We start from the raw sequence: 56897 nt of genomic DNA, 5'->3' as shown, positions 1-56897 counted from the left end.
AGAACATCCACAGGTACTTCTTCTACGCGGCCATCGTGATCGGCCTCATCCTGGCCTACGACGCCGTGCTGGCGGTGGTGCACAAGCCGCTCGGCCTGGGCAGCTGGATCCTGATCGCCAACGCCGTCCTCATCAACGCCTACACGCTGTCGTGCCACTCCTGCCGGCACATCACCGCGGGCAGGCTCAACCACTTCTCCCGTCACCCGCTGCGGTACCGGGCCTGGACGTTCGTGTCCAAGCTCAACGCCAAGCACCAACCCCTCGCGTGGGCCTCGATGTTCTCGGTCATGGGCGCCGACCTGTACGTGCGCCTGGTGGCCAAGGGCATCATCGCCTTCCCGTACGCGTAAGGACAGCTTTCAGTGGAAAACACGCACAACATAGAGCGCCACGATTACGACGTCATCGTCATCGGCGCGGGCGGGGCCGGCCTGCGGGCCGCGATCGAGGCCCGTCAGCAGGGCAAGCGGACCGCGATCATCTGCAAGTCGTTGTTCGGCAAGGCCCACACGGTCATGGCGGAGGGCGGCGCGGCCGCCGCGATGGGGAACGTCAACTCCGACGACAACTGGATGGTGCACTTCCGTGACACCATGCGGGGCGGCAAGTTCCTCAACAACTGGCGGATGGCCGAGCTGCACGCCAAGGAGGCGCCCGACCGCGTGTGGGAGCTGGAGGCCTGGGGCGCGCTGTTCGACCGCACCAAGGACGGCAAGATCAGCCAGCGGAACTTCGGCGGGCACGAGTACCCACGGCTCGCACACGTGGGCGACCGTACCGGCCTGGAGCTCATCCGCACCCTGCAGCAGCGCGTCGTGGCCCTCCAGCAGGAGGACTACGAGACCCACGGCGACTACGAGGCCTACATCAAGGTCTTCGCCGAGTGCACGGTCACGCGGCTGCTCAAGGACGGCGACGCGATCTCCGGCGCGTTCGGCTACTGGCGCGAGACGGGCAACTTCGTCCTCTTCGACGCCCCCGCCGTGGTCCTGGCCACCGGCGGCATCGGCAAGTCGTACGTCGTCACGTCCAACTCCTGGGAGTACACCGGCGACGGCCACGCCCTGGCCCTGCTGGCCGGCGCGAACCTGATCAACATGGAGTTCATCCAGTTCCACCCCACGGGGATGGTCTGGCCTCCGTCGGTGCGCGGCATCCTGGTCACCGAGTCCGTCCGCGGTGACGGCGGCGTGCTGCGCAACTCCGAGGGCAAGCGCTTCATGTTCGACTACATCCCCGAGGTGTTCAAGGACAAGTACGCCACCACGGAGGAGGAGGGCGACCGCTGGTACACCGACCAGGCCAACAACCGGCGCCCGCCGGAGCTGCTGCCGCGTGACGAGGTGGCCCGCGCGATCAACGCCGAGGTGAAGGCCGGCCGCGGCTCACCCCAGGGCGGCGTCTTCCTCGACGTCTCGACCCGCCTGCCCGCCGAGGAGATCAAGCGGCGGCTGCCGTCGATGCACCACCAGTTCAAGGAGCTGGCCGACGTCGACATCACCGCCGAGCCCATGCAGGTGGGGCCGACCTGCCACTACATCATGGGCGGCGTCGAGGTCGACGCCGACAGCGGCGCGGCGGCCGTTCCGGGGCTGTTCGCGGCCGGCGAGGTCTCGGGCGGCATGCACGGCTCCAACCGGCTGGGCGGCAACTCGCTGTCCGACCTGCTGGTGTTCGGGCGCCGGGCGGGCGCGGGCGCGGCGGCGTACGTGGACGGCCTGGCCGCGCGGCCCAAGGTCGAGTCCGAGCTGGTGGACGCGGCTTTGGAGGAGGCGCTGGCCCCGCTCAACCGCGGCGGCGAGAACCCCTACGAGGTCCACCACGAGCTCCAGCGCACGATGAACGAGCTCGTCGGCATCATCCGCAAGGCCGAGGAGGTCTCCGAGGCCCTGGAGGCCGTGGAGAAGCTCAAGGAGCGCGTGCGCATGGTCGGCGCGGCCGGCTCGCGCATCTACAACCCGGGCTGGCACCTCGCGATCGACCTGCGCAACATGGTGCTGGTGTCGGAGTGCGTGGCGCGCGCCGCGCTGCTGCGCGAGGAGAGCCGCGGCGGGCACACCCGCGACGACTTCCCCGGGATGAACCCGGGCTGGCGCCGCAAGCTGCTCGTCTGCTCCACCGCGGACGGCGCGTCCGTGCAGGTCGAGGAGAAGCTCCAGCCGTCCATGCGGGACGACCTGATCACCCTCTTCGACCGGGACGAGCTGAGCAAATACCTCACCGACGAAGAGATGGCCGAGTTCGACGGGATAGCGAAGTCATGAGCTACAAGGCAAAGTTCAAGGTCTGGCGCGGTGAGGGCGGCGAAGGCAAGCTCGAGGACTTCACCGTCGAGGTCAACGAGGGCGAGGTCGTCCTCGACATCATCCACCGCCTCCAGGCGACGCAGGCGCCCGACCTGGCGGTGCGGTGGAACTGCAAGGCCGGCAAGTGCGGCTCGTGCAGCATGGAGATCAACGGCAAGCCCCGGCTGGGCTGCATGACCCGCATGTCCACCTTCGAGGAGGACGAGACCATCACGGTCACGCCGATGCGGACCTTCCCCGTCATCAAGGACCTCGTCACCGACGTGTCCTACAACTACCAGAAGGCCCGGGAGGTGCCGTCCTTCACGCCGCCGAGCGGGGTGAAGCCGGGCGAGTACCGGATGAAGCAGGTCGACGTCGAGCGCTCGCAGGAGTTCCGCAAGTGCATCGAGTGCTTCATGTGCAACAACGTCTGCCACGTGATCCGCGACCACGAGGAGAACAAGACCAACTTCTCCGGTCCGCGCTTCCTCATGCGGATCGCCGAGCTGGACATGCACCCGTACGACGTGGCCGACCGGCAGGACGCCGCGCAGGAGGAGCACGGCCTCGGCTACTGCAACATCACCAAGTGCTGCACCGAGGTCTGCCCCGAGCACATCAAGATCACTGACAACGCGCTGATCCCGATGAAGGAGCGCGTGGTGGACCGCAAGTACGACCCGCTGGTGTGGCTGGGCAACAAGATCTTCAAGCGCAGCAGCAGCAACAGCAAGTAGGCGTACGACAAAGGAGCGGGGGCCGGACATCCGGCCCCCGCTCCTTGTCGTCTGTGCTACTTCTTCTTCCTGCCGAAGAGCCCGCGCTTGGCGTCGGGCATCTCCTTGGTCGGCTCCTGCGGCTGCTCCTGGAGCTGGGGCGGCAGCGGCTGCACGGCCGTCACGTCCGCGTCGGGCGCCAGGTAGGGCGGCGGCTCGTAGTCCGAGGCCACGGAGTCCCCATGACCCGGCTCGCTCTCCCTGGAGGACGCGGGTTCGAACAGCGAGCCCGCGGCCGGCTTCCAGGGGTCCGGGTCACCCGATTCGGCGGCCGAGGCCGGGCCGAGCGGCTGCTCCTGGTCGCCGTCGTACGGGCCGGCCCCGCCCGGCGGGATGTCCGACGGCACCGGCGGGACCAGCGGCTCGAACGGGTCGCGCTCCCGCGCACCGGACGCCGGCTCGAACGGCTCACGTACCTCGGTGGCCGGCTCGAACGGGTCGCGCTCGCGGACGGGCGGCTCGCTGTAGGAGTCGAACTCGTCCGGATGCAGGACCACGGGCTCCTGTACGGGCTCCTGGTACGGCTCCTGGACGTAACCCTGGGGCGGATACGGGTGGTTCGGGTCCTGGTAGCCGGGCGGGACGCTGGGGTAGGTCTGCACCGGCACGAAGCTGATGATCGGCGCGTACGCGGTGCCGCCGGGATAGCCGGGAGCCTGGAAGCCCGCCGTGGCGTAGCCGGGCCCCGCCGGGTAGCCGGCGCCGGGCGGAGGCATCTCGGGCCCGGCCATCGGCGGCCCCGCCTTCCGTACCGCCGCCGCGTGGGCCATCCGGCGCAGCCGGCCCTCGAAGATGAGCACGGCGAAGAGCGCGAGCAGGACCAGCACCAGCGCGGGGATGCTGAGCTTCTGCGTCAGCGTGCGCTGGTCGAACTCCGGCGCCGCGTTACGCAGCTCCAGCGGCACCTCCTCGTCGGAGGCGACCTGCGTCTCGCTGGGCGTCGGCACGGCGGGGGTGGTCTCGTCCGGCGCGATGGCCGGCATCGAGACGCTCTCCTCCTGGGTGGGCGTCGGCTCCGTCGTGGGCGGCACCTCGACGGACTGCGTGGGCAGCGGCTGCGGGTTCTGCTCGGGGGTGGTCGGCGGAGGCGTCGAGGCGGGGGTGGTCTTCGTGGGGGTCGGCGCCTTGGTCTTCTTCGTCGGGCTCGCGGTCACCGTCTTGGTGACCGTCGTCTCCGGCGCCGAGTCCGTCTCCTCGGGAGTGGGCTCGCCCAAGGTGGTGGTGACCGTGACGGTGGTCTCGGGGGTGATGTCGCAGACCTCGCCGACGTCGCACGGCTCGACGGGGTCCAAGGCCGTCACGGAGGCACTCGCGCTCTGCACGATGAACGGGGTCGCTCCGGCGCCCGTCAGTGCGAGTGCCAGGACGACAGCGGACAGGGCTGTCGCTCGCGTGCGTGCCACCGGTGCCCTCCGCGCAGTCCCGAAACCATGGTCAAGGGAATACTAGCCGGGTAAAAGTAACAGTAAAGACGGATTTACAACTCGTTTCTCCGATTACGTCCTCGTTGTACCGTGACAACGATCCAGAGCCCTCCGAGCAGTACTCCGATGGCCCCCGCGACCATGGGCAACGCCTGCGGGCCGTCAATCGGACTGATCCAGCGCACCGGATGAACGGGTTTCGCGGACGACACCATTTCCCACGGCAACGGCGCTTCTCCGCCGGGGCCCTCGGCTTGGAACGAGGCAAAGAGCCGCGTACCGGCGGACAGGCTCACCACGGCCGTCGGCAACGCCTGCGGCACGCCCCCTGAGGGCACGCCGGGACCGGGCGTGAGAGGCGCGATGGGAGTGACGGGCACGATCGGCGGAATGACCGGCATCTCTCCGGCGGCCACCGCCGCACTCGCCGCCGGAGTCGCGCTCACCCTCCGTTTTCCGCTCGCCGCCCTTGCCGTAGCCGGTACGCCTGGCGTCGCTCGTGCGCCCGGCGTGATCCCTGGGCTTCCCGCGCTCGGGGACGCGCTGACGACGGGAGCGGCGGCGACGACCGGGGTCGGGGTCGGGGAGACGAGGGTGCTCGTGCCGGCCAGTCGGTCGACGGCGTCGCGCTTGGGCGGCGGGAGGCGGTGGGCCTGGCCGCTGAACGTCGCCCGTTCCCCCGTGATGCGGCTCGCCCCGACCCGCACGGCGGTGCTCCTGCTCAGGGTCGTCGGCCCGCCTCCGGTCCCGCGCACTTTGGCCACCGCGGCGAGCACCACCTTCCGCGCGCCGGCGGGCGCCGTGACCGTGACGTCCACCGCCCGCTCACCGGCGACCTTCCCCAACCGGCACACCCGCGCCCCCGGCGGAACGGCACCCGTCACCGCCGGATCACCCACCACCGCCGGATCGCCCACGACCCGCAACGCCCGCCTGGCCAGCCGCCCGGCCGCACCTGCCCCCTCACCGGCCCCCTCACTGGCACCCTCACTGGCACCCTCACTGGCACCCTCACTGGCACCCTCACTGGCACCCACCGCCGCGGCCGGACTCCGCACCGCAGGCCCGGCCGAAGCCGAGCCCGCCTGCCCGGCCGAAGCCTCGGCGAAGCCGGCCGGGGTCGCGGCCCCGAGGCCGGCGGCACCCGCCGCAGGACGCGGGCTCATCAGGGGTGCGGGCGGGCAGGTGACCTCGGTCAGGGCCGTCGCCGGGCTGGCCGCGACCGCCACCCTGGCGCCTTTGGCCATGCCGTTGAGCCGGACCCGGAAGCGCTGCACGTCCCCGGTCCTGACCCACTTGCCGACCTCGCCGCCCTCGTGCACCCGCTCCAGCACGAGCGACACCCCGGTCGCCGCCACGGGCACAGAAGGCACCGCCACCAGCGTCAGCACCCCGGCGACGCCCCATCCACGCCGCATCGCGCCCATCTCCCCCACCGCGACAAAAATAACTCCTAGTAATCATTCTGTCACAGAGAGGGATGTCCTAATCACGCGGGAGGAGACTCTCCACCATCTTCATGATCGGCATGTCCGCGCCCAGCCATTCGACCTCGTAGTACTCCCCAGGCCCCAGCCAGCGCAGCGCCAGATGCTCCCTGGCCTCCGGCGTGCCCGAGGTCAGCGTGCAGAGCCAGACGCGCATGACGTACCCCTCGGCGAGCGGCCAGTCATCGCCCACCCGCTCGCCCACGGCGACCTCGACGCCGAGCTCCTCCCTGCACTCCCTGACGAGCGCGACCTCATCGCTCTCGCCGGGGTCCACCTTCCCGCCGGGGAACTCCCAGCCGCCGGCCAGCGCGGCGGGCTCGGCGCGCTGCGCGGCCAGCACCCGGCCGCCGGGCTCGACGATCACCGCGGCCACGACCACGATCATGCTCATACGGACGGCGTCCTCAGCCTCATGCCCCTCATAGGGTGCGATTCTGCAGCTTCTTCAGCTGCTCCTGCACCGCGGGGTTCTGCAGCGGGCGGGTGAAGCCCACGCGGGTGTCGCGCGCCTGGTAGCTCGTGACCTTGATCGGCCCGCACAGCCGGCACCGCGCCTCCAGCATCTTGCCCTTCGACACGACCAGCCCCACGTGGCCGGGGTTGTTCGCGGACGTGCCGGGTCCGGCGTTGAAGAACACCAGGTCGCCGGGTTCTTCCTCGCCTTCTAACACCTTCACGCCGAACGGCCACTGCCCGAACGTCGTGCGCGGGATCGTCAGCCCGGCCGCCTTGTAGGCCGCGTAGATGACGCCCGAGCAGTCGAAGGAGTCGGGCCCCGTGCCGCCCCACAAGTACGGCTTGCCGCGCTGCGCCAGCGCGAACTGCAGGATCTTGGCCACGACGTCGCTGGGCGCGGCCTCGACCAGCGGCTCGTCGCACTCCTCCGACGCCTGCGGGGGCACCTCGACCGCGCCGGACTTGGCGTACTTCCTGGCGATCTCCTCGACCTGGTCGACGTACCACCAGGCCCGGTTGTAGACGAACAGCGCCTGCCGCACGTTCTCGGGGGCGCCGTTGCGCTTGAGCATCCTGGCCGCGCCGAGGATCGCGTCGGCGGGGTTGTAGACGTCGCCCACGCCGTCACCGTCGCCGTCGGAGGCGTAGCCGGTGAACTTCGACGACATCGGCACCCTGGCCTTGCCGCCCCACGTGGAGATGAGGAACTGCATCGGCCCGGCCGCGCCCGCGGAGTTGGTGCCGTTCTTGACGCCGGGCAGATCGGAGCGGCCGTGGTCGGTCTCGCGCTTGCCCACGGCGGCCAGGATGTTCCACTGGACGCCGATCCTCTTGCCGTAGTCCTTGTACAGCTCCAGGTACGCGGCGGGGATGTCGGACGAGGCGGAGTCGGAGGCCTCCTCCACCCGCGCCGAGTCGTCGCAGTCGACGGAGGCACTGTCGCTCAGGAACGACGGCATCGACATCAGCAGCAGCGGGGAGACGATGACCGCCACCAGGAGCAGCATGCCGGCCAGGCCGATGATCAGGGCCAGCCGCGTCTTGGAGAGTTTCACCAGGGGGGATCTCCGTCCTGGCCGTCCGCGGCGGGCAGGATGTCGTAGACCCGCCAGTCGGCCCCCGACTGGGCCACCGTCACCGCGAACTCCTCGCTGACCAGCTTGTTCCCGCTGGTGGCCGTGACCTGCCGGTTCGCGGTGACCACGAAGACGATGGAGCTCTTGTCGACCTGCCTGATCTCCTTGAGCGCGGCCGTGGCCGTGGAGACGATCTGGTCGTTCTTGTTCGTCTCGACAGTGCCCGCCGAGGTCATCGTCCTGGTCAGGGTGTCGCCGAGCTCGGCCGTGGTGTACGCCTTGAGCCGGCCCGCGTAGGCCGCGGGGTCCTCGTCGAAGCGGAAGGTGCCGTAGGCGGCGGTGAACCGGGTGGCCACGTCGGCCGCCGCCGCCAGTTGCTCCTTCTTCATCGGCAGGTACGCGTACACGTCGAACGGCGCGGCGCTCGCGGTGGCCAGCGGCGTGCTCGTCACCACGGCGGAGCTAGTGGCCCTGGCCGTCTCCGGCCGCTCAGGGGTCTCCTCCGAGGAGTCGGGCCACATCGTCAGGTAGATGCCGACCGCCGCGATGACCACGACGATGGCGGCGAAGGCCACCCCCCGCCTGTCACCTGCCTGCGCCATGTTCTAGTCCTTGTCGGAGTTGTTCGGCTTGAGCCAGAAGGGCACGTCGGGGCTGTCGCCACCGGAGCCGCCGCCGTTGCCGCTGCTGCGCAGCCACAGCGGGGGCGCCTCGGAGGAGCGGGACGACGACTCGCCCGAGCCGAAGATCCGCGGTCCCGGCGACGTCCCGCCGCCGGAGCGCGAGCCGTTGCCCGAACGCGAGCCGTTGCGGGACCCGCCGCCGAACAGCCCGCCACCCGAGCCACCCGACCCGCCGGACCCACCTGAACCGCCTGAACCGCCGAAGAGGCCGCCGGAGCCGCGCGAGCGGGAGCCGCCCGTACGGGAGCCGCCCGAGCCGCCGAACCGCGACCCGCCGGACCGTGACCCGCCGGACCCGCCGGACCCGCCGGACCCGCCGAAGCGCGAGCCGCCGGATCGTGACCCACCAGATGAACCGCCCGCCGAACCGCCGCGCCGCGCCCAGCCGCCGCCGGACGCCCCGCCGAACCAGCCGCCGGAGGAGCCCGACGAGGCCGCCGAGGCCGCGCCGGTGGAGGCCGCGGCCCCGCCGCCGACCCGGGGACCGCCGGCCGCGGGCCCGCGCTGAGGCGCGGAGGTGCCCAGGTTGAGCGGGGGCGCGGTGCCCCTGCGCGGCTCGGGCGTGCCCCGCCCGGCCGCCCTGCCGCCCTGCGGGTCGGTGTCGAGCGGAGCCGCCGTGGCCGGGATCCTGGTGCCGGACGCGGCGCCTTCGCCCTCCTCGCCGCGCATCCTGACCTGGCCGCCCGCCGCGGCCGTGGCCGCCGCGCCCGCCGGGTTGGCCGCACCGGCCGCCCTGATCAGCGGCTCGGCCTTGCGCAGACCCCAGCGGCCGATCCTGGCCGACGCCACCGGCGGCAGCACGCCCGCCGACCGCTCAAGCACCGACGAACTCGCCGCCTCGCCGAGCATGCGGGTGGTGACCGTGTGCCCGCTCATGGAGGCGAACAGGTGCTGGAACGGGCGGCGGTAGAAGAACACCGCGATCGTCAGCAGGGCCATGAACAGCACCTGCATGCCCCAGGGCATGGCCGTGGAGATGATGAGCGCGTACCCGTACACGAGGACGCTGAGCACGATCGTCAGCACGGCCTGTCTCAGCAGCGTGCCGATGAGCATCTCCACCCAGCGCAGGGCGACGATCCGCCCGCTGCCCGGATGGACGCCGATCAGCAGGAAGATCGGCCCCAGGATGAGCAGGAGCAGGAAGCCCACCTTCAGCACCAGCAGCGACACCGCCACCAGGAAGATGAGCAGGCCCGCCACCAGGGCGGCGATGAACGCGCCGACGGCCACGCCGAGCCGGTTGGACCAGTCGCGGCCGGAGAAGGTGGCGTAGCGGGGGTCGTTCCTGAGCTTGTCGCCGAGCGCCGCGTACTCCGACTGGCGGGCTCCCACGTCGGGCGCCGGTTGCCCGGCCACCGCCTGCGGGACGGACTGCATCTCCAGCACCTTGCGGCCCCAGTCGCGCACGATCGGCTGCTGCGGGTCGGCGGTGCCGAACAGGCCGACCAGCCACGGCTTGCAGACCAGCGTGGACCACAGCGCGTCGGCGTTCTGGTCGACCCCGGGCGTGCCGGTCTGGGCGTAGCCGCCCGCCTGCACCTTCGGGCTCTCGCCGCCGCCGGGCGGCGGCAGGCAGGACGCGCCGCCCGCGCCCGGCAGGCCGGAGAAGGCGGAGTTGACCACTTCGCCGGTCTTGTCGGTGACGACCTTGCCCAGGCCGGTGAAGTCGCCGGGCCGGCTGAAGAACCACACCGCCACCGTGACCGCCAGCACCATCCAGATGACGCCTTCCGCGGTCGTGGTGGCCCGCTTGCGGATCAGGCCGTACCAGGCCAGCCAGATGGCGCCGAGGATGACGATCGGCTGGAGGAAGTCCCAGTAGACGGCGTCGGCCAGGCGCGTGACGATGTCGTCGACCACGTCCTTGATCGCCTGGAGCGGTCCTTCCGTCGCCGCCGCCTGGTACGTGGTGATCGTCAGCCGGTCGACGGCCTTGGCCGCGGTGAAGATGCCGTTGGCCCACATGTTGCCGAGCACGGCCACGTAGTCGGAGCAGGTCAGCTCGTGCGTGTGCCAGAACTGCCCGCTCATCCCGAACTGGGCGTAGTTGGTGGTCGCCGCCGGGGTGCCGGCCTGCGGCGCGGGCGGCTGGATCAGCCCGTCGGTGCCGCTGCCCACCATCTCGGGCGACAGCGGTCCCGACAGGTCACAGGGGGCGGCGGCGACCGGCGTGGACGTCGCGCCCAGGACGAGCGGCACCACGAGGATGCCGGTGACGAGCGCGAGAGCCAGCGCGAGTCGTCGGGATAGCCGGATCTTCATGACCGTACCTCCTGCGCCCTGCCCACGCCCCCCTGAAGATCATCATGCCCCGTGCCGCCGGGTTTGTCGTGTGTCGGGTTCGTGTCGAGCCAGCGGAGAAGTTCATCGGAGATCAGGTCTACGCCCATACGCCCCGCCCTGCCATCCAGATCACGGAATACGCATTCGCCGTTGCCCAGGGAGCGGAGCACGGCCTTGTGCTCCTCAGACGACTCCACCCCGAGCAGGGACATGACGTGGTCCACCTCCACCCTCTCGGTGGACCTGAACGCGAAGACGGACGACAGGCAGTTGGTCACCTGCTCGTTCAGCAGGTCTCCCGCGTTCTGCGAGACCAGCACCAGAGCGGTGTTGCGAGAACGGCCCATCCTGCTGACCTCGGGCACCAGCTTGGCGCCCTCGGGCGTGGAGGTGATCGCCCACGCCTCGTCCAGGAAGATCGCCTTGGGGGCGCGCCGGTCGAGGCCGTTCATCAGCCTGCGCGCGAACTGCGACACCAGATAGAGCAGGGCCACCGACAGCCGCTGCTCGTAGGAGTAGTCCTCCCGGCCCGTGGCCACGTCGGGCAGCGTCAGCCCGCCGAGCGTGAACACGGTCGTCCAGCCCTCGCTGTCGATCTGGTCGCCGCCGGACGGGTCGAAGCACAGCCGCGCCAGGTGCATCTCCGACATCGAGCGCAGCACCGCGCCGAGGTTCTTCGAGGCCGCGTCCTCTGCCTGCTCCAGGAAGTCCACGACCTTGCCGAGCGAGGGGTCCGCGCCGTTCGACACGGCCGCCACCGCCTGGATCATCGCCGACTCGCGCTCCTCCGACATGCGCGGCAGCAGCAGCCGCAGCGTCTCGGTGGCCATGGTCTTCTTCGCCGCGATGTCGTCGCCGAACGAGAACGGGTCGAGCAGCCCGGGGGCCGCCGAGCCGAGCGGGATGACGCGGGCCTTGCGGCCCCGCTTCTCCAGCAGCCGTACCAGCGACTCCGCGTCGCCCTTCGGGTCGATCACCGCGACCGTCACGCCGCGCAGCGCCATCTGGTAGATCATCAGCAGCGCCAGCGTGGTCTTGCCGCCGCCGGGCTCGCCGGTGATCGCGATGGCGGTCGGCCGGTTGCGCGTGGCCGCCACCAGCGGGTCGAAGTGCACGATGCTGCGCGCCCTGCCGACGGTCTCGCCGATGTACGGGCCCAGCCAGCCTTCGGTGCCCTCCCCCAGCCGGTCGCCGAGATCGACGGTCGCCGTGGCCATGCCGCCGGCGATCGTGCGCAGCGGCTGGCGCTGGGCGTAGGCGTTGACGCCCACCTTCTCGCCCGGCAGCGTCTCGCGGAACAGCGAGAACTGGTCGCCGGTCGAGTTGACCACGTCGATGCCCATGTCGCGGTAGTGCTCGACCACCGCCTCCACCCGCTGCACGCAGATGTCCTCGGTCGGGGCCGAGACGATCAGGCGGTGCCAGCCGTACACGAAGGGCAGCCGTTCCTTGGTGATGCCGTGCTCCAGCATGCGGGCCGCGTCGATCTGCTCGGCCAGCGCCAGCGGCGCCTCCGCGCCCGCCTCGCGGATGTGGTGGTCCATGTCGCGGGCGTGCGCCAGCTTGCGCGCCACGTCCTTCGACGCCTTCACCGGTGGGATCAGCCGCATCCGCGAGGAGATCTCCACCGGGAACGGCAGCTGGTCGGCGAAGTGCAGCCACGGCTCCCCGTCGGGGAAGGGCATCAGGTCGGGGAAGCGCGCGAACGACAGGTGCGCCACGTAGGAGTCGCCCTGCGGCTGCACGATCCGCAGCAACGACCTGCCGTTGTGGATCTCGCCCTCGACCAGCGACTCGATCTCGCCCTTGCCCCAGCGCCTGCGCGGGCTGGCCGAGGGCGGCGGGTCGCCGAGCGCGCCCGCGGCCGAGTGCTGGAACAGCCACGCCACCTCGACGGAGGTGGCGTGACGGGCGTAGAGGGCGCTCGACGCGAGTGCTCGCCCGAGCCGTTCCGCCTGCTCCGTCCAGCGCCCGATCTCGCTGTCGGGTACGTGGTCGTCGTCCATCCCCAGCACCTTCTCGGTCTTCTGGTAGAAGCCGAGGAGCTGGGCCAGCACGCCGCTGCCGAGTTGCTTGCCGCGCGGGCCGAGCCGCACGCCCAGGTAGACCTCCTTCGACCAGAAGTCCTTGGCCCAGACGTGCCGGTACATCTCCTCCAGGTAGTCGCGCCAGCCAGGCCCCTCGTCGGACGTGGCATTGAGCGCCATGGCCCACTCCGCCGCCGGGTACGTGCGGTGCGCGACCCTCAGGTGGACCTCGGCGTCGGGCATCCTGATCGCGGCCAGCGCGATCGTGATGTTGGTGGCCAGCGCCTCGCGTTCCTCGGGGGTGACGAACTCGTAGCTGACCGTCGGGAGCCGGAAATACGCCCATGCGCTGGTGTCCGTGAGCAGGATGCGGTCGTCGAAGTAGCGGACCGCGAGGCGCTGGTGCGCTCGGGATGCCCTGCTCATGCCGCCCCCTCGGCGCATGAACGGGCCAGACCTGCTCGCTTGTTCACTTATCGCTCACCGATTCTCGTGCCCGGGGGGTCACTCGCCAACTCCTCTTCGCTCGGTCGTACGGACTGTGCCGCGAAACCTGCGACCACGACACCGGCGAGAGCGAGGTACGCCCGCCGCCCGGCCGCGCGCAACTGCCCTGGATCGACGACCTCCGCGCCGCCTGGTGCCAGGCCGTCCTCCCAGGGGACCCTGACGATGGCCCGGCACCTGCCTCTGGCCACCGCCTCCGCCTGCTCGACGTCGGTCATCGAACGCCTGCTCACGCCGTTGACCACCATCACCGCCCGCCTGCGCAGCTCCGCGCAGCCGTGCCCGTCGAGCCACTCGTACGTCATCGCCACCGCCTCCGGCGCCTCCTCGCTCGCCGGGACCACCAGCACGAGCTGGTCCGCGTACGGCAGCAACCGGGCCGCCAGGGCGGCGGCCGGGTCGATGACGGCCAGCTTGTAGTGGCGGTCGAGCAGGCGCATGGATTCGCCGAGCCGGTGGTCGGAGAAGAAGGACCTGTCCGCGAGCCGCTGCTCGGCGCCCGCGTCGGAATCCGCGCTGATCACCTCGAGCCCCGAGGCGGTCCGCGTGGTGTAACCCCGCATCGTGAGATAGCCGCTGACCCGGTCGAGCCCCGACAGCAACGACGTCAGGGTCTCGGGGGTCTCCGGCTGGATCTTGCTGGTCAGCGTGCCGCCGCCGGTGCTGGCGTCCACGGCCACGACCCGGTCGTCGCGGTATTGGGCGAAGGCGTGACCCAGCATGAGCGCCGTCGTGCTCTGGCCCGCGCCGCCGGTACAGCCCAGCACGACGACCCTGCGGCTGCCCGCGAACACGCCCCTCGCCCTGGCCTCGTCGATCTCGGACCCGTCGGTCCGCACCCCGCCGCCGCCGACGACGACCTGAGCGATGCGCCGCCAGCCGCCGGAGTCGCGCCCCACGACGGACTCGACCCGCCGCACCCGGCCCTCACCCGGCCGCGGAACAGGCACGGCCCCGATCTCTCCGCTGCCTTCACCGCTGGGTCTCGCCGCACCCCCACCACGCGCCGCCGCAGCCGCCTCCCGGCCCGCCGCGGCCACCGCCTCCCGCTCCCTGACCGCCTGCCGCTCTCTCGCGGCCTCCCGCTCTCTCGCCGTCACCCGCTCCCGGGACGCCTCCCGTTCGCGGACGTCTTCACGCTCCTGAGCCGGCACGCGCTCACGACCGGCCTCACGATCGCCCGATACCGGTGCGGTACGTTGACCGGCCACCGGGGCCGAGCGGTCGTCTGCGTGCCTCTCAGAGCCGTCTGCGGCCGTGTGCGCGTCACCCGTCCCGGCCCCGTCGGCCCCGGCCCCCTCGGACCCGCGTACCTCAAGCCCGGCCACCTCGGACTCGCGTGCCTGAAGTTCGGCCACCTCGGATCCGGTCGCCTCAGATCCGGTCGCCTCGGACGCGGGTGCCTCAAGCTTGACCGCCTCAGACCCGGCCGCCTCAGACTCGGCCGCCTCGGACTCGGCCGCCTTGGATCGGGTCGGCTTGGGTCCGGGTGTCCTGGATCGGGTCGCCTTGGGCCTTGCCGCCTTGGACTCGGGCACTTCGGACCCGGGTGCCGCCGCTTCCGTGGCGTCGTTCACGGCGGCGGCGTCGGGCCCATGCGCTCCGGCCGTGCCCGGCTCCTGGCCGGCAGCCTGATCCGGCACGCCGGCCGTCTCTCCCGCGACCTCCGCGTCGCCACGCTCCCCCAGGGGCCGCGCGTCACCGACGTCGGACGCCTCCCGCACAGGCCGAGCCTCACGGGTCTCGGACGCCTGCCGGTCGAGGCGCGCGTCGCGGGCCTCGGACAGGCTCCGCACGGGGCGCACGTCGCGGCTCTCCGGCGTTTCGGCCGGTGTGCCGGTCGCCTCGACGTCGGCTTCCTGTCGGGGGTCGGTGGGTGTTCGGGGGGTGGTGCCACGCGGGAGGTCCGCTCGCAGGTCCTCGTGCGTCTCGTCCTTGCGGGCACTGGGGCGGGGCACCGGCTTGGCGTCGGGGTCGAGCGGTGGCCAGACACCCTGGCCGCCCGAGAGCGCGAGCCCGGGGACGAGCCGCGGCGGCTGGCCCTTCCTGTGCTTGTCGCGGGCGACCTCGTCCTCGGGACGCTCACCCGCGGGACGCGGTCCGGCCTCGGCCCGTTCCTTGGCGTCGATCGGGCCGTCGGCGCTCGCCGCGAGCCGCCGCAGCCTGCGCAGCGCCTCGGTGTCGATGGGCTTGCCCGCGGCCGGCTTGCGGCTCTCCGCCGTCCTGATCGGATCCGCGGCCTCCTGAGCCGCCAGCGCCTCGGCGCTCATCGCGCCCCGCGCCCCGGACCGATCCCGCACCTCGAACCGGTCCTGTGCCGCGGCGCGGTCCCGGGCCTCAGGCTGGTCACGCGTCTCGAACCGGTCCCGCGTGTCCCCCGCCTCGGGCCGGCCCGCCACCTCGAAGCGGTTCCGCGGCTCAGGCCGGTCCCATGCCTCAGGTCGTTCGCCGAGCTGGTCGTCAGGGTGTTCGCCGGGCCGTTCGTCGAGGCGGTCATCGGACCGTCGCCCGGCCCGCGCGGCGGCGCGCCGGTCGGCCGTGCGCTCCCGTCCTCCGCCGGCGGTGCCGTTCTGGGGCGCGGCCGCAGAAGTCCGGGAGGCGGGCTCGGGGGCGGAGTCAGGCTGGTGATCGATCACGAGCTCGCGTTCGCCCAGCACCGGCGCCGTAGCCCCCACCGCCTCGCCCAGCAGCGAGCGTTCCTGACGCCGCCCGGAACCGGGGGCGCCCGCAGCGGCCTGGCGTACCTGGGCCTTCAGGGCGGGAGCGGTGCCGCGGCGGGTGCCCCAGCCGGTGCGCGCGGTCGTCGGCTCGGCGACGGGCGCCTGCGCGGCCGCGGCCGCCGCGGCGGCGACGGCGGGGCGCACCTGGCGCGGCCCGGCGGCGCCTTCGCGCCTGCGCTGGGGGTGGCGGGCCTTGCGCGGCCCCTTCGACTTGGCCCGTACGGGCGCCGTACGCCACACGCGGCCGGAGAACGTCACGGCCTCGGGCTCGGAGCTGGGCGCCAGGCGGTACCAGGCCTTCGGCTGCCCGAGGTAACGGAGCTGGGATTCGAGCAGCTCGGTGAGCCGCTTGCCCTCGATGACCGGACGGGTGGACAACCACGTCACGATCCCCGGCGGCACCAGGAACAGCACGTGCCAGGGCATCTCCACCGGCACGCCCACCAGGACCAGCAGGAGCGACCACGGAACGAACACCCCGACGAACACGCCGATCCAGACGATCGGCAGCGGCATCGGCAGCCGTAGGTCGTACAGCTTGTAGAGCCGCTTCTCGATCCGCCAGATGTTCGTGTACGTGGGCAGGTCCACGCGGTCCTCCTCTCCACCCGCTCGTACATGACCGCCGCGGAGCGGTCTCAACCCTTACCTGATGCCCAGTGCGCCCGCGATCGCCTTCGCCGTCACCTCGATGATGTTGGGAACGTAGAAGATCACCCCGATGGCCACCGCCAGGATGAGGAACTGCACGAAGCGCGTGATCTCGCGGGTGAAGAGGAAGAACAGCGCGACCACGGAGACCACGACGAGGAACAGCGGCGCGAAGAACGCGCGCAGGAAGTTGGCCAGCCCGCCGGTGTCGATGCCGGTGGGCGTCGGTGTCGGCGTCATCTCCATCAAGGTGAGCATTACGGTCTTCAAGGTCACTTCTTGTCCTCCCGGGGGGTACCGATCAGCAGCACGGCCGTGCCTCTATCCAGCGACCCGGCCGCCACCGCGGATGTCGGCGACGAACCACTTGTCGCCCTGCTTTTCGACGGTCAGGCGGTAGGCCTGCTCCAGCGTGCCGCCGACCACCGCGGGGTCGGTGCTGTTGGGAGTGGGCGGGGGATCGCTCGGCACGGCCCACACCACGACCGCCTGGATCTCTCGGGTGGCACCCCCCACAGGCACCACGACTTCCTTGAGCTGCGAGAAGGTGAACGCGCCCGCGAAGCTGGGCAGGCTCTTGCCCGCGGCGACGTAGCGCTGCAGCCCGCCGGTGTCGCCTGACGCGTAGTCCTTGAAGAAGCCCTCCAGCTGGGGCTTGAGCTCGGCGGCCGCCGCGTCGTCGGTCTCCGGCGCGGCGACCTGGGGCAGGTCGGCCGGAGCCGGGGCGGGCAGGATCGCCGGGCGTCCGGAGATCACGAAGCGCCGTCCGGCGTCGTCGCCGGAGTAGTAGACCGGGACCGACAGCATCATCCGGCGGGGGCCCGACTGGTAGGCCACGTTGACCACGGCGTTCTTGTCGTCGCTCGCCTCGATGTCGTACGGCTGGATGGCGACGGCCGCCAGCTTGCCGTAGCCGTCCCAGCCGAGTTGCGGGTCCATGCCCTCGGCCAGGAACGCCTTGAGCTTGCTGGACCTGCTGGCGGCGTCCTCAGGACTGAAATTGAGATAGACGCCGGCGAACTGCGCCGCGAAAGCCATGCCCTGTTCGGCGGGAAATCCCTTGTCAACGGGTGCGGCGCCACTTGTCGTCGCCGGTTCTTGCTGGGTGAACCTCTCAAATGGGGCACGAACCCCATTCACGACAACCACCACAATAAGTGCCCAAAGAATGATGCGGCCGGTCCACACCAGCCACCGTCCGCCGCCGCCCGACCAGCCGCCACGCCGCGGCCTGCGCGGCGGCGGCGTGTCGAAGTCGGCCGGATCGAGGGTTGCGGAAAGCCCGGGCCCGTCAGCGATCCGAGGATCGTGCTGGACGGTAGACCTACGAGCCATCACGCCTCCGCTCGCGCCGATCCCCCCGGCTGGCGCGGTGTCGTCCGTTGCCGATCCCCATCATCCGCGGTGAAGTAGTCACCCTATCCGGTCTCCGCCATTGTTCCAGGAAAGCCACGCCCATGCTGCGGCATGACGGTCCACACGGCAAACCGGGCCCGTTTGACCGGCCTCGGCGCCGATTCCTGTGCGTTCCCGGGACGGTGGCCTTTTGACCAGGCCAGATGCCTAAAATCGCATACCGCGGTAGCCACGCTTTCCTGTCCAAAACAGGCATGGACCTCTCGCGACCTGCGGATTCGGCATGAGTCTGAACCAGATCCAGGCCGGACTTCGAGCACCGAGGCCCCCGGACGGAGTCCTGAGCGGAGGCGGCTCCGGTCAGGCGGGCTCGGGATCCTGGTGGGGGCGCGACTGGCGCCTGCTGCGCAGGTCGACCACCGTCGGCTGCACCGTCGGCTGCACCGTCCGCTCCAGGGAGCCACGGAGATCGGCCAGCATCTCGGCGGGCTCACGCTCTCTCATGCGGGTCGTCATCTCGTTGCGCTCGTCGACCTTCCTGCGGAGGTACGCCTCGCGGTTGACGCGCAGGCCGTACATGAGCTCGACCCTGATGAGGGCGAGCTCCTCCTCCAGGCTGATGCCCGCGAGCGTGGGCGCGGGGCGTCGTTTCCGGATGATGCGACGGATCATGAGGGCCTCCCGAGTCAGCGTGAACGCCGTGACGATTCGACGCGCGGGGGCCCAGAGTGGTTGACGCCTCACTAGTCCTCAGAGCAAACCTTCAGTCCGCACCGGAGAACCGGACGCCGGAAGGGCCTCGCCGCCATCCGCCGCCGGTAACGTACCGTAGCCGACCATCGCCGACCGTGACCGGCACGCCGCGAACCGGGCCGCCCCACGCACCGCCGGAGCGGCCGCCCGTCACACGTTGAAGCGGAACTCCACCACGTCGCCGTCGCGCATGATGTAGTCCTTGCCCTCGATCCGGGCCTTGCCCGCCGACCGGGCGCTGGCGATCGAGCCGGCCTCGACCAGCTCGTCGAAGGAGATCACCTCGGCCTTGATGAAGCCGCGCTGGAAGTCGGTGTGGATCACGCCGGCCGCCTCAGGCGCTGTGGCGCCCTTGGGGATCGTCCAGGCCCTGGTCTCCTTCGGCCCGGCCGTGAGGTAGGTCTGCAGCCCCAGCGTCTCGAAGCCGACACGGGCGAGCTGGCGCAGGCCCGACTCCTCCTGGCCGACCGACTGCAGCAGCTCCAGCGCCTCCTCCTCGTCGAGCTCGACCAGCTCGGACTCGATCTTGGCGTCGAGGAAGACCGCCTCGGCCGGGGCGACCAGCGCGGACAGCTGCTCCCTGAGCGCGCTGTCGGTGAGTTCGTCGGCGTCGAGGTTGAACACGTAGAGGAACGGCTTGGCCGTCAGCAGGTGGAGCTCGCGCAGCCCGTCGCGGTCGAGACCGCTCTCGAAGATCGTCTTGCCGGTCTCGAGCACGGCCAGCGCGGCCTCCGCCGCCTCCAGTGCGACCTTCTTGTCCTTGTTGTTGCGCGCCTCCTTCTGCAGGCGCGGCACGGCCTTCTCGACCGTCTGCAGGTCGGCCATGATCAACTCGGTGTTGATGGTCTCGATGTCGCGCTTGGGGGAGATCTCGCCGTCGACGTGGGTGACGTCGGGGTCGTTGAAGACCCGGATGACCTGGCAGATCGCGTCGGTGTCGCGGATGTTGGCGAGGAACTGGTTGCCTCTGCCCTGCCCCTCGGAGGCCCCCTTGACCAGGCCCGCGATGTCGACGAACTCGACCTTGGCGGGCAGGATGCGGGCCGAGGAGAAGATCTCGGCCAGCTTCGGGAGCCGGTCGTCGGGCACGCCGACGATGCCCACGTTGGGCTCGATGGTGGCGAACGGGTAGTTCGCCGCGAGCGCGTTGCCGGTCTTGGTCAGCGCGTTGAAGAGCGTGGACTTGCCCACGTTGGGCAGGCCGACGATTCCGATGGAGAGACTCATCCGACCGACCCCGTCGCCGGGAGGGTCGCCGGGGAGAGCCCAAGATGGCCGCGCCTGGTGGTTGACTCGCTTCGCTCGCTCACGGCGCCGAGTTTACTGGCTCAGCACGTACAGACAGGTAACCGGACGATAGGCCTGCTCGGCGCGCAGATAGCGGCGCGCGTCCGGCGGGCAGGCCGACGGCGCGCTCTCGAACGACAGCACCCTCGCCCAGGCGTGCGGCGAGTCGCACGGGACCCTGGTGACGGCGGACCTGGCGATCACGTCCGTGGCCGGCTCGGCCACGCAGGCGCCCCGGTCGAGCACCTGGCCGCCGGGGCCCAGGCAGATCACGTGGGAGTCGCCGTCGAGGGCGTCCAGGGTGGCGGAGGGGCAGGCGGCGGGGTCGGCGACGATCGCGAGGGACCTGCCGTACCAGCCGGGCCGCTCGCACGGGCGCTCGCGGCCGTCCAGCGTGACGCAGTCGCCCGGCCTGAGCAGGCCGCCGCCACCGCCGGGCGCGCCGGGGTGCGGTTCGAGGAAGTTGCGTACGCACGCCGTACGGCCGGCGCCGACGCGCAGGACGTTGTCGGTGTCCACGGGACAGTCGCCGGGGCCCGGCGGGTCGGGTGCGAGTGCCACCACCTCGGACTCGCCGCCGTTGCACGCGGTCAGCGCGTACTCGCCCGTGACGCACGCGCCTAGGGACCAGCGCAGGACGGGACGCGGCTGAGTGCCGCTCCCCGACCCGGCGATGACGGCCCCGGCCAGGGCGATCAGGGTGATCGCCAGGGCGGCGCCCGCCGCGGCCACCTTCGGTACCGTGTTCATCCCCGTACTCTGCGTGACGAGAGATGTGCCGCACAAGCGGAACGCCCAAGCGTGTCGGCGAGATCAGCGCCCGGCGGGCCTGCCATCATCGATGGAGTGGACGTCGTCTCGCTTCTCCTGGGTCTCGCCGTCGGGTTGCTCGTGGGGTTCCTGGTGGCCAGGACGCGGGCCGCGGTGCGGATCGCGGAGTCGGACGCGCGGGCCAGAGCGGCCTCCGAGAAGCTGGTCTACGTCGAGGAGCAGCTGGCCGAGCGCTTCCAGGCCCTGTCCACGCGCGCGCTCGACGTCAACAACGTGCGCTTCCTGGAGCTGGCGGAGAGCCGGCTCGCAGCCACCAGGGCCGAGGCGGCGGGCGATCTCGAACAACGCAGGCTGGCCGTCGAGCACCTGGTCGAGCCGCTCAAGGACGCGCTCACGCGGGTCGAGTCCCAGCTGCGCGACTCCGAGTCCGGGCAGCGGGCGGCGCGGGCCGAGCTGGCCAAGCAGATGGAGTTCGTGCAGCGGAGCAACGAGCAGCTCCGCTCCCAGACCACCGCCCTGGTCCGGGCCCTGCAGCGGCCCGAGGCGCGGGGCCGATGGGGCGAGCTGCAGCTGCGCAGGGTCGCCGAGATCGCCGGCATGCAGCGTTACTGCGACTTCGACGAGCAGGTCACCGAGGGCTCCATGCGGCCCGACATGGTCGTCAGGCTCGCCGGGGGCAAGAACATCGTGGTCGACTCCAAGGTCTCGCTGGCGGCCTATCTGGAGGCCGCGGAGGCGTCCGACGAGTCGCTGGCGACCGTACGCCTCGACGCCCACGCCCGGCACGTGCGCGAGCACGTCGACCGGCTGGCGGCCAAGGCGTACTGGCAGGGGTTCAACCCGTCGCCGGAGTTCGTGGTGCTGTTCATCCCCGGGGAGGCGTTCCTGGCGCCGGCGCTCGAACGCGACCCCTCCCTGCTGGAGTACGCCATGACGCGGCGGGTGCACATCGCGACGCCCACGACGCTGATCACGATGCTGCGCACCGCGCACTACGCCTGGCAGCAGGCGGCGCTGAGCGAGAACGCGCGGGCGGTGTTCGAGCTGGGCAAGGAGCTGTACGAACGGCTGTCGTCCCTCGGCAGGAACGTCGAGTCGCTCGGCAAGGCGCTCACGCGGACCGTGGAGGCGTACAACAAGTCGGTCGGATCGCTCGAAAGCCGTGTCCTGGTCACCGCACGCAAACTTCACGATCTCGGCGTCGTGGACGGCGATCTCGACTCCCCCGAGATGCTCGAAGGGCTGCCCAGACCCCTGAGCTCCCCCGAACTGCTCGAAACCTCCTCACTGATTTCCCACGCGAACGGTAAGTTGGCCAACGGGTCGCAGTAATCGGGGGAGGGCAAGTGGGTGAGAAGAGCAGGCGTCCTGCGGTCAGGCTGACGGCTCGCGGCGCCATCGCGCTCGCCCTGGTGGCCACCCTGGCGGGCTACGTGCTGGCGGCCGTGTTCGACGTCGGCCACCTCGTGGGAGCGGCGTTCGTGCTGGCCAGCGCGCTCGGCGCGCTCCTGGTCAACCGGCGCGAGCTGCTGTCGCTGGTGGTGACGCCGCCGCTGGTGTTCTTCTGCGCCACCCTGTTCGTCGAGCTCGGGCGGGCGTTCGGCTCGGTGTCGGTCGTGCAGTCGCTGGCGCTCGGCCTCTACACGTCGATGACGCGGGGCGCGCCGTGGTTGTTCGCCGGTTCGGCGATCGTGCTGGGCGTCGCGTGGCGGCGCGGGCTGCGCGACAACGTACGCGAGCTGCGCGAGGAGCTGAAGGCGGACGCGGCTGAGGTGCCGCGCCCGCGCCAGCCGTTCGTGCCCGAGCCTGAGGGCTATTTCGAGCCCAAGGTGTACGGCACTCCGCGCGGCGAAGACTAGAACCGGTCCTCCCACTAACGGACGCCGGCCCGCGGCCTCTCAGGATCGCCGGGGACCGGCCCGCGACCTCTCAGGAGAGCCCGGGACCGGCCCGCGACCGGCGGCGGAGCTCAGGAGGCCCGCAGGTCCTTGCGCAGTTCGTGGGGCAGGGCGAAGCGCATGCGCTCCTCCACCGGCTCGACCTCCGTCACGTCGCCGAACCCGTGCCGGGCCAGCCGCGCCAGCACCTCCGCCACCAGCTCTTCCGGCACCGAAGCGCCGCTGGTCACGCCGACCGTGGTGACGCCGTCGAGCCACTCGTCGCGGATGAAGTCGGCGTTGTCGACCAGGTACGACGCCTGCGCGCCGTAGTCCTTGGCCACCTCGACCAGCCGCTTGGAGTTGGAGGAGTTGTCGGAGCCGACCACGATGACCAGCTCGGACTCGGCCGCGATCTCCTTGACCGCCACCTGGCGGTTCTGGGTGGCGTAGCAGATGTCGTCGCTGGGCGGGTCGATGAGCGTGGGGAAGCGCTCCTTGAGCCGGGCGACGGTCTCGGTGGTCTCGTCGACCGAGAGCGTGGTCTGCGACAGCCACACCAGCTTGCTCGGGTCCTTCACCTCCACCTTGCCGACCGCGTCGAGCCCGTCGACGAGCTGGATGTGCTCGGGCGCCTCGCCGGAGGTGCCCTCGACCTCCTCATGGCCCTCGTGGCCGATCAGCAGGATGTCGTAGTCCTGGGCGGCGAACCGCTTGGCCTCGTTGTGCACCTTCGTGACCAGCGGGCACGTGGCGTCGATCGTGCGCAGGCCGCGCTGCCTGGCCTCCTCGTGGACGACCGGGGAGACACCGTGGGCCGAGAAGACGACGATCTCGCCCTCGGGCACCTCTTCGGTCTCGTCGACGAAGACGGCGCCCCTGGCCTCGAGCGTCTTGACGACGTGGGTGTTGTGGACGATCTGCTTGCGTACGTAGACCGGGGCACCATACTGCTCCAGAGCCTTCTCGACCGCTACCACGGCTCGATCGACTCCGGCGCAGTAGCCCCGTGGCTTGGCAACGAGGACTCGGCGGGAAGTGGGGGTCTGGGGCTCCATACTTTCTATGCTACGTGGAGCGGCGTTCTGGCCCGCGCGTGCGTGGTTGCCCGCGATTTGCCAGACTGTCCGTCCATCACTGACCTCCCAGGGAGACGTACATGTCCTTCAGCGACGTGATACGCAACATCGCTAAAACCGTTACCAACAAGGACGAACTCAAGGAGAAGGCCAAGGACCTGCCGCTTCTCGTCGTCCAGACCACGTTGAGCGCCGCCGGGCAGGCGCTGCTGCTCGTGGACCGGATGAAGAACTCCATCAAGGGCATCGGCGCCAAGGAGGAGCGCGAGGAGGAGCAGGACTCCCGTCCCTCCGCCGCTCAGCAGGTCGCCCCCGCGCCGGCCGAGGCCGAGGAGGGCAAGGCCGAGCGCAAGGAGCCGGTCATCTTCGCCCCGCGCCCCGCGGCCGAGCCCAACGGGGTCGCCAAGACGAAGCCGGACCCGGTCATCTTCTCCCCTGCGGCCAAGACCGAGGCGGCGCCCGCCGCCGAGCCCGCCGCCAAGCCGGAAGCCGTCTCCGAGCCCGAGACCGCTGCCAAGCCGGAGCCCGTCTCCAAGCCGGAGGCGACCTCCAAGCCGGAAGCCGTCGCCAAGCCCGCGACCGCGGACCCCGAGCCGGAGACCGCCGCCAAGGAGTCCGGCACCAAGACCGACGTGGCCCCCGAGCCCGTCCAGGAGCCGGCCGCCACCGCCGCGCCCGAGCCGGAGGTCGCGCCCGCCGCGCCCAAGGCCGTGGCCGACCCCGCCGTGGCCGAGCCCGCCGTGGTCGAGCCCGCCGTGGCCGAGCCCGTCGTGGCCGAGCCGGAGCCCGCCGCCAAGCCGAAGGCCGCCAAGCCCAGGGCCAGGGCCGCCAAGCCGAAGGCCGCGAGCAAGGCTCCCGAGGTGGCGCCCGAGCCGGCCGCCGCGCCGGAGCCCGCCGCGGCCACCGCCGAGCCCGCCAGGGCCCCCGAGCCCGTCGCCGCCGCGGCCGTGGACCTGACCGAGCCGCTGCCCGGCTACTCCGGCCTGACCGTGGCCTCCCTGCGGGCCAGGATGCGCGGCAAGAGCGCCGAGCAGATCAGCTCCTACCTGGAGTTCGAGCGGTCCAACGCCGCGCGGCCCGAGGTGATCAAGATGTTCGAGAACCGCCTGGCCAAGCTGCGCGCCGGGGAATAACGTCGCACCGAACCCGTAGTCTTCCGCCATGAGCTCGAAGACCACGCCTGAGTCTCCCCTGCCGATCCGCACGGTCCTGCAGATGGTGGGCGGATGGATCGGCAGACTCGGCACGGTCTGGGTCGAAGGTGAGATCACCGACCTGAGCACCCGTGGCGGCACGGTGTTCCTGACCCTGCGCGACCCGGTCGCCAACGTGTCCGCCAGGGTCACCGCCCCGCGCGGCGTCTACGAGGCGACCGTGCCGCGACCGGCCAACGGCTCCAGGGTGGTGCTGCACGTCAAGCCCGACTTCTGGGTCAACAGGGGCTCGTTCGCCTTCACCGCGCTGGAGATGCGCCCGGTCGGCGTGGGCGAGATGATGGTCAGGCTGGAGCGGCTCAGGCAGCTGCTGGCCGCCGAAGGGCTCTTCAACGCCGACAGGAAGCGGCGGCTGCCGTTCCTGCCGGGCACGATCGGGCTCGTCTGCGGGCGTGAGTCGGCGGCCGAGCGCGACGTGCTGGAAAACTCGCGCAGGCGCTGGCCTGCGGTGCGGTTCAAGGTCGAGGAAGTGGCCGTCCAGGGGCCGTACGCGGTGGCCGAGGTGACGGAGGCGCTGCGCAAGCTCGACGCCGACTCCTCGATCGAGGTGATCGTCATCGCCAGGGGCGGCGGCTCGCTCGAAGACCTGCTCCCGTTCTCCGACGAGACGCTGGTGCGCGCCGTGGCCGCCTGCCGCACCCCCGTGGTGAGCGCGATCGGCCACGAGCAGGACAGCCCGCTGCTCGACCTGGTGGCCGACGTGCGGGCCTCCACGCCCACCGACGCGGCCAAGAAGGTCGTGCCCGACGTGGGCGAGCAGCTCTCGCTGGTGCGCCAGCTCCGCGACCGTGGCCGCAGGGTGGTGAGCGGCTGGCTCGACCGGGAGATGTCCTGGCTGACGTCCGTGCGCTCGCGGCCCTCGCTGGCCGATCCCGTACGCGAGCTCGAACGCCGGGCCGAGCAGGCCGAGGCGCTGCGCGACCGGGCCAGGCGCTCGCTGTCGTCCTCGCTCGACCGCGCCGCCGACGACCTCACCCATCTGCGCGCCCGCCTCGTCGCCCTGTCCCCCGCCGCGACGCTGGAACGCGGTTACGCCATCGTGCAGCACCCGTCCGGCGACGTGGTCCGCCTGGCCAAGGACGTCTCCCCCGGCACGCTGCTGACGATCCGGCTGAGCGACGACCGCCTGACCGTACGGACAGAAGACCCGGACGCACCGGATGGGCAGGACGCGCCGAAGAGCCGGGCGGGCGGGACGAGCAGGAGAGCACCGGCCGGGGCCAAGAGCCCGAAGAGCCGGGCCAGCCGCGAAGCGCCCGACCAGCCGGAGAGCGCCTGACGGGTCAAAGCGGGCGCGCGTGACGGCTCCGAGGTCTACGTTCAGGCGCCGCACCTGGTCTTCACCGACGACGGGACGTTCGGCACCCGCGACAAGGAGATCCGGATGGCCGCCTTCCGGGACTCGGAGGGCAACCTGCTCTGCCTGACGACCTAGCGGAGCACCGCCCGCGCCACGGCTGTCACGCCTGACTTGATCTGCTCGACCGTCATGCCGCGTTCCTCCCGCTGGAAGGCGATCAGGTAGGCGTTGACGGGCGCGAGCAGGGCGTCGGCGAGGTACGCGGCGTCGGCCTCCGGGCATGCCCGCGCCAGCAGCGCCGCGAGGTGGACGTGGTAGATCTGGTAAGGCGTGCTGAAGCCCTTCACCCTGCCTCGCTCCAGCAGCAGAAACAGCTCCTCCTGCGCCACCACCCGGTCGACGAGCGCCCGCACGAACGCGACGATCCGCTCGCCCTCCGGCGCGCCTGGGCCGAGCGGCGGCGGCCCGGCGAAGAAGGACTCCTGGAAGCGCCGCTCCCCCTCGTCGAGCAGCGCCAGCACCAGGCCCACGCGGTCGCCGAAGCGCCGGTAGACCGTGCCCACGCCGACTCCCGCGACGCGGGCGACCTCGTCGAGCGAGAGGTCCGCCGCCCCGTGCTCGGCGATCATCCGCGTCGCCACGTCGATGATCCTCTGCCGGTTGCGCGCGGCATCGGCCCGCTCGGGCTGGGATTGCCCGACGACGGGCAGGAATCGGCGTCCGCACACGCGGTCGAGCATACAGATGGCAAACGGAGAGTTCTCCGATTAAGCTGTAACCGGAGAGTTCTCCGATTGCTGAGGAGCGAAGCGTGACCATCGACTACAACGAGTTCAACAAGCAGATCATCAAGGAGTTCCGCGAGAACGAGGGCCGGGTCGGCGGCATGTTCGAGGGCGCGCCGCTGGTGCTGCTCACCACCACGGGAGCCAAGAGCGGCAAGCGTGTCACCACACCGGTGATGTACGTGAAGGACGGCGAGCGCTACGTCGTCATCGCCTCCAAGGGGGGCGACGACACCAACCCCGCGTGGTACCACAACCTGCGCGCCACGCCCGCGGCGACGGCGGAGATCGGGACGGAGACGTTCGAGGTGAAGGCCGTCGTCGCCGAAGGCGAGGAGCGTGACCGCCTCTACGCCAAGATGGTGGAGCAGGCGCCCCAGTTCGCCGAGTACGAGAAGAAGACCACCCGCCGCATCCCGGTGGTGACCCTGGTCAGAACGGACGCCTGACGCCCCTTGCGGGCCCGTGGGAGGGGGCGGGCTCGCAAGAGGCGCCTGAAACCCCTAGAAGGGGGCGTCGTCGGAGCCCGCGGGGGTGGGCTCGGAGCGGCGGGCCATGGCGGCGGCCAGCTTGACCCTGGCGCCCTGCAGCCACTCCTCGCAGACGGCCGCCAGCTTCTCGCCGCGCTCCCAGAGCTCGATCGACTGCTCCAGGGTGAGCCCGCCGGTCTCGAGGCGGCGCACCACCTCGGTCAGCTCCTCGCGGGCCTGCTCGTATGAGGGTGCCTTCTCGTCTGCCACGTCACCACCCTAGAGGGACCGGCCGACAACCACGGCCGCGACGAGCCCGCGACTCAGCTCCGGGGCCGTTGCCGGAGGGGCTCAGCCCTCGGGTCGTCGCTGGAGAGGCTCGATCCTGGGGTCGTCGCTGGAGAGGTTCAGCCCTGGGGCCGTTGCTGGAGGCGGGCCGCCAGCTCGCCCAGCTCCGTCCAGTCCGCCGTCCCGGTGATGACGAGCGTCACGTCGGGCAGCACACGTACCAGCGAGCGCTGGTTCTTGTCCTCCCTGAAGCGCCGCTCCCACGCGACGCCCCCGACCTGCTGGGTGCCGGCGGCCTTGTCGGTGTTGGCCATGCGGCTGGCGAACCCGGCCGCGGGCCGCTCGTCGCTCTGCACGAACATCGCGTGCTGCCGCGCGGCCGTGGCGTAGCCCAGGTAGAGGACCTTGGCGCCGTTCTCGCCGTCGGCGATCCTGTTGCTGTTGGGCACCCAGTTCGCCGGATCCGCCTGGGGCGCCCACACGCCGTACGGGACCGCGTGGCCGAAGTTGGCGACGGTGATGGAGTAGTCGAGCCGCGGGATGTGCTCCTCCCGGCTCTGTGGGGTGACCAGCAGGAACAACCCCGCGCCCGCGAGACAGACGAACAGGGCTACCGCGTAGCCGTAGAAACCTTGGGTGAACCGTCGCACAGTCGCCGAGGCTACCCGCTGGAGGCGGCGGTCGCCGAAGCGGCCGGCCGGATCTGCCCGATGATGGTGAGGACCTCTTCGGCCAGGTCGCGGTCTCCCGTGCGCAGCACCTCGGGCACGGCCGCGGCCAGCGCCCCGGTGAGCACCAGGACGAGCGCGGTGTCGTCCTCGAACAGCGCCGCGTTGAGCTGGGCCCACTTGCGCATCCGGTCGCGCATGACCACCTCGAAGCCGGGCGGCCCGTCACCGCGCAGGAACAGCTCGGCCAGCTCCCGCTCCTCCAGGCAGCCGTCGAGGTAGGCGCGGGCGGCGCCGACGAACACCCGCATCGGGTCGCTCTCGCCGGCCGCCCTGGCCGCGCGGGCGGCCTGCTTGGTCCGCTGCGTCTGCCTGGCCTGGAACTCCTCCCACAGCGTGAGGTAGAGATCGGCCTTGCCGGAGAAGTGATGGTAGAGGCTGCCCACGCTGGCCTCGGCCCTGGCCACCACGTCCGTCACGCCGGCCTCGGCGAACCCCTTGGAGACGAAGACCGCCCTGGCGGCGGCGAGCAGCGAGCTCCGCGTGGCCGCGCCGCGCTCGGACGTGCGCGGTGCGGCGACCGCGTTCTCCACATCGCTCATTCGGGGTCTCCTCCACGGCGGGATGCCAGGCTCCATGTTGGAGGCAAGATCCATGCCGCGCACAGCGTATGGCGCAAAATCCGTTCTCCGGAGCCAGATTATCCCCCTCTGACCGGGAAGAGACCGGCAACTACGATCGAGGTAGATGTCCGACGAGGAGGCCACCGACATGTCCGATCAGACTTCCGTGCCCGCGGCGCTCGCCACGAGCGAGCGCGCTCCCGACCGTAACCTGGCGCTGGAGCTCGTCCGCGTCACGGAGGCGGCGGCGATGGCGGCGGCCCGGTGGGTCGGCCGGGGCGACAAGAACGGCGCGGACGGGGCCGCGGTCAACGCCATGCGGCAGCTGATCAGCACGGTCTCCATGAACGGCGTGGTCGTCATCGGCGAGGGCGAGAAGGATCACGCCCCGATGTTGTTCAACGGCGAGCAGGTGGGCGACGGCAGCGGCCCCGACTGCGATGTGGCGGTCGACCCGATCGACGGCACCAGGCTGACCGCGCTCGGCATGCCGGACGCGGTGTCGGTCATCGCGGTGAGCGAGCGCGGCTCCATGTACGACCCGTCCGCGGTCTTCTACATGGAGAAGCTGGTCACCGGCCCCGAGGCGGCCGACGTGGTCGACATCGAGGCGCCCGTGTCGGTCAACGTCAACGCGGTGGCCAGGGCCAAGCACTGCTCGCCCTCCGACGTGACCGTGGTCGTGCTCGACCGGCCCCGGCACGAGCGGCTGGTCAAGGAGATCAGGGAGACGGGCGCGCGGATCAAGTTCATCACCGACGGCGACGTGGCCGGCGCGATCATGGCGGCCCGCGCGGGCACCGGCATCGACCTGATGCTCGGCATCGGCGGCACTCCCGAGGGCATCGTGGCGGCATGCGCGCTCAAGTGCCTGGGCGGCGTCATCCAGGGCAAGCTGTGGCCGCGCGACGACGCCGAGCGGGGCCGGGCGGTCGACGCCGGGCACGATCTCGGTCAGGTGCTCACCACGAACGACCTGGTCAAGTCCGACGACGTGTTCTTCGCGGCCACCGGCATCACGCACGGCGAGCTCATGCAGGGCGTACGGTTCCGGGCCGGCTCGGCGGTGACCGAGTCGCTGGTGATGCGCGGCAGGTCGGGCACGATCCGCAAGATCGAGAGCGAGCACCAGCTGTGGAAGCTGCGGGCGTACAGCGCGATCAACTTCGACACGGCCGGCTGACCGCGGCCGGCTGACCCGAACCGGCCGGTCCGGACTGGTTGGCTCGGGTCGCCGACGCCGGCCGACGGCAGGCGCCGAGCTCTCAGCGGCGGCGCTTGCGGCGGGGTGGCTCCTTGACCTTGACCTCGCCCGCGAAGTTCGTGGTGCGCACCTCCACCACCGGTGCCTCCGGCCCGGTGGGCTGCTTGGTCAGGCGGACCGTCTTGTCCTTGGCCACCCTGATCACTTCCAGCCCCTCGGGCACGTGGATCTCCAGCCCGCCGAAGACGAGGGTGGCGTTGATGATGATCCGCCGGTTCTGCAGGATCGCGTCGCGGAAGTCGAGCTTGGTGGTGCCGAACATGGCCGTCACCCCGAGCTCGGCCGGCACCACCCACCGCCCGCCGCGCTGCTCCTTCTTGAAGATCGCCGAGACCGGCCGGCCGTCCAGGTTGAGCGGCTGCTGGTCGGCGGGCAGCAGGTCGCGGGTGAGCGCGGCCAGTTCGCCGAGCGTACGGGCGGCGTAGAGCACGCCGAGCCGTTCCTCCAGCTCGTCCAGCGTGAGGCGCCCGTCGGCGTGCGCGTCCTGGAGCACCTGGGCGATGCGTTCCCTGTCGGCGTCGGACGCGCGCAGCTCGTGCGGCTGGGGTACGTCGTCCGCCCCCTGCGGCCGGCGGGCGGAGACCCACTCCTCGGCCAGCCGCTCGCCGACTTCCTGAAGTTTCGGCAACCACGATCCCGCGCGTTCGTTCACACTTCTGACGATATCTGGCGGTCGCGCCGTTTGCTCGTCCCGATTGGACAGGTGTCGATGGATTCCGGCGAGTAGTCCGGCAATCCTCTCTCGTGAGCTTCTCGTTCACTTCGGCGTGGCGATGAGGGCGGCCGGGTCGCCAGGTGCGGCGGGTGGTTTCTCACGATTTTCTTAGGAATCCCCGTACCGGTACGGCCGTTGTTTCGATCAAAAGGACCAGTCGAAGTGGGGTGTGCGCGTGCATCAACCGGCGCGGTGGGGTCTCGGCGTGGCAGGCGCGGGCATAGCGGTGATCCTGGGCCTGGAGCTGACGAGCTTCGACGAGATGGACCCGTTCAGGCGGACGATCAGCCAGCACGGCCTGGGCCCCGGCGGCTGGATCTTCGGCCTCGGGGTGGGGCTGCTCGCGGTGGGTTCCGCGGCCATCGGGGTGTCGCTGGCCCGCAAGAGGCTGGCCGGGGTGTTCGGCATGATCGCGCTCATGGGCTGGAGCGTGGGGCTGCTGATGACGGCCTGGTTCGAGAAGCACGACTGGTCGGTAGGGCCCAGCCTGAGCGGCAGCATCCACCGGGTGGGCAGCTTCGTCGCCTTCCTCTGCCTGCCGCTGGCGGTGGTGATCATCGCCAGGCCCTGGCGGCGGGAGCGGTCGCGGGCGACCCTCGTGGCGTTCGCGTTCGGGGTCTGCTCGGTGCTGTGGGTGGCGGGCATCGGCACGATGATGGTCGTCGGGGCCGCCGAGGGGTTGCCGTGGTATCGCGTCATGCCCTTGGGGCTGGTCGAGCGGGGGCTGGCGATCAGTGAGGTGGCGGCGCTGCTGGCGCTCGGCGTCTGGGCCGGCGCCGGAGATCACTCGTTGCCGTCCGGTGCTGGCGGAGGGCCTGTGGCAGCGGCTAACCTGACCGCGCCTCACGTTTGATTTCCCCCCGATCAGGAGGCCGCCGTGCCGTCCTTGCGTGATCGCCAGGCCCGGATCGCCACGTACGCCGTCTTCGCCGTACAAGGGCTGTCCCTCGCCACGCTGCTCGTCCAGATCGCGAACCTGCAGACCAAGCACCACCTCGACGAGGGCTCGCTCACGCTGCTGCTGCTCATCGTGCCGGTGTTCGCCGGGGTGGGCAGCGTGGGAGCCGGGGCGTTCGCCACCCGGTTCGGCAGCAGGCTGCTGCTGCGGATCGCACAGCCGGCGGTGGCCGCCGCCGTGGTGCTGATCGGGTTCGCGCCGCAGGTGGTGCTGCTCGTGCCCGCGCTGCTGGTGTACGCGCTGGCGCTGGGCGCGGTGGACGCGGGCATGAACATGCAGGGTGTGGCGGTCGAGCGCAGGTACGGCCTCCACGTGCTCAACGGGTTCCACTGCGTGTGGAGCGCGCTCAGCATGGCCGGAGCGCTGTGGGCGTCGGCTGCGGTGGCGGCCCATCTCCCGCTCGAACTCATCATGACGCTGCCGATGCTGCTCGCCGTGGCCGGCTCCCTGGTCTTCGGCCGCTCCCTCTACACGCCGGCCGAGGAGAAGCCCGAGACCGGCTCCGTGCACCTCGACGGCTTCCCGTGGCGGCCGATCATCCCGCTCTGCCTGGCCATGGCCTTCCTGTACGTCGGCGACGCGGCCGTCTCCAACTTCAACACCGTCTACATGCAGGACGTGCTGACGGCTGAGGCCTGGGTGATCCCGCTGGCCTACGCCGCCTACCAGGCGACCACGCTGGCCGTCAGGCTCGGCGGCGACCTCGCCGTCAGGCGGTTCGGGCCGGCCGCCATCGTCAGGGCCGGCGGCGTGATCGCCACGCTGGGCTTCGCGGGGATCGTGCTGGCCCCCAACCAGTTGCTCGGGCTGGTCGCCTTCGGGGTGACCGGGGTGGGCCTCGCGGTGGTGGCGCCGCAGTCGTTCTCCGCGGCGGGCCGGCTCGACCCGGCCGGGACGGGGGTGGCCATCGCCCGGGTCAACCTGTTCAACTATGTCGGCTTCATCGTCGGGGCGGCCCTGGTCGGCGGCCTCGCGGACGCCGCGAACATGCGCGTGGCCTTCGCCGCGCCGCTGGTACTGGCCGCGGCCATCATCCTGCTGGCGCCCGGCTTCGCACCGGAACGCACCAAGGCCTCCACCTGAGGGCCGCCGCCCCGACCCCGACCCCGACCCCGACCCCGACCTCAGCCACGGCCACGCCCGAAGCCGCAGCACGGCCCGCACGAGACGGCTCAGGTCACGCGTGCTGTCGCACCTCGGCGACCTCGACGGGGCGGCCCTCGCGCAGGGACAGGTCGGCGGCCTCGGCCACGTACAGGGCCTCCAGCGCGTCCGCGATCGAGCACGGGCTCGTGTCAGCCGTCAGGAAGCAGTCGATCTCCTCCCGGTAGGCGGTCTCGAAGCGGGCGACGAAGTCCGGCCAGGGCTTGCCCAGGCCGGGCAGGTCCTCGGTGGTGTGCAGGGGGGCGTGCGGGCCGAGCCCGACGGCCTGCGTGCGCCGGGTGCCCGCCAGCTCCATGCGCACGTCGTACCCGCCGCCGTTGTAGCGCGAGCCCTGCAAGGTGGCGAGCGTGCCGTCGTCGAGCGTCAGCAGCGCGGCGCTGTTGTCCACGTCGCCCGCCTCGCGGAAGAACGCCGCCCCGCGGTTGGCGCCGCGCGCGAAGACGGACACCACCTCGCGGCCGGTCACCCACCGCAGGATGTCGAAGTCGTGGATGTGACAGTCGCGGAAGATGCCCCCCGACGACGGCAGGAACTCGGCGGGCGGCGGCGCGGGATCGGCCGTGACCAGGTGCACCCGGTGCAGCTCGCCCAGCTCGCCGCCGCGCACCGCGCGCCGCCCCGCGACGTAGCCGGGGTCGAACCTGCGCTGGAACCCGATCTGCACCCGATGTCCCGCGCAGGCCCGCAGCACCTCGACGGTGGCGGCGACCGTCCCCGCCACCGGTTTCTCGCAGAACACGGGGACGCCTCCGGCGCACGCCTCCATGATGAGGTCCGCGTGGGTGCTGGTCGGGGTGGCGATGACGACGGCGTCCGTCGCGAAGGGGTCCCCCGGTCTCCCGTACGGCGACGTCCGTACGGGATCGGCCACGATCAGCTCGTCCACGAGGGGATGCGCGGCCAGGGTGGCGGCGTGGAAGGCTCCGATCCGGCCCAGACCCAGCAGTCCCACCCGCATGTCGTCTCCCGTTCGTCCGAGAAATGCTCTTTATTTAGAGATTTGTCCTGACATGCTGACCTTCAATCCTCGTACCGCCTCGACCGCCTTGTGCGTGGGCAGCCGGGCGAAGCCCACCACCATGGCCGGCGGCCCCGCCGCCTCCCGCATCGGCCCGACCGCCTCGGCCGACAGGCCCAGCTCGCGGGCGGCCCGCACCGTACGCGGCTCGCTCCACCCGTCCGGCAGCTCCAGGTAGAGGTGCAGCCCCGCGTCGATCCCCTTCACCCGCACCTCGGGCAGCTCCGCGGCCAGCGCCGTGACCAGCGCGTCCCTGCGCCGCCGGTACTCCCTGCGCATGCGCCGCAGGTGCTTGTCATAGCCGCCGGTACGCAGGAAGTGGGCCAGCGCGTACTGCTCGATGACCGGCGAGCCCAGATCCAGCTCGCCCCGCGCCCGCCGGATCGCCTCGGCCAGGTCGGGCGGCGCCGCCACCCAGCCCAGCCGCAGGCCGGGCGCGAGCGCCTTGCTCACGCTGCCCGACAGGATCACCCGGTCGGGCGCCAGCCCCTGGAGGCAGCCGACGGGGTCGCGGTCGAAGCGGAACTCGGCGTCGTAGTCGTCCTCCAGGATCGCCCGGTCGCCCGCGTACGCCCACTCCATCAGCGCGGCCCGGCGCGGCGGCGACAGCACCACGCCCGTCGGGTACTGGTGCGCCGGCGTCACCAGCACGGCGTCCCCGCTCAGCCGGCGCACGTCGAGGCCGTGCTCGTCCACCGGCACCGGCACGAGCCGCGCGCCCGCCCGCCGCAGCAGCGGCACCTGCCGGTGGCTGGTCGGGTCCTCCACGGCGAGGCGGATCGGCCGCTGCTGGGTCAGCACGTGCAGGACCAGGCTCAGGCCCTGCGCCACGCCGCCCACGATGACGAGGTTCTCGGGGCGCACATCGGCGGCCCTGACCCGCCGGAGGTAGCCGGCCAGCTCTTCGCGCAGCTCAGGCACGCCGCCGGGGTCCCCGTAATCGAGCGCGTCCGAGGGTACGGTGGTCAGGACATGCCTGACGGCCGCCAGCCAGCGTTCACGGGGGAAGTGGCTGAGGTCCGGGGAGGTGGGGCGATGACCGTAGTACGAGGTGCCCCTGGCGGGGGTCCCGCCGGGCTGACCGGGCCGCTGCTCGGGCCGCTGGTCGGGCCGCTGGTCGGGCCGGGGCCGCGCGGTGTCGCGCGGCCTCTGCAGGCCCCGCGCGTTCTTGGGGGTGACCTGGGTGCCGACGCCCACCCGGGAGATCAGGAAGCCCTCGGCGACCAGTTGCTCGTACGCCTCCACCACCACGCCCCTGGAGACCTGGAGGTCGGTGGCCAGGTCGCGGGTGGCGGGCAGGCGGGTGCCAGGAGTGAGCCGCCCGCCCCGGATGGAGTCGCGCAGCTCAGACGCGATCTGCCCAGCGATGGCCCCCTTACCCCGCTTTATCTGGATATGGAGGTCAGCCATATTGGTCCTGTCTCTCGGCGGGACATTGGACTGTTTGAACGAACCATTGTCTCCCTAGCATCCTTCGCATGAGAAACGGCATCATCGGCGCGGCCTCGGCCATGTTCCTCGTCGGCACGCTGGCCGGCGTCTCGAAACTCGTCGAGGCCTACCCGATATACGGCGGACAGGCCGTCCGGTATCTCGTCGGTTCGGTCATCCTGCTGGTCATAACGCGGGTGCTCGGCCTGCGGTTCGTCCGGATGACGGCGCGCGAGCTCCTGTGCCTGGGCGGGCTGACGCTGTTCGGCCTGGTGATCTTCAACGTGTGCGTGGTCGAGTCCACCCGCGCCTCGGGCCCCGCCCTGGTCGGCACCGTGCTCGGCACCGTGCCGCTGGCGCTCGCGCTGGCCGGCGGCCGGCCCGCGCCCCGGCTGCTGGCCGGAGCCGTCGTGGTCGTGGCCGGAGCCACCCTCGCCACCGGGCTCGGCAGCGGCGACACCGTCAGCCTGCTGTGGGCCCTCGGCGCGCTCGTCGGCGAGTTGTGCTTCTCGCTGCTGGCCATCCCGCTGCTGCCCAAGCTGGGCGCGATCCGGGTGTCGGCGTACTCGACGGCGCTGGCCGTGCCCATGCTGGTCGCGGTGGGGCTCGTGGACGCCGGTACGGACATGGTCAGGATGCCCACGCTGGCCGAGGCGCTCGGGTTCGCCTACCTGGCGGTCGTGGTCACCGTGGTCGCCTTCTTCCTCTGGTACAGCTCGCTGCCCAAGCTGGGGCCGGGGCGGGCGGGGCTGTTCGCGGGGCTCATCCCGGTGGCCGCCATCGTCACGGGCGCGGTGCTGGGGGTCGCGATGCCGTCCGCGTACGATCTGCTGGGCGCCGGGCTGGTCGTCGCGGGCATCCTGCTCGGCCTCAGCTCCGCGCGCTCGGGAGCGCGGGCCGCCGTCCGGCCGTCAGAAGCCTGAGCCGGGTCTACCACAGCCGGAGCCGGTCCGCCGGTCGTGCCAAGGGAGCGTAATCTCTTGGAGGACCGAAAGGATGGACATGGGCGAGTTCGACTACACCGACCTGCTTCCACTGGGAGCCGACGAGACCGAATACCGGTTGATCACGCCTGCGGGGGTGCGGAAGGTCGAAGCGGCAGGGCGTACGTTCCTCGAAGTCGATCCGGAGGCGTTGCGGCTGCTCACCGAGACGGCCATTCACGACATCTCCCACTTTCTGCGCTCCTCGCACCTCGCCCAGCTCAGGAAGATCGTCGATGACCCCGAGTCCAGCGGCAACGACCGCTTCGTCGCCCTCGACCTGCTGAAGAACGCCTCCATCTCGGCCGGCGGCGTGCTGCCCATGTGCCAGGACACCGGCACCGCCATCGTCATGGGCAAGCGCGGCCGCCACGTGCTGACCGACGGGCTCGACGCCGAGCACGTCTCGCGCGGCGTGTACGACGCCTACACCAAGCTCAACCTGCGTTACTCGCAGATGGCTCCGCTCACCATGTGGGAGGAGAAGAACACCGGCAGCAACCTGCCCGCCCAGGTCGAGATCTACGCCGAGGACCCCCACGGGCACCCCGACGAGTACAAACTGCTGTTCATGGCCAAGGGCGGCGGCTCGGCCAACAAGTCGTTCCTGTACCAGGAGACCAAGGCCGTGCTCAACGAGAAGCGCATGCTGGCCTTCCTGGAGGAGAAGATCCGCTCGCTGGGCACCGCGGCCTGCCCGCCGTACCACCTGGCCGTCGTCGTCGGCGGCACCTCCGCCGAATACGCGCTCAAGACCGCCAAGTACGCCAGCGCCCGCTACCTCGACTCCATCCCCACCGAGGGCTCCGCGTCCGGCCACGGGTTCAGGGACCTGGAGATGGAGGCCAAGGTCTTCGAGCTGACCCAGAAGCTGGGGATCGGCGCGCAGTTCGGCGGCAAGTACTTCTGCCACGACGTCCGCGTCATCCGGCTGCCGCGCCACGGCGCCTCCTGCCCCGTCGCCATCGCCGTCTCCTGCTCGGCCGACCGCCAGGCGCTGGCCAAGATCACGCCGGAGGGCGTCTTCCTGGAGAAGCTGGAGACCGACCCGGCCCGCTACCTGCCGGAGACGACCGACGAGCACCTCTCCGACGACGTCGTCCAGGTGGACCTCAACCAGCCCATGCCGGAAATCCTCGCCCAGCTCACGAAATATCCGGTCAAGACGCGGCTCTCGCTCACCGGCCCCCTGGTCGTCGCCCGCGACATCGCGCACGCCAAGATCGCCGAACTCCTCGACAACGGCGGCGAGATGCCGCAATACCTCAAGGACCACGCCGTCTACTACGCCGGCCCGGCCAAGACCCCCGAGGGCTACGCCTCCGGCTCCTTCGGCCCGACGACGGCCGGCCGCATGGACTCCTACGTGGGACGCTTCCAGGCCGCGGGCGGCTCGATGGTGATGCTGGCCAAGGGCAACCGCTCCAAGCAGGTCACCGAGGCGTGCCAGCAGCACGGCGGCTTCTACCTGGGCTCCATCGGCGGCCCGGCGGCGCGGCTGGCGCAGGACTGCATCAAGAAGGTCGAGGTGCTCGAATATCCGGAGCTGGGGATGGAGGCGGTGTGGAAGATCGAGGTCGAGGACTTCCCCGCGTTCATCGTCGTCGACGACAAGGGCAACGATTTCTTTGATCAACGTCAACTTGATGGCGGGGCTACTTTCGTAGGCATCCCAACCCGTTCGCCCAGGTAGGCGACTCCTCACTAGAGACAAGAAGCCTCAGCTTGCGGCACATGTCCGGAAGTCTGGGGCTTCTTGTGGTTCCGGGTTGATCACGGCTGTTGTCAGCACCGGTGCTGACGTTGTGCCGACCCTGATAACACCGATCTCGGGGCTATCCCTTGACGACTTCACAGCAGCCGTTCAGGCTCGCGTGTGCAAGTTCAAGCACACTCGGAGCATCGGAGGGCACCATGGCGCTACGGTTCATCGGCATCGACCCGAACACGGACGGGAACAACTGCCCTTCCGTATGGGTGGACGAGGCAGACGGCAGCATCGTCATACAAGGGTGGGAAGTGGCTGGGCAGGAAGATCTAGCCCAAGTCGCCGCCCGTAGCCCAATCCCCGACAATGAGAAGGTCGTCCGCGTCCCGCGACGCATGGCCAAGCTCCTGATGGAGGCGTGTGGTGGAGCCGCTCATGACCTTTGAGGAGATGCTGGCGAGCGCCCAGCATTCGGCGGTTCACCTGGAGATGCGAGACGCCTACGTGCCCGATGACCCGTCGTTCATCGCGTGGCAGGGTGGGCCGCCCTATGACCGCACACAGCGAGAACGAGACTGGCACCAGCTCATAGGAGACGCACGAGCAAGAGGCGTGGTGGTCCGCAGGGCGCGGATCGTGTCCGAACCGGTGACCGACTACATCCGGTTCGAGCACTCGGTGACCGACTCCATGAACATCAAGGCTGGGGAACTGGTCAGGTGGCTTGCTCGGCGGCAGGCGTCGGACCTCCTACTCCCAGGGAACGACCTGTGGGTGTTCGACGACCACCTGATCCGCTTCGGATTCTTCGCAGGAGACGGCCGGTATCTCGGCGAGGAGTTGGTTCGCGACCCCGACGTGATCAGGCAATGCCTAGCCGCCTTTGAGGCGGTCTGGGACCGCGCCATTGATCATGCGGAGTACCGGCTCGTCTGATCGCTCACATGCATACCTCGCCATCTTCAAGCGCCCAGCAGGCACGTCAGGGCATAGCCCAGCGCCTACGCGAAATCCGCCTTGATGCCGGGCTGACAGCCCGAGCTGTCGCACAGGTGGCGGGGTGGCATGAGTCGAAAGCATCGAAGATCGAGCATGGTCGAACGGTCCCGTCAGAGTCGGACATCCGCGCCTGGTGTGCCGCCTGCGGAGCGGAGGGCCAAATCCCGGAACTGATCGCCGCGTCGCGGGCTGCCGATCTGATGTACGTGGAGTGGAAGCGGCTCCAAAAGACTGGCCTGCGGCAGCTCCAACTCTCCAAGATCAAGATGTATGAGCAGGTGAGACACTTCCGTGTCTACTGCTCCAACGTCATTCCTGGGCTCTTCCAAACCACTGCCTACGCTGAGGCGCTGCTGTCGGCAATTGCCGCCTTCCGAGAAGCTCCCAATGACGTGACCGAGGCCGTGACTGCGCGTGTGGAACGTGCACGGTTCCTGCACGAGGGAAATCACCGCTTTGCGGTCTTGGTCGAGGAATGGGTGCTGCGCAGCCGCGTCGGGGATGCGGAAGTGATGGCCGGACAACTAGGACACCTACTAGCGATCATGTCTTTGCCGTCCGTGTCCCTGGGAATCATCCCGCAGAGCGCCGAACGGCGTATGTGGCCGGTGGAGACGTTCAACATCTTTGACGACACGCTGGTACAGGTGGAACTCCTGACTGCGGAGATCAACGTCAGCCAGCCATCGGAGATCGCTCAATACGCCCGAGGCTTCAGCCACATGTCTGAGTTGGCGGTCTACGGCACGGCGGCCCGGCAGCTCATCGCTGCTGCCATCGCTGACGTTAGTTGATTTGGAGCAAGTTCAAGCACACTCGTTGAGCCCGTAGATCGCCCGCTCCTACCGTCGAGGCATGGCCCTCACGCACACGACACCATCGGCTGACGACCTGCTAGGCCAGCCGATACCGCAGGAGGAAGCAGCAACCCAGGACGCGGCCTTGAACCGGGTTCTTGAGTGCTTGACAGCCGTAGGCGTCAACGCCCAACTGATCAAGCGGTTGGCGATCCAGTGTGAGACCAAGCCCGACCCATCCGCCGAAAGGCTTTGGTATCCGCCACAGCTCGTCATTTACGCAGACGCGGGCTGGCGAGTCGCCACAGTGACCATTGGCCCCCGCTCCGGTAGCTACATGGTCGAGTTGGTGCGCGTCGGAGCAGACAACGAGCCGCAGGCCGACAGGGTAGAGGTCGTGCCGGCGTGCCTGCCTGCCCGTGTCGCCTTCCTAGTGGCGCAGAACGCGGGAGTGCCCGTATGACCACCGTTGCGGCGCTGGAAGCGAAGTACGGGCAGACGTGGGAGATCAGTACATGGCTTCGAGGCTGCGCCGCCACGCGGCGTAAGTACGCGCAATCCATGTACGACCAGGGCTTGACCTACGGTTTCATAGCGCGGGACCTCGATGAGTTGGCGGAGAAGGTTGCCGCAGAGGAAGCCTTGCAGGCCCAGCTAGACGAAAACCGGAACGCAGCCCCGGGAAGGCGAGCGTTGCCCCGGTCCGCATAATTGGAGCGCTCCCGGCATGTTGAGGAGAAACTGACCATGAGTAGGCCCCGCTCGGCGTGGCGCGACCCGCTAATCCCGTTGACCCGCGAGGAACGCGCAAGGGAACTGACGACGCTCAGCGATTTCGTCATAGGGCGACTCTGGGACATGAAGCACCCTGGACAGGTGCGCGGCGACCGCCCGCGCACCGAGTTGGAGGCCGACATCCTTCGTGTGGAGTTCCCGCAGGATGATCAGAGCGAGCTTGTCTGAGCCTGCCACATAGACGCCCCCGGCTTATTCTGGGAGCGATAATATCTTGGTTGAATGCCTAGGAATGCCTCCTGGTATTGAGATAACTTGCTGTCTTGCAGAGGTCATAGGAACGACAAAACCCCACCTCCAAAGAGGTGGGGCATCTTGTTGTCCGGGAAAGGGGAACCGGACAAGATCTCATGCATCGTACGTTGCTACCCTTACAAGCATTACTGGGGCGACCAGCGAGGGAAGCACGGCGCCTGCAGCCCCGATCGAGGGCCAGAGCATCCATACGAAATAAGTCGCTGTCACGAGATACACGAAGGCGACGCTGACGCGCCCGCCCGCCTTCAGACCGATGCTGACCACTAGGCCGGTCTTGACTAGCCAGAGGATGTGCATCAGCACCACGGCCCACATTGGCCAGTTCTCTCGCCAATCCGGCTCCGCCACCTGTGCGGCTCCGTAAGAGACATCCTCTACATGAGAGGACGGCAGCGCAGTCGGTGACGTGGATGGAAAGGGGGTCTTTGAAGGGGCAGCCGTAGAGGGCGTTGAGGTCGGAGGGCGTTGGGCCGAAGAGCCTGCGACTTCCTTGTCATGCTGCAAGGCGAGAAGCGCAATGACGATCGCCACACCTGCTAGAAGTGCCGCCACCACGGCAGAGATCTCCGCTGCCACAGTAAGGCGCCGCGGCTTGTGCAAACCGTCCGACATCTAACGTGCCCTCCAGAGATCCGCGCCAAGAACCTGGGCCCGTACGATGCCCCTCAATACGAGGCTAGTCGGAAACATCTGCGTTCAGCATGCGATGCACGTATCTCGCAAGAGCAGCGCCACCAGCCTGGAGCGCCAGCGCTCCGAAGGCGGCCCAGTCGGGCAGAGCGCCGTCAGACAGAGCGGTGCCAGCCACGCCGGCCACAACCGTAACGTGATCGACCTCCGTCGCCCCGGGACCCCGATTGGGGACGGGGTCTTACTCAAGGGTTGTTCACAAGCTGGGGCCTCTCCAAAGGCCCCAAGCGTCTTGGTCACTTACCACGCCGAAGAAGGCCGCCCCTCCAAAAGGGCGGCCATCAAGTGAGTTCAAGTGGGTAAAGGGTGGGGCGGAGACCCACCTATTAGGGTCCCCAGTCCCAGTCCCCACCTCACCCCTTCGGCGCTGTCAGGCGCTCCTCGGCCGCGCCCGTCAACCGCCACCCGGTACCCGACTGGACCACCGGGATCCTCCGCGAGCTGATGTACTTCTTATAGGTCTCGGCACTACCCCCGCCGAACTCAACAGCGAGTTGGCTGCCGCCTTGTTCCGGCTGAGGCCGTCGCAGTTGGCCACGATCCAGCGGGCCATTCTCAGGTTCCTGTCCCGTGTGGCCGTATCTCGATGTCCGTCCTTCTTCTGCTCGACCTCACCGGCCTGGGCCACCGCGAAGTGCAAGCTGCCCTTATCCTCAAGGGCCAGCCGGTAGACCGTGCTCGGCACGTGGTTGCCTCTCGCGGTGAGCTGATGGGTTCCAGAACCCTGCCCGTTGACTTCCAGGTGCAGGATATGGCGAGGCCATGACGTAATGAACTGCGTTCCCATCGGCGTCTTCCCCTTGCCCAATCCCGGCTTACTCGCATGATGGACCAGCACAACAGGCATGCCATATTCGATGAGCTTGGTGAGCCGCTCCAATGTCGGCTTGACCGTGTGCCGGTTGTTGAGATCAGCGTCTGAGGGCAGAAGCCCATCCAAGTTATCGACGATCAGAACGTCGGCGTTCTCGATTGATCGTTCAAGGTCATACCCTCGTGGCTCCGTGAGCGAAGTGACATTCTTATACGTAGAATCTAGCCTTGCGTATCGTGAGATGAACTCGGGCAATGCCCCCGCGTCCGTCAATGCGATGGCCACAGATTGCGGCTTATCCGCAGGAACGCCTAAGAACGGCTCCCCATTGGCCAGAGCGTGAGCAAGCTGGGTGACGAGGACAGACTTTCCCGCCTTGGGCTGGCCGTAGACGAGAGTCCCCGGCGACGAGACAAGCCCATCAATAACAAACAACCTGTCACGTTCGACCTGCTGGGCAAGCTCGAACAGGGGAACGATCGCCATGCGGGAAGACTCATTACGCTTTAACATGAACAAGCCCCGCCGTAGCGGGGCGATTTCGATTGAGAACTACAGAGCCAATGCTTCCTGTTTTATGGCGATGCGAGCCTTTGCCATCTCGGTAAGCTGCTCCAGCGGAAGAGTGCTCCCGTCATCCCCAAGCGGGGTGTTGAAGTCGGTCCTGTAGTAGTCCAGATCATCCAGTTGAAGATTATTGTCCTGGATAACTTCCTTCAGATTCAGGAACTCCACCACGACACTCTCTTTGGACCATTCAACCAGGTCTCGGAAGACCACGACGCGGATGTTGTGCTTCTTGAGGAAGGCTCGCTTCTGCTCAACGTCTTTCTCTGCCCACACCTCCGCGTAGGTCCTGCCGGTGTTCACATACTTCGGGGCACTGTCCAGCACTTCCACTTCCGCGCGAAGACGAGAGATCTTCCCCGAGAGGCTCTTGTGCATCTTCCAGTACGACTCTTGCTGTCCTTCCTCGTCGTACCTACCGGCCATGTAGTCCGTCTCAAGTCGATCGAGCCGCTTCTTCACGGCCTCCAGCTCGGTGCGGATCGGGCCGGAGTCCACGGATGACTTCTCGAACACGGGGACTTGTCCGAGGGCGCGGCCAACAGCGTCGTTCACGTACTGATCAAGACGCTCCCGCGTGCTTCGGGCCGGGAACCGGCACGTACCGGTCTGGAGGTTGTTGCAGGCGTAGTAGAAGTACTCGGTTCCCTTGACGGTGTTCTTCGACTTCTTGGCGGACGACATGTTGGCACCGCAGACGCCGCAGGTGGCCACTCCCCCGAGCATCGAACGTGAGGGTGTGGACCTGACCGCCTTCCGTTCATCGGTGGTGAACCGAACGACCATCTGGTTCCACTCGTCGGGAGTCATGATCGGGTCGGACGAGATCATGACCGGGTTGCCCTCATCGTCCTCCACCTGTTCTCCCTTGTAAGTGAAGAGCCCCGCAGCGGTGGGGTTGGTGACGATGGCGACGATCGTGGCGGAAGTCCATTGGATTCCCCGAGGGGGCTTCCCCGACTTGATGCGCAAGTAGTCCCGCCATGTCGGCACCTGGCGCCTGTTGAGGTCCACGGCGATCCGGTAGGCCGACCAATCGGCCTTCACCCTGTCCACGATCTCCCTGAGCAGAGCCGCATACTCGGGATCTTGGGCCAGCTTCTTGCCCTTGCCCGCTGTGCTGTCTGTGAACTGGTACCCGAACGGCAGCACTCCCCCGGTCCACACACCCATCTCTAGGCGAGTCTGCGCGCTGGCCTGGATTCGGGCGCGGATCGTGTTCAGCTCCCCCTCTGCGAACGCCGCGATGATCTGAGCGAACATCTTCCCCATCGGGGTAGACATGTCGATGCTCTCAGTCACGGAGACGATCGTCTTGCCGCGCTGCTCGCACCACTCGACGAGTTCGGCGAAGTGTTTCGAACGACGGGTGAGCCTGTCGATCTTGAGAACGGCGATGACATCGAACTCGCTCTCCCGCTCTGTGAGCCAGGGGCCGAGCTTCGGTCGCTTGAAAGGGTCCAGGCCACCGGACACGTCCAGGTCCTCAGCCCATCCGATCACGGTTCCTGCGACATGTGGGGCGGTAACCCAGTGTTGGATCGTGTCTCGCTGACGTTCGGGGGCTGTGCTGGCGTCGGTGGTGACGCTGAGTCTGATCACGCCTAGCACGCGGGGGTTCTCGATCACGATCCGTGATCGTAGAGCAGTTGCAGTTAGACAAACAAGTGAGAAGACTTCTTCACCGACAAGACTGGACCTGTCCTGTCGATCGGCCACCGCTGACTCTCGCGACGGCAGTCTCGCGACGGCGGATCAAGGGCCGGGCGGATCGAAGGCCGGGCGGAGGCTGACTGACCGGCCGGAGGCCGGCGACCCAGGTGGCGGCTTGGCGGATCAGCGGCCGAAGGGTGGTGGGTGGGCGATCGTGCCGGTGGGCACCGGTCGCCGCTCGTCGGGCACGAGCGCCATCATGGCCTCGCCGGGCACGTCGAAGGGCCGTCGAAGGGCCCTTGTGCCGTACGCGGAGGCGCGGACGAAGCCGGAGCGGGGGTGGTGAACGGGGTGCCCGAGGACGAGCGCCAGGGCATCGCCGGCGTCGTGGACCCTGTCACGCGCCCATCGTGCTCGGTCACGACGGACAGGCCGGGCAGCCGGGAGGGGTTCCTACGGAGCGCCTCGACCAGGTCGGCTTCGGGCGCGGCCGGGGACGCCGCGAGCGGGACCTCACGGATCGCCGGGAGGTCTGGCCGCCGCTCCGGCCCGGTGACCCAGGAGGTGGCGCTCACGCGGCCACCGGGGACCGGTGCGGCGCCACGACGGAGCCGTCGGGCAGCAGCAGGCCGGTGTCGTCGAACAGCACGACGCCGTTGCAGAGGAGGCTCCAGCCCTGGTCGGGGTGGGCCGAGATGACGTGCGACCGCTCGCGGTCGAGGGAGTCGGCACTCGGGCAAACGGGGTAGTGACTGCACATCGCGCACCTCTCAGATTGCGCTCCTGAATGCGGGTCTTCAAAAGGGCAGCTGGCGCCCTGACGGAGTGCGAAGGTCCAGAGCGGCTCTGGTCGACTTCTTCGGCCGGCGGCGAACCTGGATCTGGCGCATCTTCATCACGTCCTTCTTCGGTCGTTCTTCGGTGGTTCTTCGGTGGCAGGACCTCGATGGATGCCCTCAGTCTGACGTTCGGGACCGACAGATTCCGGCCGTCTCCGGGAGCTCGCCTTCTTTCTTGGCTTAACCATGCCCCCGCCCTCTTACGGCACCCTTACAAGTCGCTGACGGATCCCCGTGGTTTCTGTAAGCCAGCCTGCCGTACGCCTGAAAGTCCCCTACCAGGCATCATGCACAGGATTTCGGCGAGTGGTTGTGCCGGCCGACACACATGCCCGGTGAACTGCGGAAACACCCTGAGAGAGCCATGCGGGCAAACACGCCCGCGACCGGGGCCGAGCCGCCCGCGCGGCGGGACGGATCCGACCCTCGCCGCCCTGCCGAGGGAGGACCTGGTCGCAAGTCTGATGCAGTTGCGACTAGGTGGCAACAATCTCATCCAGGGATCGATGTCCGGCCACGTGCCGCACTGGATCTTCTGGGAGAACCTGTCGCCGGACGGCGGCGACCGCCAGGAAGGCTCGCTCGCGGACGCCATCCTGGCGCATTTCGGTACGTTCGAGGCGTTCCAGCGGCAGCTCACCACCGCGACCGCGTCGGTGCGGGGGTCCGGGTGGGGGCGTGCCGGCCTGGGAGCCGTTCGGCCGCAGGCTGGTCGTCGAGCAGGTCTACGACCACCACGGCAATGTGAGGATGAACACCACGCCGCTGCTCGTGTTCGACGCGTGGGAGCACGCGTACTACCTTCAGTATCGCAACGTCCGTCCGGACTACGTCGAGAAACTGTGGGGCCTCATCAACTGGGAGGATGTGGCCCGGAGGTTTGCTGACGTGACGAGTCAGGCGGGTTGACTTAAGTTCGCAACAAATTATCGGCCCCGCCTCTACTGGTCGGTTTACACAAATAGGTAAGCTGCCTGGCATGCGTGCGCCCTCCGGTTACCTACTCGCCGCGCGCTATCGGCTCATGGAGCCGGTCGGTCGGGGCGGCATGGGCACCGTTTGGCGGGCACATGACGAGTTGCTTGACCGGGACGTGGCGGTCAAGGAAGTGCGGCTGCCGTCCGTTCTCGACGAGGAGCTGCGTGCCGAGCTGTGCGCGCGTACCGAGCGCGAGGGCCGGGCCACCGCCATGGTCACGCATCCCTCGGTCATCACCGTGTTCGACGTGGTCACCGAGGACGATCGGCCGTGGATCGTGATGGAGTTGCTCCGGGCGAAGTCCCTGGAGCAGCTCATCCAGGAACAGGGACCGCTCCATCCGCGCCGGGCCGCCGAGATCGGCCGGCAGATCCTCGGCGCGCTGCGGGCCGTGCACGCCAAGGGCATCCTGCATCGCGACGTCAAGCCGAGCAACGTGCTGGTGACCGAGGATCGCGCGGTGCTCACCGACTTCGGGCTCGCCGCACTCGAAGGTGACGTTTCCATCACCCAGGCGGGCATCGTTCTGGGGTCGGCGGGCTACATCGCTCCAGAGCGGGTGCTCGGCTCGAAGGCCAGCCCCGCCGGCGATCTGTGGTCGCTCGGCGCCACCCTCTACACCGCCGTCGAGGGCAGAGGGCTGCACGGCCGGCGCACCGCGGCCGCCGCGCTCGCGGCGCTCACCAGCGGCGAGCCGATCCCGATGACCAAGGCGGGTCCGCTGGCGCCCGTCCTCGACGCGCTGCTGCGCATCGACCCGGCGACGCGCCTCGACTCCGTACGCGCCTCGCTCATGCTGACCAGGGTCGCCGCCGGCGGATCCGCGGAAGAGCCGCTGAGCCCGCGCAAGCCCGCGCGCCAGCCCTCGCCCGCCACCCAGCCCGCCTTCGCGCGCAGGCCCTCGCACCGTGGGCTGCACCGGGCCGACGCTCCCCCACCGCCCGTGAACGTGCCCTCGCCCCGGCAGGAACGCAAGCCCGGCGAGGGTGTGCACAGGAAGCGCGTCGAATCGCGGCCGACTCCTTCGGCTTATGCTCGATTCAAAGCTACGGTGATAAAGTTGTGCCTTCCTCGACGGTTCTGGCCCAGAGAACTTCGCAAGCGAGGGTAAAGCACTTCCCAAGCGAGAATCGATATCTTCTTCTCATGCCGGAACAGCAGACACGCCTGCTCGCGGAGCGCTACGAGCTCATCTCCCCGCTCGGCCGGGGCACGATGGGCACGGTCTGGCGCGCTCGCGACCGCGCGCTCGGGCGCGAGGTGGCGGTCAAGGAAATCCGCCAGGATCCCGGGCTCACCGAGGAACAGCGGACCGAGCTGCGCGAACGCATGGTCCGCGAAGGGCGTATCGCCGCGCGGATCAGCCACCCGTCCGTGGCCTCCATCCACGACGTGCTGATTCAGGACGACAGCCCGTGGATCATCATGGAGCTGATCGAGGCCCGCTCGCTGGAGCAGGTGATCGAGGAGGAAGGTCCGCTGCCGCCGCGCCTCGTGGCGGAGATCGGCGTCGACCTGCTCGGGGCGCTGCGCGCCGCGCACGCCCAGGGCATCACCCACCGTGACGTCAAGCCGGGCAACGTGCTCATCACCGAGAGCGGCCGGGTGGTGCTGACCGACTTCGGCATCGCCAAGGCCGAGGGAGACTCGCGGCTGACGAAGACCGGCATGGTGATCGGTTCACCCGGCTACACCGCCCCAGAACGCGCCAGGGGCGAATACACCGGCCCCGAGTCGGACATCTGGTCGCTCGGAGCCACCCTCTACTTCGCGGTCGAGGGACGTCCCGCCTACGAGCGGTCCACGATCGCGGAGACGCTGGCGGCGCTGCTCACCGAGAGCGCCGACCCGCCGACGCAGGCGGGGCAACTGCGGCCGGTGCTGAACGGGCTGCTGAGCAAGGACTACCGGCAGCGGCTCAACGCTGCCAAGGCGGAGACCCTGCTGCGCATGGTCGCCGACACCCCCACGAGCGAGATGCCGGTGCTCACGGCCGAGGCTCTTATGGCGCAGGAGGCCGCTTTGCCCGATCCGTTCGCCACCCAGCAACCCCCCACCGCGGGAGGCCAGGGTCCAGGCGGCCGCGGTGTCCAGGGCGCGGCGGCTGCCCAGGCCGGAGCTCCCCACGGGCCGACCGGCCCTGGCCAGGGCTCCGTGCCCGGCCCCGGCGGGCCCGGGCAGGGCTCAGGGGGTCCCGGGCAGGGGCGGCCCGGCGGGCCGGCGCAGGGCAGTCCTCCGTACGGCGCCGGCGCTCCGGGGCAGGGTCCCGGCGGGCGCGGTGGCCCACAGTCCGGCCACGGCGCACCGATGGGCGGCGCACCGCAGCCAGGCGGTCCTGGCGGTCCGCAAGGACCCGGCGGTCCGGGCGGGCAGGGCGGTCCGCAAGGCCCGGGAGGCCCGCAGGGGCCCGGTGGTTCGGGCGGACGTGGTCCTGTCGGACCCAACGCCTTCAACCCTCAGGGACCCGGTGGCCCCAACGCTCCGGGTGGACCCGGTGCACAGGGCGGCCCCCATGCCGGGGGCGGGCAGGGAGGTCCCGGCGCACAGGGGCCAGGCGGACCCGGCCATAACGGACCCAACCAGGGCGGACCTCACCAGGGCGGACCGAACCAAGGCGGTTCGGGGCAGCGGCCTGGGGGGCAGGGCGGGCAGCCGATGCGTGCTTCGGGCGCGCCGACCGTGCCCCACTCGACCACCCCCGGCTACCCCCCGCAGGGGCAGCAGCAGCACTTCGGCTCGCAGCCGCAGGCCGGCGGGACGGGCGGCGCGGCGGGCGGCGGTGACGAGGGTTACGACACCGAGCGCACGGTCAGCATCTCCCGTCCGAAGGGCCCCTTCGCGCCGGGTTCGGACCAGGGCAGGCCGCCGCAGCGCGACGAGGGCTCCATGGCCACCACGCGCATCCCCTCGCAGCTGCCCGGAGCCCCCGGACAGCAGGTCTACCCGCCGCCCAAGGGAGACCGGCAGCAGACGGGCCCGCACCAGGCAGGCCCCCAGCAGGCGGGTCCCCAGCAACCAGGTCCGCACCAGCCGGGGCAGCAGCCGCCGATGGGACCGGGCGCCCAGCAGGCCGGCGGTCCGCAGATTCCGTACGAGAGCCAGGGCCTCGGCACGGACCTGTTCTCCATCGCCGGCCAGCCGGAGCAGAAGCCCGCGGGCAACCGCAACGGCATGCTGGTGCTCATGGCGGTGGCCGCCGCGGCCGCCGTGGTGATCGCCGTCCTCATCGTGGCGCTCTTCTCCAGCTGACGCCGGGCACCGGGTGGTGTCGCCGAAGCGAACGCGCGCGCGTGAGCCAGACTGAAGTCATGAGCGAGTTCAGGATCGAACATGACTCGATGGGTGAGGTACGCGTGCCGGCGGGCGCGAAGTGGCGTGCGCAGACCCAGCGGGCGGTGGAGAACTTCCCGATCTCCGGGCGCCCGCTGGAGCCGTCCCACATCGCCGCCCTCGGCCTGATCAAGGCCGTGGCCGCGGAGGTCAACGGCGAGCTGGGCGTGATCGACAAGGACATGGCGGAGGCGATCGCGCAGGCCGCCGCGGACGTGGCGGAGAACGAGCACGACTCCCACTTCCCGATCGACGTCTTCCAGACCGGCTCGGGCACCTCGTCCAACATGAACGCCAACGAGGTGATCGCGACGCTGGCCGAGGAGCGGCTGGGCCGGCCGGTGCATCCCAACGACCACGTGAACGCCTCGCAGTCGTCCAACGACGTCTTCCCGACCTCCATCCACGTGGCGGCGGCGACCGAGGTGAGCTACCACCTGGTGCCCTCGCTGCGGCACCTGGCGGAGGCGTTGCGGGCGAAGGCGATCGAGTTCGACGACGTGGTGAAGTCGGGGCGCACCCACCTGATGGACGCGACGCCGGTGACGCTGGGCCAGGAGTTCGGCGGGTACGCGACGCAGGTCGAGCACGGCGTCGTCCGCGTGCTGGGCGCCCTGGAGCACGTCCTGGAGCTGCCGCTGGGCGGCACCGCGGTGGGCACGGGGATCAACACGCCGCCGGGGTTCGCGCACGAGGCGATCGGCAAGCTGCGCGAGGCGACCGGCATCCCGTTCATCGAGGCGAGGGACCACTTCGAGGCCCAGAGCGCGCAGGACTCCATAGTGGAGCTGTCGGGGCAGCTCAAGGTGATCGCGGTGTCACTGACCAAGATCGCCAACGATCTCCGGTGGATGGGCTCGGGGCCGCGGGCCGGGCTCGCCGAGATCAACCTGCCCGACCTGCAGCCGGGCTCGTCCATCATGCCCGGCAAGGTCAACCCGGTGATTCCCGAGGCCACGGCCATGGTCGCGGCCCAGGTGATCGGCAACGACGCGGCGATCACGTTCGCGGGCGCGTCCGGCGTCTTCGAGCTGAACGTGCAACTGCCCGTGATCGCGCGCGACATCCTGGAGTCGATCAGGCTGCTGGCGAACGTCTCGCGCCTGCTCGCCGACCGCTGCGTCGCCGGGATCACCGCGAACGTGGATCGTCTGCGCGAGTACGCCGAGTCGTCGCCGTCGATCGTCACCCCGCTGAACCGGTACGTGGGCTACGAGGAGGCCGCGAAGATCGCCAAGCAGGCACTGGCGGAGCGTAAGACGATCAGGGAGGTCGTCATCGAGCGCGGCCACGTGGCCGAGGGGCGGCTCACCGAGGAACAGCTCGACGCCGCACTCGACGTCCTGTCGATGACCCGCCCCTGACCACGAACACCTGGGACGACCCGCTGCCGGTCACACCGGACCGCGGGGGCGCGCCCGGACGGCGGCGGTCAGGTGTCGGCGGGCCGGGTGCGGGTGGCGGCGGCCTGGGTGGCCTGGGCCCAGCGGGTGAGCAGCGACGCCGCGGCGCCTGAGTCGACGGCGTCAGCCGCCCGCTTGTGCGCCGCGGCCAGGGCCGGCTTGAGCTCGGCCGCCGGCGGGGTGCCGTCGGCGGCCACCAGGGCGGCGGCCGCGTTCAGCAGCACGATGTCGCGCACAGGCCCCGGCTCGCCCGACAGCACCGCGCGCGCCACGTCCGCGTTGTGCCGGGCGTCGCCGCCGCGCAGGTCGTCGAGCCGGGCGCGCGGGATCGACAGGTCGAGCGGGTCGAAGGCGGTGCGGGTGACGACGCCCCGGCGTACCACCCAGACGGTCGAGGGAGCGCAGGTCGTCAGCTCGTCGAGCCCGTCGTCGCCCCTGAAGACGAGCGAGGAGCCGCCGCGCTCGGCCAGCACGCCCGCGATGACCTCGGCCATCGCCGGCTGGAAGACCCCGACCGCCTGACTGGGCGGCAGGGCGGGGTTGGTCAGCGGGCCGAGGAAGTTGAAGACCGTGGGGACGCCCAGCTGGCGGCGCGGCCCCGAGGTGCGTCTCAGCGCCGGGTTGAAGACGGGCGCGAAGCAGAACGTGATCCCGACCTCCTCCACCACCCTGACCACCGCGGCCGGCGGCAGGTCGATGACCACGCCGAGCTCTTCGAGCACGTCCGCCGCGCCCGCCGCCGACGAGGCGGCCCTGCCGCCGTGCTTGACCACCTTGGCGCCCGCCGCCGCGGCGACGACGGCGGCCATGGTGGAGACGTTGACGGTGTCGGCGCGGTCTCCCCCGGTGCCGACGAGGTCGACGGGGTTGCCGGAGACGCGGATCGCCGCCGCCCCGGCCAGCATGCCGTCCGCCAGCCCGGCCACCTCGGCCACGCTCTCGCCCTTGGCGCGCAGCGCGACGGCGAACGCCGCGATCTGGGCGTCGGTGGCGCGGTCGGTCATGATCTGGTTCATCGCCCAGGCGGCCTGGCGGGAGGTCAGCGAAGCGCCGTCGAGCAGCGTGGTGAGAAGCCGTGGCCAGGTGAAGGCGGTGCCGGTCATGAGTGCCCTTTCTCGTCAGTGCTCGACGGGGGGACACCCACCTGAACGGTGACGGCCGCCTCGTCGAGGCGGCCGGGTGCGTATGCGCTGGATGGTCCGCCTAGGAGGCGGGCCACCACTGGGACGTATACGCGATCATGCGCCCAACATAGCAGACGCCGTAGATCCACATACCGTGCCGTTCATCTATGTCGCCCGCACCCATGCGACGCCGGCCGGCCAGCGCTTAGGGTGCGGAGTATGGCGAAGCATCTCTCGGGAGAGCTGACGGGGCGCACCGCGCTGGTGACGGGGGCGGGCGGCGGCATCGGGGCGGCCTGCGCCCGGCGGCTGGCCGCGGCGGGGGCCAGGGTGCTGGTCGTGGACATGCGGGCCGAGCCCGCCGCGAAGGTGGCCGCCGAGGTCGGCGGCCTGGCCGTGGTGGCCGACCTGAGCGATCCCGGCTTCACGGCGGCGCTGCCGGACGAGCCCGTGGACATCGTGGTGAACAACGCGGGGTTCCAGCACGTGGCGCCGATCGAGGAGTTCCCGCCCGACGTCTTCGGGACGATGCTCCGGGTGATGGTCGAGGCGCCGTTCCTGATCGCGCGCGCGGTGCTGCCCGGCATGTACGCCCGGGGGTGGGGGCGGTTCGTGAACATCTCGTCGGTGCACGGGCTGCGGGCGTCCCCGTACAAGTCGGCCTACACCGCGGCCAAGCACGGGCTGGAGGGCTTCTCCAAGGTCGTGGCGCTCGAAGGGGCGCCGCACGGGGTGACCTCGACCTGCGTCTGCCCCGCCTACGTACGCACCGGGCTGGTCGAGGCGCAGATCGAGGACCAAGCCAGGGTGCACGGGATCGCGCCGGAGGAGGTCGTGAGCGACATCATGCTGGAGCCCGCCGCGATCAAGCGCCTGATCGAGCCGGAGGAGGTGGCCGACCTGGTCGCCTACCTCTGCGGCCCCAGTGGGTCCTTCATCACCGGTGTGTCTCTACCCGTGGATGGCGGCTGGACCGCCCGGTGAGGGAGTGCCGTCCTCTGGAGGAGTGGAGAGAGCGAAGCGACCGGAGCGGGGGAAGTGGGCGGCATATGGCGACCGAACCCGCCGCACGCAGTGCGGCAGATTAGACACATGCCCGCACTCAGTATCCAGTTTCTCGAACTGCTCGCCCGGGAGGCGTCGGCGGTCGAGTTCGAGGGGCCGATCATCCGGGCCAGGGCGGCGGGGGCGGATCCGGCCGCGATCGAGGAGCTGGAGCAGGCCAAGGTCGAGGCGCTCAAGGTACGCGACCTGCTCAAGCGGCGCGCCAGGCGCGAGGCCGAGCTGTCGGCGCTGTACGACACGGCCGGCGACCTGGCCGCTTTGCGGGACCTGGACGCCGTGCTTGAGGCGATCGTGCACCGGGCCAGGCAGTTGCTGGCCACGGACGTCGCGTACATGACGCTGCACGACCCCGAGCGCGGCGACACCTACATGCGGGTCACCGACGGGTCGATCTCGGCCAAGTTCCGGGCGTTGCGCCTGGCCATGGGGGCGGGGCTGGGCGGGCTGGTCGCGCAGACGGCGACGCCGTACGCGACGGCCGACTACTTCGCCGACGCCAGGTTCCGCCACAAGGAGGACATCGACGAGGCGGTGACCGAGGAGGGCCTGGTCGCCATCCTGGGCGTGCCGCTGCGGCTGGGGCAGCGGGTGATCGGCGTGCTGATGGCGGCCAACCGCAGCGCGCGGCCGTTCCACCAGGAGGAGGTGTCGCTGCTGGCGAGCCTGGCGGCGCACGCCGCCGTCGCGATCGACAACGCCAGGCTGCTGCAGGAGACCAGGAACGCGCTGGAGGAGCTGTCGCGCGCGCACAGGACGGCGCGGGAGCATGGCCAGGCGGTCGAGCGGGCCGCCATGGCGCACGACAGGATGACCTCGCTGGTGCTGCGCGGCGGCGGGATCGAGGACGTGGCGGCCGTGGTGACGGACGTGCTGGGCGGTTCGCTGGCCGTGCTGGACGACCTGGGGCGGGCGATCGGCGGCGCGGCGGGCGAGCTGGCGGAGCCGGACGTGGGCGTGCTGGAGGCGGCGCAGGCGTCGCGGGCGCTGGGACGTACGGTGCGCAGGGGCGATCTGCTGATCGCGTCCGTGGACGTCGGCGGTGAGCCGCTGTGCACGCTGGTGCTGCGCAGCGACGACGCCGACGAGCGCATCCTGGAGCGGGCGGCGCTGGTGTGCGCGCTGCTGCTGCTGTTCCGCAGGAGCGTGGCGGAGGCGGAGGGCCGGGTCAGGGGCGAGCTGCTCGACGACCTGATCTCGCGGCCCGGCTCCCCCGGGCTCGCGGACCGGGCCCGCCGGCTCGGCGTGGATCTGGGCGCGCCGCACGTCGTGGTGGTGGTCAAGCACGGCGGCCAGCGGGAACGGGCCGCGTTCTGGGCCTCCTCACAGGCGGCGGTGCGGCACGGGCTGGCGGCGGGGCGGGGCGACGAGGTGGTGCTGCTGCTCCCCGGCGACCACGCGGGCGCGGTCGCCCAGCGGGCCGCCGCCGAGCTGTCCGCGTCGCTGCAGAGCACGGCGACGGCGGGCGCCGCGCCCGCCGTCGGCCCCGCCGAGCCGTCGCGAGGCGCGCAGGGCGACCCGCGCGTAAGGGACGAGCAGGGCGATTCTCGCGTACGGGACGTGGCCGCGGCCTACCAGGAGGCGCGGCGGTGCGCGGAGGCGCTCATCGCGCTGGGGCGGGCCGGCGACGGCGCGAGCGCGGCCGAGCTGGGCTTCGTCGGGCTGCTGGTGGGCGACGGCCACGACGTGCGCGGGTTCGTGGACCGGGTGGTCGGCCCGGTGATCGACTACGACGCGCGCAGGGGCACGGCGCTGGCCGGCACGCTGGCGGCCTACTTCGGCGCGGGCGGCTCGCCCTCCCGCGCGGCCGAGGCGCTGCACATCCACGTCAACACCGTCACGCAGCGGCTCGACCGCGTCGGGAGACTGCTGGGCGACGGCTGGCTGGAGCCGGAGCGGGCGCTGGAGATCCAGCTCGCGCTCCGCCTGCACCGGCTCGGCCACACATCCACCGGGAAGACTGTGGGTCCCGACGCCATATGAGTGACTCCGGTCACAACCTACGGTGACCGGCATGGCCACTTCCATCAAGAAGATCGTCGCCGCGAGCCTGATCGGCACCACCATCGAGTGGTACGACTTCTTCCTGTACGGCTCGGCAGCCGCCCTCGTGTTCAACAAGCTCTTCTTCCCCGAGTCCGACCCCCTGACCGGCACGCTGCTGGCGTTCCTCACCTACGCGGTCGGCTTCGTCGCCCGCCCGCTGGGCGGCCTGGTCTTCGGCCACTTCGGCGACCGGATCGGCCGCAAGACGCTGCTGGTCGTCAGCCTGCTGACGATGGGGGCGGCGACGTTCCTGATCGGCTGCCTGCCGACGTACGAGACGCTGGGGCCCTCCGCGGCGCTGGTGCTGACGGCGCTGCGGCTCGTGCAGGGCTTCGCGCTCGGCGGCGAGTGGGGCGGCGCGGTACTGATCGTGTCCGAGCACGGCGACACGGCGCGGCGCGGCTTCTGGGCCTCATGGCCGCAGGCGGGCGCGCCCGGCGGGAACCTGCTGGCGACCGGCGTGCTGGCGGCGCTGGCCGCCTGGCAGTCGGAGGAGGCGTTCCTGGCGTGGGGCTGGCGGGTGCCGTTCCTGCTGTCGGGCGTGCTGGTGCTGATCGGGCTGTGGATCCGGCTGACGATCACCGAGTCGCCGGTGTTCCAGCAGGCGCCGCCCGAGGAGCGGGCCCCGATCGTCGGAGTGCTCAAGCACCACGCGAAGGACGTGGTCATCGCGATCGGCGCGCGCCTGGCCGAGAACATCTCCTTCTACCTGCTCACCGTCTTCGTCATCACGTACGCCAAGCAGACCGACGTCGACAACTCCACCGTGCTGACCGCGGTGCTGATCTCCTCGGCCATCCACTTCGTCACGATCCCGATGTGGGGCGCGCTGTCCGACCGGTTCGGCCGCCGCCCGATCTACCTGTCGGGCGCCGCCGGCATCGGCGTGTGGATCTTCGCGTTCTTCCCGCTCGTGGACACGGGCAACTTCCTCGCGATCACCCTGGCCGTCACCGTCGGCCTGCTCTTCCACGGCATGATGTACGGCCCGCAGGCGGCGTTCTTCTCCGAGTTGTTCGGCACCAGGACCCGCTACACCGGCGTCTCCATCGGCGCGCAGCTGTCGGCGATCGTGGCGGGCGCGCTGGCCCCGATCATCGCGGTGGCGCTGCTGCAGGCGTACGGGAGCAGTGTCCCCATCTCGGTCTACCTTGGTCTGGCGGCGCTGCTCACCCTGGCCGCCGTCTACGCCGCACGCGAGACGCGGGGCAGCGACCTGGCGGAAAGGATCAACGCGCGATGAGGATCACCACGTCGAGGCTCACCCAGAACGTCCTGACCGTCGAGGGCAGGACCACCGGCGAACCCGTGCTGTTCGTGCACGGGAACGTCTCCTCCGCCGCCTTCTGGCGCGACGCCATGGCCGCGCTGCCCGAGGGCTACCGGCCGCTCGCGATGGACCTGCGCGGCTTCGGCGACACCGACCCCGCGCCGGTGGACGCC

General features: G+C 70.2%; 51 protein-coding genes and 1 pseudogene (2 of these 52 cut by a window edge). 26 read left to right on the top strand and 26 right to left on the bottom strand.

What is annotated here, in order from left to right:
- The 3 genes in view from OIE67_RS54595 to OIE67_RS54585 are tightly spaced (at most 12 nt apart) and all read left to right on the top strand, a layout consistent with a single transcriptional unit that may run on beyond the window.
- Window positions 1-353, top strand: the end of a protein-coding gene (locus tag OIE67_RS54595) for a hypothetical protein (protein ID WP_106240728.1). It extends 436 nt beyond the left edge of the window; 353 of the gene's 789 nt are visible here — the last part of the coding sequence; its start codon lies beyond the left edge, outside the window; it ends in the stop codon at window positions 351-353.
- A 12-nt stretch (window positions 354-365) separates the two neighbouring features.
- The gene (locus OIE67_RS54590; RefSeq protein WP_326635165.1) at window positions 366-2267 is read left to right on the top strand and encodes a fumarate reductase/succinate dehydrogenase flavoprotein subunit; all 1902 of its coding nucleotides are present in this window, start codon (window positions 366-368) and stop codon (window positions 2265-2267) included.
- A complete protein-coding gene (locus OIE67_RS54585; RefSeq protein WP_106240726.1) occupies window positions 2264-3028 on the top strand; it encodes a succinate dehydrogenase/fumarate reductase iron-sulfur subunit in 765 nt (254 codons plus the stop codon). Before OIE67_RS54590 ends, OIE67_RS54585 begins: the two co-directional genes overlap by 4 nt.
- Window positions 3029-3084: 56 nt before the next feature.
- Here OIE67_RS54585 and OIE67_RS54580 read toward each other — a convergent pair whose 3' ends face one another.
- The 13 genes from OIE67_RS54580 to OIE67_RS54520 form a co-directional block, all read right to left on the bottom strand.
- Window positions 3085-4470, bottom strand: a complete 1386-nt coding sequence (locus OIE67_RS54580; RefSeq protein WP_326635162.1) for a hypothetical protein — start codon at window positions 4468-4470, stop codon at window positions 3085-3087.
- A gap of 74 nt (window positions 4471-4544) precedes the next feature.
- Entirely contained in the window at window positions 4545-5909 is a 1365-nt protein-coding gene (locus OIE67_RS54575) for a hypothetical protein (RefSeq protein WP_326635160.1), read from the bottom strand.
- 67 nt (window positions 5910-5976) lie between these two features.
- Complete coding sequence (locus OIE67_RS54570; RefSeq protein ID WP_326635158.1) at window positions 5977-6372, bottom strand: (deoxy)nucleoside triphosphate pyrophosphohydrolase; 396 nt, start codon at window positions 6370-6372, stop codon at window positions 5977-5979.
- A gap of 28 nt (window positions 6373-6400) precedes the next feature.
- Entirely contained in the window at window positions 6401-7492 is a 1092-nt protein-coding gene (locus tag OIE67_RS54565; RefSeq protein WP_326635156.1) for a C40 family peptidase, read from the bottom strand.
- Window positions 7489-8115 carry a hypothetical protein gene (locus OIE67_RS54560; RefSeq protein ID WP_326635154.1) on the bottom strand — a complete coding sequence of 209 codons (627 nt, stop codon included), beginning with the start codon at window positions 8113-8115 and terminating at the stop codon, window positions 7489-7491. Before OIE67_RS54560 ends, OIE67_RS54565 begins: the two co-directional genes overlap by 4 nt.
- A gap of 3 nt (window positions 8116-8118) precedes the next feature.
- Entirely contained in the window at window positions 8119-10461 is a 2343-nt protein-coding gene (locus OIE67_RS54555; protein ID WP_326635152.1) for a type IV secretion system protein, read from the bottom strand.
- Complete coding sequence (locus tag OIE67_RS54550; RefSeq protein ID WP_326635150.1) at window positions 10458-12935, bottom strand: ATP-binding protein; 2478 nt, start codon at window positions 12933-12935, stop codon at window positions 10458-10460. The genes OIE67_RS54555 and OIE67_RS54550 overlap by 4 nt, the downstream gene beginning before the upstream one ends.
- A 47-nt stretch (window positions 12936-12982) precedes the next feature.
- Window positions 12983-16327: a TcpE family conjugal transfer membrane protein gene (locus tag OIE67_RS54545; protein WP_326635148.1), complete on the bottom strand. Its 3345-nt coding sequence runs from the start codon at window positions 16325-16327 to the stop codon at window positions 12983-12985.
- Window positions 16328-16381: 54 nt separating this feature from the next.
- The gene (locus OIE67_RS54540; RefSeq protein ID WP_106240705.1) at window positions 16382-16645 is read right to left on the bottom strand and encodes a hypothetical protein; all 264 of its coding nucleotides are present in this window, start codon (window positions 16643-16645) and stop codon (window positions 16382-16384) included.
- A 63-nt stretch (window positions 16646-16708) separates the two neighbouring features.
- Window positions 16709-17425, bottom strand: a complete 717-nt coding sequence (locus OIE67_RS54535) for a conjugal transfer protein (protein ID WP_245955890.1) — start codon at window positions 17423-17425, stop codon at window positions 16709-16711.
- A gap of 678 nt (window positions 17426-18103) precedes the next feature.
- Window positions 18104-18415: a hypothetical protein gene (locus OIE67_RS54530; protein ID WP_326635145.1), complete on the bottom strand. Its 312-nt coding sequence runs from the start codon at window positions 18413-18415 to the stop codon at window positions 18104-18106.
- A 231-nt stretch (window positions 18416-18646) separates the two neighbouring features.
- Window positions 18647-19723, bottom strand: a complete 1077-nt coding sequence (ychF, locus tag OIE67_RS54525) for a redox-regulated ATPase YchF (RefSeq protein ID WP_326635143.1) — start codon at window positions 19721-19723, stop codon at window positions 18647-18649.
- Window positions 19724-19816: 93 nt separating this feature from the next.
- On the bottom strand, window positions 19817-20533 hold the full coding sequence (locus tag OIE67_RS54520) for a hypothetical protein (RefSeq protein WP_326635141.1): 717 nt from the start codon (window positions 20531-20533) through the stop codon (window positions 19817-19819).
- Between the two features lie 87 nt (window positions 20534-20620).
- Here OIE67_RS54520 and OIE67_RS54515 point away from each other — a divergent pair, with 87 nt between their 5' ends.
- On the top strand, window positions 20621-21886 hold the full coding sequence (locus tag OIE67_RS54515) for a DNA recombination protein RmuC (RefSeq protein ID WP_326645803.1): 1266 nt from the start codon (window positions 20621-20623) through the stop codon (window positions 21884-21886).
- Between the two features lie 14 nt (window positions 21887-21900).
- Window positions 21901-22413, top strand: a complete 513-nt coding sequence (locus tag OIE67_RS54510; protein WP_326635139.1) for a DUF6542 domain-containing protein — start codon at window positions 21901-21903, stop codon at window positions 22411-22413.
- A 110-nt stretch (window positions 22414-22523) separates the two neighbouring features.
- Here OIE67_RS54510 and OIE67_RS54505 read toward each other — a convergent pair whose 3' ends face one another.
- A complete protein-coding gene (locus OIE67_RS54505) occupies window positions 22524-23489 on the bottom strand; it encodes a 4-hydroxy-3-methylbut-2-enyl diphosphate reductase (protein ID WP_106240689.1) in 966 nt (321 codons plus the stop codon).
- A 101-nt stretch (window positions 23490-23590) separates the two neighbouring features.
- Between OIE67_RS54505 and OIE67_RS54500 the strand changes: the two genes are divergently transcribed.
- Together OIE67_RS54500 and xseA are read left to right on the top strand one after the other, a co-directional pair.
- Complete coding sequence (locus OIE67_RS54500) at window positions 23591-24643, top strand: hypothetical protein (RefSeq protein WP_326635135.1); 1053 nt, start codon at window positions 23591-23593, stop codon at window positions 24641-24643.
- Window positions 24644-24671: 28 nt separating this feature from the next.
- On the top strand, window positions 24672-26003 hold the full coding sequence (gene xseA, locus OIE67_RS54495; protein ID WP_326635133.1) for an exodeoxyribonuclease VII large subunit: 1332 nt from the start codon (window positions 24672-24674) through the stop codon (window positions 26001-26003).
- Window positions 26004-26155: 152 nt separating this feature from the next.
- Here the strand turns inward: xseA and OIE67_RS54490 are convergent, their stop codons facing one another.
- Window positions 26156-26752, bottom strand: coding sequence for a TetR/AcrR family transcriptional regulator (locus OIE67_RS54490; protein WP_326635131.1), 597 nt, complete (start codon window positions 26750-26752; stop codon window positions 26156-26158).
- Between the two features lie 83 nt (window positions 26753-26835).
- Between OIE67_RS54490 and OIE67_RS54485 the strand changes: the two genes are divergently transcribed.
- Window positions 26836-27258, top strand: a complete 423-nt coding sequence (locus OIE67_RS54485) for a nitroreductase family deazaflavin-dependent oxidoreductase (RefSeq protein ID WP_326635129.1) — start codon at window positions 26836-26838, stop codon at window positions 27256-27258.
- Between the two features lie 54 nt (window positions 27259-27312).
- Here the strand turns inward: OIE67_RS54485 and OIE67_RS54480 are convergent, their stop codons facing one another.
- From OIE67_RS54480 to OIE67_RS54470, 3 genes are all read right to left on the bottom strand, one after another.
- Window positions 27313-27549 carry an exodeoxyribonuclease VII small subunit gene (locus OIE67_RS54480; RefSeq protein WP_106240678.1) on the bottom strand — a complete coding sequence of 79 codons (237 nt, stop codon included), beginning with the start codon at window positions 27547-27549 and terminating at the stop codon, window positions 27313-27315.
- A 137-nt stretch (window positions 27550-27686) separates the two neighbouring features.
- Window positions 27687-28217, bottom strand: a complete 531-nt coding sequence (locus OIE67_RS54475; RefSeq protein WP_326635127.1) for a DUF4245 domain-containing protein — start codon at window positions 28215-28217, stop codon at window positions 27687-27689.
- 11 nt (window positions 28218-28228) lie between these two features.
- Window positions 28229-28837 carry a TetR/AcrR family transcriptional regulator gene (locus OIE67_RS54470; protein WP_106240674.1) on the bottom strand — a complete coding sequence of 203 codons (609 nt, stop codon included), beginning with the start codon at window positions 28835-28837 and terminating at the stop codon, window positions 28229-28231.
- A gap of 169 nt (window positions 28838-29006) precedes the next feature.
- Between OIE67_RS54470 and glpX the strand changes: the two genes are divergently transcribed.
- A complete protein-coding gene (glpX, locus tag OIE67_RS54465; protein ID WP_106240672.1) occupies window positions 29007-30041 on the top strand; it encodes a class II fructose-bisphosphatase in 1035 nt (344 codons plus the stop codon).
- A gap of 82 nt (window positions 30042-30123) precedes the next feature.
- On the opposite strand, the gene OIE67_RS54460 is transcribed toward glpX, so the two are convergent.
- On the bottom strand, window positions 30124-30774 hold the full coding sequence (locus tag OIE67_RS54460; RefSeq protein WP_181307517.1) for a DUF1707 SHOCT-like domain-containing protein: 651 nt from the start codon (window positions 30772-30774) through the stop codon (window positions 30124-30126).
- Between the two features lie 238 nt (window positions 30775-31012).
- Here OIE67_RS54460 and OIE67_RS54455 point away from each other — a divergent pair, with 238 nt between their 5' ends.
- Window positions 31013-31690, top strand: a complete 678-nt coding sequence (locus tag OIE67_RS54455; protein WP_326635123.1) for a DUF998 domain-containing protein — start codon at window positions 31013-31015, stop codon at window positions 31688-31690.
- Window positions 31691-31714: 24 nt separating this feature from the next.
- Window positions 31715-32878, top strand: a complete 1164-nt coding sequence (locus OIE67_RS54450) for an MFS transporter (RefSeq protein WP_326635121.1) — start codon at window positions 31715-31717, stop codon at window positions 32876-32878.
- A 94-nt stretch (window positions 32879-32972) separates the two neighbouring features.
- Here OIE67_RS54450 and OIE67_RS54445 read toward each other — a convergent pair whose 3' ends face one another.
- Window positions 32973-33917, bottom strand: coding sequence for a Gfo/Idh/MocA family protein (locus tag OIE67_RS54445; protein ID WP_326635119.1), 945 nt, complete (start codon window positions 33915-33917; stop codon window positions 32973-32975).
- A gap of 30 nt (window positions 33918-33947) precedes the next feature.
- Window positions 33948-35387, bottom strand: coding sequence for a MocR-like pyridoxine biosynthesis transcription factor PdxR (pdxR, locus tag OIE67_RS54440; RefSeq protein ID WP_326635117.1), 1440 nt, complete (start codon window positions 35385-35387; stop codon window positions 33948-33950).
- Between the two features lie 68 nt (window positions 35388-35455).
- Here pdxR and OIE67_RS54435 point away from each other — a divergent pair, with 68 nt between their 5' ends.
- From OIE67_RS54435 to OIE67_RS54410, 6 genes are all read left to right on the top strand, one after another.
- Window positions 35456-36331, top strand: a complete 876-nt coding sequence (locus tag OIE67_RS54435) for a DMT family transporter (RefSeq protein ID WP_326635115.1) — start codon at window positions 35456-35458, stop codon at window positions 36329-36331.
- A 79-nt stretch (window positions 36332-36410) separates the two neighbouring features.
- Window positions 36411-38084 (top strand): fumarate hydratase, encoded by a 1674-nt coding sequence (locus OIE67_RS54430; RefSeq protein ID WP_326635114.1) that lies wholly within the window; start codon window positions 36411-36413, stop codon window positions 38082-38084.
- Between the two features lie 450 nt (window positions 38085-38534).
- Window positions 38535-39035 (top strand): DUF6879 family protein, encoded by a 501-nt coding sequence (locus OIE67_RS54425; RefSeq protein WP_326635113.1) that lies wholly within the window; start codon window positions 38535-38537, stop codon window positions 39033-39035.
- Between the two features lie 8 nt (window positions 39036-39043).
- Window positions 39044-39892: a helix-turn-helix domain-containing protein gene (locus tag OIE67_RS54420; RefSeq protein ID WP_326635112.1), complete on the top strand. Its 849-nt coding sequence runs from the start codon at window positions 39044-39046 to the stop codon at window positions 39890-39892.
- Window positions 39893-39953: 61 nt separating this feature from the next.
- Window positions 39954-40358: a hypothetical protein gene (locus OIE67_RS54415; RefSeq protein WP_326635111.1), complete on the top strand. Its 405-nt coding sequence runs from the start codon at window positions 39954-39956 to the stop codon at window positions 40356-40358.
- Between the two features lie 284 nt (window positions 40359-40642).
- Entirely contained in the window at window positions 40643-40858 is a 216-nt protein-coding gene (locus OIE67_RS54410; RefSeq protein ID WP_326635110.1) for a hypothetical protein, read from the top strand.
- 180 nt (window positions 40859-41038) lie between these two features.
- Here the strand turns inward: OIE67_RS54410 and OIE67_RS54405 are convergent, their stop codons facing one another.
- The 4 genes from OIE67_RS54405 to OIE67_RS54390 form a co-directional block, all read right to left on the bottom strand.
- Window positions 41039-41251: a hypothetical protein gene (locus OIE67_RS54405; protein ID WP_326635109.1), complete on the bottom strand. Its 213-nt coding sequence runs from the start codon at window positions 41249-41251 to the stop codon at window positions 41039-41041.
- Between the two features lie 781 nt (window positions 41252-42032).
- On the bottom strand, window positions 42033-42938 hold the full coding sequence (locus tag OIE67_RS54400; protein ID WP_326635108.1) for an AAA family ATPase: 906 nt from the start codon (window positions 42936-42938) through the stop codon (window positions 42033-42035).
- 66 nt (window positions 42939-43004) lie between these two features.
- Window positions 43005-44648 carry a recombinase family protein gene (locus OIE67_RS54395; protein ID WP_326635107.1) on the bottom strand — a complete coding sequence of 548 codons (1644 nt, stop codon included), beginning with the start codon at window positions 44646-44648 and terminating at the stop codon, window positions 43005-43007.
- 595 nt (window positions 44649-45243) lie between these two features.
- Window positions 45244-45432 carry a DUF5999 family protein gene (locus tag OIE67_RS54390; protein ID WP_106240653.1) on the bottom strand — a complete coding sequence of 63 codons (189 nt, stop codon included), beginning with the start codon at window positions 45430-45432 and terminating at the stop codon, window positions 45244-45246.
- A 27-nt stretch (window positions 45433-45459) separates the two neighbouring features.
- Between OIE67_RS54390 and OIE67_RS55725 the strand changes: the two are divergent.
- The 5 genes and pseudogenes from OIE67_RS55725 to OIE67_RS54370 all read left to right on the top strand — a co-directional run.
- Window positions 45460-46140: pseudogene (locus OIE67_RS55725) on the top strand (hypothetical protein); the annotation flags it as partial.
- 49 nt (window positions 46141-46189) lie between these two features.
- Window positions 46190-46420 (top strand): Fe-Mn family superoxide dismutase, encoded by a 231-nt coding sequence (locus OIE67_RS54385; protein WP_326635106.1) that lies wholly within the window; start codon window positions 46190-46192, stop codon window positions 46418-46420.
- 70 nt (window positions 46421-46490) lie between these two features.
- Window positions 46491-47600, top strand: coding sequence for a serine/threonine-protein kinase (locus OIE67_RS54380; RefSeq protein WP_326635105.1), 1110 nt, complete (start codon window positions 46491-46493; stop codon window positions 47598-47600).
- A gap of 35 nt (window positions 47601-47635) precedes the next feature.
- Entirely contained in the window at window positions 47636-49738 is a 2103-nt protein-coding gene (locus OIE67_RS54375; RefSeq protein WP_326635104.1) for a serine/threonine-protein kinase, read from the top strand.
- 59 nt (window positions 49739-49797) lie between these two features.
- On the top strand, window positions 49798-51183 hold the full coding sequence (locus tag OIE67_RS54370; protein ID WP_326635103.1) for a class II fumarate hydratase: 1386 nt from the start codon (window positions 49798-49800) through the stop codon (window positions 51181-51183).
- Window positions 51184-51251: 68 nt separating this feature from the next.
- Here OIE67_RS54370 and trpD read toward each other — a convergent pair whose 3' ends face one another.
- Window positions 51252-52325 (bottom strand): anthranilate phosphoribosyltransferase, encoded by a 1074-nt coding sequence (trpD, locus tag OIE67_RS54365; RefSeq protein ID WP_326635101.1) that lies wholly within the window; start codon window positions 52323-52325, stop codon window positions 51252-51254.
- Window positions 52326-52565: 240 nt separating this feature from the next.
- On the opposite strand from trpD, the gene OIE67_RS54360 reads away from it, so the two are divergent.
- The 4 genes from OIE67_RS54360 to OIE67_RS54345 all read left to right on the top strand — a co-directional run.
- Window positions 52566-53330: a 3-hydroxybutyrate dehydrogenase gene (locus OIE67_RS54360; RefSeq protein ID WP_326635099.1), complete on the top strand. Its 765-nt coding sequence runs from the start codon at window positions 52566-52568 to the stop codon at window positions 53328-53330.
- A gap of 108 nt (window positions 53331-53438) precedes the next feature.
- Window positions 53439-55391: a helix-turn-helix domain-containing protein gene (locus OIE67_RS54355; RefSeq protein ID WP_326635096.1), complete on the top strand. Its 1953-nt coding sequence runs from the start codon at window positions 53439-53441 to the stop codon at window positions 55389-55391.
- A gap of 31 nt (window positions 55392-55422) precedes the next feature.
- Window positions 55423-56697, top strand: coding sequence for an MFS transporter (locus tag OIE67_RS54350; RefSeq protein WP_106241045.1), 1275 nt, complete (start codon window positions 55423-55425; stop codon window positions 56695-56697).
- Window positions 56694-56897: the beginning of an alpha/beta fold hydrolase gene (locus OIE67_RS54345; protein ID WP_326635093.1), read on the top strand. 795 nt of this gene lie beyond the right edge of the window; 204 of the gene's 999 nt are visible here — the first part of the coding sequence; the start codon lies at window positions 56694-56696; its stop codon lies beyond the right edge, outside the window. The genes OIE67_RS54350 and OIE67_RS54345 overlap by 4 nt, the downstream gene beginning before the upstream one ends.

The sequence above is a fragment of the Nonomuraea fuscirosea genome, assembly GCF_035917475.1.
Taxonomy (GTDB): domain Bacteria; phylum Actinomycetota; class Actinomycetes; order Streptosporangiales; family Streptosporangiaceae; genus Nonomuraea; species Nonomuraea fuscirosea.
Note: the sequence above shows the minus strand (reverse complement) of the source record. Positions and strands in the feature narration are given on the sequence as shown.

Bases quoted from the DNA above. Each gene is read 5' to 3' on its own strand.
- xseA (WP_326635133.1), top strand. From the start codon at position 24,672: ATGAGCTCGAAGACCACGCCTGAGTCTCCCCTGCCGATCCGCACGGTC.
- OIE67_RS54535 (WP_245955890.1), bottom strand. From the start codon at position 17,425: ATGGCTTTCGCGGCGCAGTTCGCCGGCGTCTATCTCAATTTCAGTCCT.
- OIE67_RS54400 (WP_326635108.1), bottom strand. From the start codon at position 42,938: ATGGCGATCGTTCCCCTGTTCGAGCTTGCCCAGCAGGTCGAACGTGAC.
- trpD (WP_326635101.1), bottom strand. From the start codon at position 52,325: ATGACCGGCACCGCCTTCACCTGGCCACGGCTTCTCACCACGCTGCTC.
- OIE67_RS54540 (WP_106240705.1), bottom strand. From the start codon at position 16,645: ATGCTCACCTTGATGGAGATGACGCCGACACCGACGCCCACCGGCATC.
- OIE67_RS54410 (WP_326635110.1), top strand. From the start codon at position 40,643: ATGAGTAGGCCCCGCTCGGCGTGGCGCGACCCGCTAATCCCGTTGACC.
- OIE67_RS54375 (WP_326635104.1), top strand. From the start codon at position 47,636: ATGCCGGAACAGCAGACACGCCTGCTCGCGGAGCGCTACGAGCTCATC.
- ychF (WP_326635143.1), bottom strand. From the start codon at position 19,723: ATGAGTCTCTCCATCGGAATCGTCGGCCTGCCCAACGTGGGCAAGTCC.
- OIE67_RS54425 (WP_326635113.1), top strand. From the start codon at position 38,535: ATGACCTTTGAGGAGATGCTGGCGAGCGCCCAGCATTCGGCGGTTCAC.
- OIE67_RS54530 (WP_326635145.1), bottom strand. From the start codon at position 18,415: ATGATCCGTCGCATCATCCGGAAACGACGCCCCGCGCCCACGCTCGCG.
- OIE67_RS54560 (WP_326635154.1), bottom strand. From the start codon at position 8,115: ATGGCGCAGGCAGGTGACAGGCGGGGGGTGGCCTTCGCCGCCATCGTC.
- OIE67_RS54435 (WP_326635115.1), top strand. From the start codon at position 35,456: ATGAGAAACGGCATCATCGGCGCGGCCTCGGCCATGTTCCTCGTCGGC.
- OIE67_RS54390 (WP_106240653.1), bottom strand. From the start codon at position 45,432: ATGTGCAGTCACTACCCCGTTTGCCCGAGTGCCGACTCCCTCGACCGC.
- OIE67_RS54550 (WP_326635150.1), bottom strand. From the start codon at position 12,935: ATGAGCAGGGCATCCCGAGCGCACCAGCGCCTCGCGGTCCGCTACTTC.
- OIE67_RS54355 (WP_326635096.1), top strand. From the start codon at position 53,439: ATGCCCGCACTCAGTATCCAGTTTCTCGAACTGCTCGCCCGGGAGGCG.
- glpX (WP_106240672.1), top strand. From the start codon at position 29,007: ATGTCCGATCAGACTTCCGTGCCCGCGGCGCTCGCCACGAGCGAGCGC.
- OIE67_RS54585 (WP_106240726.1), top strand. From the start codon at position 2,264: ATGAGCTACAAGGCAAAGTTCAAGGTCTGGCGCGGTGAGGGCGGCGAA.
- OIE67_RS54360 (WP_326635099.1), top strand. From the start codon at position 52,566: ATGGCGAAGCATCTCTCGGGAGAGCTGACGGGGCGCACCGCGCTGGTG.
- OIE67_RS54555 (WP_326635152.1), bottom strand. From the start codon at position 10,461: ATGAAGATCCGGCTATCCCGACGACTCGCGCTGGCTCTCGCGCTCGTC.
- OIE67_RS54500 (WP_326635135.1), top strand. From the start codon at position 23,591: ATGTCCTTCAGCGACGTGATACGCAACATCGCTAAAACCGTTACCAAC.
- OIE67_RS54380 (WP_326635105.1), top strand. From the start codon at position 46,491: ATGCGTGCGCCCTCCGGTTACCTACTCGCCGCGCGCTATCGGCTCATG.
- OIE67_RS54430 (WP_326635114.1), top strand. From the start codon at position 36,411: ATGGGCGAGTTCGACTACACCGACCTGCTTCCACTGGGAGCCGACGAG.
- OIE67_RS54575 (WP_326635160.1), bottom strand. From the start codon at position 5,909: ATGCGGCGTGGATGGGGCGTCGCCGGGGTGCTGACGCTGGTGGCGGTG.
- OIE67_RS54350 (WP_106241045.1), top strand. From the start codon at position 55,423: ATGGCCACTTCCATCAAGAAGATCGTCGCCGCGAGCCTGATCGGCACC.
- OIE67_RS54370 (WP_326635103.1), top strand. From the start codon at position 49,798: ATGAGCGAGTTCAGGATCGAACATGACTCGATGGGTGAGGTACGCGTG.
- OIE67_RS54415 (WP_326635111.1), top strand. From the start codon at position 39,954: ATGGCCCTCACGCACACGACACCATCGGCTGACGACCTGCTAGGCCAG.
- OIE67_RS54520 (WP_326635141.1), bottom strand. From the start codon at position 20,533: ATGAACACGGTACCGAAGGTGGCCGCGGCGGGCGCCGCCCTGGCGATC.
- OIE67_RS54470 (WP_106240674.1), bottom strand. From the start codon at position 28,837: ATGAGCGATGTGGAGAACGCGGTCGCCGCACCGCGCACGTCCGAGCGC.
- OIE67_RS54420 (WP_326635112.1), top strand. From the start codon at position 39,044: ATGCATACCTCGCCATCTTCAAGCGCCCAGCAGGCACGTCAGGGCATA.
- OIE67_RS54570 (WP_326635158.1), bottom strand. From the start codon at position 6,372: ATGAGCATGATCGTGGTCGTGGCCGCGGTGATCGTCGAGCCCGGCGGC.
- pdxR (WP_326635117.1), bottom strand. From the start codon at position 35,387: ATGGCTGACCTCCATATCCAGATAAAGCGGGGTAAGGGGGCCATCGCT.
- OIE67_RS54505 (WP_106240689.1), bottom strand. From the start codon at position 23,489: ATGGAGCCCCAGACCCCCACTTCCCGCCGAGTCCTCGTTGCCAAGCCA.
- OIE67_RS54445 (WP_326635119.1), bottom strand. From the start codon at position 33,917: ATGCGGGTGGGACTGCTGGGTCTGGGCCGGATCGGAGCCTTCCACGCC.